Here is a 57,671-nt window from a genome sequence, read left to right as displayed (position 1 = left end):
ACATTCCTTGAGGTGGGAGTATTCTCGCCTATTTTAGATAAAGTCATAATACCTTATCTATCCTTTCTGTACTACAAATGCTTAACTACTTCATAATAGAAATTTCTATTTTTATTTTCAAACATCGTATATTTCTTACATCATAAAAATTTTAATTAGGGTGTGGTGTATTTCAAAGATGGTAAGTCATCATGTTTTAATCATTTCAAATTTCACGCCACAGCATGCTTCCCTCGTTGTTAACGATGATACAATTTTTCTACCTATACTTCACAACTCCACCCTAGTCCCTACCTTATTCTTGATAGCCTTCTCATAGAAATACTTCGCCACTACAATATCTACAACGGCTAGTCCGACAGATTTAAATACGGTAATCTCTTGGTCGCTTTCTCTGCCAGTTCGTTCGCCGCTTATAATTTGTCCGAGTTCTGCGTGAATGTCGCTTTCTTTGAAAAGTCCTTCTTGGATTGGGATTTGGAGGTCACCAGTTTCTTCTAGTGCCGCTTCTTTGGATTCGACTACTACTTTATTAGCTGAGGAAATGACATGAGATGGTAGTTCTTGCATCGTTGGTCTGAATGAACCGACAGCATTTACGTGAACACCAGGTTTTAATGTGTCTGAAAAAACGGGTGTTAAGGAGTTCGTTGTTGTAACAACAATATCTGCCTCGCGTACTGCTTCATTCGCATCTGCGTATATGTAGACAGGTTTATTAAATTTCTCTTTTATATACTCGGCAAATTCGGCCGCTTTTTGTTCTGTCCGATTATAAAGCATAATGTTTTCAATGTCTCGCACAACAAGCATGGCCTCGGCAAGTCCTTTTGCTTGTTCTCCTGTACCGATGATGCATAAGTTTTTCGCATCTTGGCGAGCTAGGTATTTTGTCGCTACACCTGATAAGGCACCTGTTCGAATCATCGTTAAATACGATCCTTCTAAAAGGGCGAGCGGTTCTCCTGTTTGAAAATCAGATAGCATGACAACTCCATTTATCGTTTTCTTTCCTATTTTAGGATTATTCGGGGCTACCGTTACTACTTTTAACCCAAGTGTACCAAGGTCTTCCGCTACTGAAGGCATCATTAATGCGGTATTTTGCGAATTAGAAAATGGTAAAGAGTAGCGAATCGGAGTGATCGTTCTTTCTGCAGAAAACTCTTTTAAGGCGATTGCCGCGTATTCAATCACTTCATTCATATCTACTAAACTTCTTTGTTCAGCTGCATTTATGACTAACATATTACCTCGTCCCTTCCTGAATCTTTCTCCAATGCTTGTCGCCAATATAGCAATTACTTCACCATTTCATCTTCAATCCCCTTGTTTTCTAAACAGAAAACAACTACTCCACCATTACGCTAATAAGAAGCCCTGTTTCAATGGATCTCTTGGGTCCATTACAAACTGGTGGAATCCTGTAATAAATGCCTGACCAGTAACTTTTGGAATGATTGCCTCATATTCGCCTACTTTTGTTGATGACAACACTTCTCCAACAAATTGTCCATCAGTAATGCATTCATGAACGAAACTTCCGCCTTCTTGTAGAACTCCATTGTCAACAAGCGTTGCAAGTCTAGCTGAAGTACCCGTGCCGCAAGGAGAGCGATCTACTTGCCCATCCGCAAAAATAGTTACATTTCGTAACGTGGCATCTTTTCCATTTGGTTCATCTGAAAAGATAACGCCGTATATTCCTTTTAAATCTTCTTCGAGAGGATGTTTTACTTCCATTTGACTTTCAATGTAGTGTTTAATTTTTCCGCCCCACGTTTGAATAGCAGATAAATCTTTAAAGTTTACTTTTAGGCCAAATTCTTTACTGTCTACAACAGCATAGAAAGCTCCTCCAAAAGCAATGTCTACTTGAAATTCATAGCCGTCAATTTTTACAGGAACGTCCTTTTTGTAAACAAAAGAAGGAACATTTTCAAATGTCACGGATTCCACTTGGTTTCCACTGTATTTTGCATACGCGATAACCTCTCCTGCCGGGCTATCAATAATGAATTTTTGTTCTTCTCCTGTCACTTCGAACATGCCAGTTTCAATTCCTACCGTGATTACAGCAACAATTCCATGGCCGCACATTGTACTCCAGCCTTCATTATGCATAAACAATACTCCAAAATCAGCATGCGGACTTGCAGGAGGCGTAATAATACAACCGTACATACCATGATGTCCTCTCGGCTCATACATCAAAACTTCGCGAAGATGGTCCAAGTGCTCCATACAATACGCTCGTCTTTCTAGTTGTGTTTTTCCTTTTATCACTGGTAATCCGCCTGTAATAATACGTAATGGTTCTCCCGCTACATGTGCATCGATTGTTGTGTACATTTTGCTAATATTCATTTCTTGTCCCTCCGATATTTGTATTCTCATGTGAGATGCTTGTTATTTTAAAAGTTTCCTATATTTTTATTAGCAAATATTGTACCGGAATTTAGGAACTGAATATTATCAATGACCAGTCAATTGGATTTGTACTTTTTCTAAAAATTTATACCCTTTGCATAACAATTTTTTAGACATATGTATATTTTCTTTTACACTATTTCATCCTCTCGTTTTGAATTTATACAGAAGGAATAACGTTTTTTTCATTTTTGGAATATGATTTTGTCTTACCTTGATGGGCATGTGGCGATACCCCAGTTAGAACAAATGGTGACGCTGGAAAGCGAAAAATAGTATAATTTTAACAGTTTTAGGAATCGTATATTACTTTGTTATTAAAGAGGAGATGATAAATTTGAAAAAGAAACGAATAGTATTTCTATGTTTATTTTTTTCTATTCTTTTAATATTTTATTTTTCTCAAAAAGGATACAGCGGCAAATATGTACAATGGAGTGACACTGTAGAAACTGTTCATACAGATCCACTTGAAAGAAATAACATCCCATATAAAATTAAAGATAATAAAGTATATATTCCTGAAGATGCCTTTAACAAGGCGATAATGTGTTGTTCATAAATTCATAAATAATATTTAATTTCATCTACATTCAATTTTCAAGATATGAAAGGTGGAGGTGTAATTTGGCTCAAGAATACAAGCTAATGGAAATACAAGCGGATGTATTATTTAAATATGATAGTTCGGGCAGAATGACAGAAATAAATGAGCCTGGAGGTCTTGTTGCTCCTTTATTTTTCCTTGGTCGTACCAGAGAAGGAAATGTCATTCGTTTCAATGAAATTTTCCCAAATCCAAAGGTCGGTAAAGTGTTGCAAGTTATTAACAACAATGAGCATATCGTTGACCTTAGAAACTTAATTGTTATTTTAAATGAGATAAGACCGATAAATAGCATATGGATGGGCCCAGCTTACATTTTTCCTGAAAATTTCCATATGACTTCAGACGCAGTTAGAATAACAAATGAAAATAAGGAGTTACTAAAAGTGGATTTCCCAAATCTATTTGAGGAGTTTGAATGGAGACAGCCTTGTTTCGCTATTATACAAGACGGTATTGCTGTTTCTGTATGTTGTAGTGCGAGAAAGAGTGCAAAAGCAGCAGAGGCTAGTGTGGAAACTTTGGAGGCCTATAAAGGAAACGGATATGGAACAAAAAGTGTTATTGCTTGGGCAAACGAAATCAAGAAAGAAGGATTACACCCTCTTTATAGTACAGCGTGGGATAATTTCTCTTCACAAGCAATAGCTAAAAAATTGGGTCTTCATAAATATGGAGTAGACTTTCATATCAGTTAAGCTTTTTGTAATTAGCATCTAATGATCTTATTGGGCTCTTGACGCATGCCCCTCAAGTTAAAGACTTGAAATTACCCTAAAACAAGGATTTTGTGCATGTAAGTATTCAAGACCACCATATTGAATAAACCATGCCCCCAACAAAAAACACTAAACCTAAAGCTAAAACAACAAAAGCGAGTATTGCATTTTTATTATTTTCCATAAAATTGTCTCCTTGTAATTTTTTATTTTGTTTCATTTTTTATACTAAAACCTTTAGTTGTAATTATGGCTAAACGTTGCGATCATCATACTTCTCAGTTTAAAAAAATTTCATATTTATAACTCTTTCATGCGAAGTCTCTTTTCCTGCAAGCTTGAATAAGTGCAGTGATTTGTTCTTTAAGTTTTTGGATAATTTCATAACTGTAAGAATCATGGTGAGAAATTATAGAGAGCACAAGTATATCAATACTTCCTTTCATCATCTCTTTGTCCATTTTTCACTTCCCGAACCACATCGTACTACGACATATGTCGTAAAATAACATAAAGATTAGAAAATAACATCTTTCAGTATGAAAGGTGTTATTAATAACTTAATTTCATGAAAGTTTCTTTTTAATTATTTTGGATATATATACCTATCTTAGCTTGATGGGTACGGGATCCTGCCGACAAAACACGGATATTATACGTTAATTAGAGTACTATGAAGAGAGGATAGTTCGTTTAATATAGAGACGAATATCCCCTCTTTTTATACATATTAAAATATAAACAGGATGTTATTAATTCAGTATACTTCGTCTAGTATAGAGTTCATGTTTATAGGGGGTTCAACCGAGATGCGTGTAAAAATGGGGCATAGTAATTTGTTCTCTCAATTTCATATCTGAAATATATCTAAGAAGAAATATCGTCCGAATCACTCTTCCAAACTCTCAAAATGCCTGGAATAGCCGATTTTTTTGTTATTACTAATCAATTTTCTAAGGAGTGTAGAAGGTAGTCTTACCTAAAGTGAGTTAAATATCATAATTAGCATTTTGGGCAAGTCTCACGTACTGACCATTTCTTTCATCTCTAATGACAACCCCTAACTGAGCTAAATCTTCTCGTAGATATTTAGCATTTGCCTTTTTCTTTTCTTTCAACGCATGGTCTCTAGCATAAAGTAATGCATTAATTTTTTCGGGAAAATCAGGATGTCCTAAAGCCCATCGCTGATATTGGCTACCAAATGGGTCAATTTCATTCCATGGATATTGATACTTATTAAAAGCTTCTCGTACAGTATCCACCTTCATTTCAATAACTTCTCTATATAATTCATTACTCGTTTGTCCAAGGATAACTAAATGCTTATTTTCTATATATATTGCTAAAATGTCCTTTTTCTCAATGATATTTATTCTTTCTCCAAATTTTAATTGCAAATTATTATATGAAATTGTGACTTCGAGACTCTCATTTAAAATAACAAGAGCCAATAATAAACCCGCTATTGTTCCAATAATGGCGGCAATACTTGAAACCCATAGGCTGTTAAAGGATGCAATGAATAAAACTAACTTCTCCATTGGAACTACTGGAAGTTTTAGTATCCAGTTGGCAATGATGGGAACAAACCAACCAATCGAACCGCCTAATATCATGGGCACTAAAACAATAATTGCTTTTTGGAACTTACTATGTCCAAGAAATGTTTCGCTCTCTATCATAATCCCTATCCTTCCTATTAAATTAGTCATAAACAATATTTTGAAATTAAATGATTTTCTGTTTTGTTTTCATTATTTAACTATTTTCAATATGCTTTTTATCAATTCTTCACTATAATCTTCTAAACTTATTTTATTTTGAGGAGCTATCAAAGATTCCGATATCGAACCTTGAATAATAGTTGCTATCACCTGGATATTAAAATCTCCAAATTCTTTTGATTCCTGCCCTTGTAGAAGAATTTCTTGTAATAACCCCTTTACTAAACCTTCTTCATCGTCTTCTAGTAAATAATAAGGAATATGATCTGGTGTACGTGCATTAAAAACTATTTCAATTAAAGCGATATTATTTGTTCGGTTTATAACCTGATAAGCTAAACTTGCTTCGATAAATGATTTTAATTTTTCTGTAGATGTTTGTTTTTGCCCAACTCTTGCATGAATAAATAACCATTCTTGTTCAACTAAATATGTTAAAGTATTGTTCATCAAATCTTCTTTACCAGAAAAGTGATAAGAAATTAATCCTGTACTTATGTTTGCTTTTTTTGCTATTTTCGACAAACTTGTACTTACATACCCAACTTCTCTTAAAACTTCAATAGCAGCCTTTATTATTTGTTCTCTTCTTGCTTCTGCTATAAAAGATTGTCGGTCTTCCATAAGAATTACCACCTTATAAACTGTTCGTTATTTTTGATTGGTCATTCATTTTTTTGATTGAACGTTCAATTAATTAAATTGTATAAATTTTTCCTGTTTTTGTCAAATCTAACTTTATATAGAGAAAAATATTGCTCAAATTCAGTTTCAAAGCTCATTATCGAAACAAAAGGGTTCTAACATCTTTCTTTCAACCAATCCTCCATTTGAGCAGAAGATAAATCGGGATGTTCCTGAAATCAGCTTTTTATTCTCATCCTCCTAAAAACGCGAGGTTATATATGCGAATGAAGTATACAAGCAACCAGCACGGATGAAGTTTATTCAACTATGAACCGATATACATATCACATAAGAAAGAAGATGGCTCTCTGTTGTATACATACACCTTATACGATGCAAGGGATTCTTTTGACATCAGCAAATCTTATCATATTAAATGCGAAATTCCTCCTCACCGATTTAGAGCGATTATGATGGAGTTTCGCCGTAATAAAGAAATAGGAGAACACATTGGAGAATTTATCGACTTCATGGAACGGGAATTTGGCGAAACATTCGAACTGTTTGAGTATGACGGTATTGTACAGTACGATGCAGAGACCAGGAGAATAGCATGATACTAGCAAACTTGCTGGATTAGGCAGATGAACATGTATAAAAAAGAAGAAGCAGGCTGAACCTGCTTTCTTCTTTGAACTTGGATTGATTGTATTACACCCACCACATTTGCGAAGGTGTTTCTTCTATTAATACGCTTTTCAAATTCGTAACGGCACGTTTAAACCCTTCTTCAGTCGACATGATTGGATCTTCATGTTCGATGCTTATTACGTAGTCATATCCGTACGTACGAAGTGCACTCATCATATTTGACCACTCTTTCATATCATGACCGCATCCGACTGATCGAAATGTCCAAGCGCGCGTTTGTACTTCTCCGTACGGCTGCATATCTGTTAGGCCATACATGTTAATATTATCTTGATCCAGGTACGTGTCCTTTGCATGAAAATGATGAATCGCATTTTCTTTTGCTAAAATTTTAATGGCTCCGACAGGGGCGATACCTTGCCACCATAGATGACTTGGATCTAAGTTGGCGCCAATTGCTTTGCTTGTTTTTTCACGAAGTTTTAATAACGTATACGGTGTATGCACTAAAAATCCGCCGTGCAATTCTAAACCAATTTTCACGTTATGTTTTTCTGCGTATTCCCCGATCTCTTTCCAATAAGGAATCAGCTTATGTTCCCACTGCCAAGTTAATACATCAGCATATTCATTTGGCCACGGGGTAACAGGCCAGTTTGGATATTTCGCTCCCTCGTGATCCCCTGCTGTTCCAGAAAAACAGTTTACGACCGGCACGTTTAGCAGCGATGCTAATTGAATCGTTTTACGAAGCGTATCGTCAGACTCTTGTGCAAAGCCTTCTTCCGGTGAGATTGGATTGCCGTGACAGCTAAATGCACTAATAATCAGTCCTCGGTCTGTTACTTTTTTTAAATATGCTTCTCTTTTGTCCTTATCTTCAAGCAGTTCATCTAGTGGGCAATGATGATTTCCAGGATAGCAGCCTGTTCCAATTTCAACCGCATGAAGACCTGCCGCTTTTACTTTATCTAACATCTCCTCAAATGAATGATCTGCAAATAACACAGTAAATACGCCTAGTTTCATTTTATTTTCCCCCTATTTTACTAGTGTCATATATTTCATCGATAATCGCTGATACTTGCAGCGCTTCTTCCGGTTTCACTACTAACTCAGCCTTTCCTTTGCAGGCATCAATGAAGTTTTTAGCCTGCATGAAACTATAATCCTCTTCTCCCTCTATCCAAGCTGCCGTACTGTTCATCAACATGCCGTTTTTCGTTGTGTAAAGTTCAAGTGGAAAAACGTTAATCCCTCCGTCTATCCCGGAAATGCTAACATGTTCTTCGTCATCTTCAATATTGGCAGACCAAGACGTTTCGAGCAGCAATGAAGCACCGTTTTCAAACTTCATATAAGCGGTTACATGATCATCCACATGAAATGTCTCATGATCAAATGTTCCCCATTGATTTAACTGACCAGGTGTTTTACTTAATTCGTTGTACGCACTTCCAAGAACTGCTGTATGTTTTGGATTTCCCATTAGCCAAAGAGATAAATCAAGTAAATGGCAGCCGTAATCTATTAAACTCCCTCCGCCTTGCAGTTCTTTATTCGTAAATACTCCCCACCCAGGAACTTTGCGGCGCCGCATCGCTTTTACGCGCGCTACGAGAGGACGCCCTACTTCTGTCATCATTTTTTTTGCTGCTTGTGCTTCTTTCATAAAACGATAATGATAGGCAATTGCTAGTTTTCTATCAGCTTTTTTTGAAGCTTTCAGCATCTCTTCGCACTGCTGCTTACATAGTGCCATTGGTTTTTCACATAATACATGAACGCCGGCTTTCAAAGCCTCAATTGCAAATTCAGCATGAAATTTATTCGGCGTACAAATACATACGGCATCTACTTCTTTCAGCATATCTTTATAGTTAGCAAATACTTGCGGGATATCAAACTCATTCGCTACCTCTGTAGCTCTTTCATGATTACTATCACTCACGCCCCAAATGACGCATTCATTACCTAGTTGTTTAAACGCTGGAATATGCCGTCCGGTGGCAATTCCTCCTGCTCCAATTATGCCAATTCTCACGGTATTCACCTCTTATACGCGCGTAATTTGTTTTGTTTGGCTTGATTGTAAGGCTGCTAAAATGACAGAAAGAGATTTTAACCCTTCTTCACCTGGAACAGCTGGTTCTTCATTATGCAAAATTGCTTGTATAAATCGTTCAATCACGTGAGAATTATTTTGTCCGCCTTCATCATTCGACTGAATTTTCCCTAGTTCATAATTAACAACTTCTCCTGTCGCATATTGAACGATTAATGAATAGACTGGATGTTCTTCTAGACGAAGAATTGCTTTCTCACCATAAATAATTGTTGAGTTATCTTCTTTACTCGTATAAGCCCAGCTTGCTGCAAGCGTTCCGATAATACCACTTTCTGTTTTCAATACACATACTGCATTATCATCAACATCAGCAAAATCTTTTGCATTATTTTCAACAAATGCGCCAACTTCTACAAATTCTTCTCCGAGTAGATAACGAAGTAAATCTGTTTTGTGAACGCCTAAGTCTCCCATTGCACCAATAAACGCTTCTTCTTTTTTAAAGAACCAGCTTTCTTTGCCGTCCGCACTCCATCCTTCTGGTCCGCCATGACCAAAAGCTGTGCGGAAGCTATAGACTTTGCCAATTTCACCTTTTTGAATTAGCTCGCGAGCCTTTTGATGAGATGCAACAAAGCGCTGATTGTGTCCAATCATTAGTTTTTTACCGTTTGTTTTTGCTGCTTCAATCATTGCTTTTGCTTCTTCTTCTGACGTAGCCATCGGCTTTTCACATAATACATGAACGCCGCTGTTTAAAGCTGCAATCGAAATAGACGCATGCAGATAGTTTGGTGTACATACACTAACCACGTCCACAGAGCCGCTAGCTAGGAGCTCTTCGTACTTTGTATACGCTGTCGCGCCATATTGCTTTGCCACACTATTTGCACGTTCTTCATTTACATCACAAACTGCGACTAGTTCTACATTTTCATTGAATTGATATTCTGGTAAATGACGATACTTTGCGATGCTTCCACACCCAATAACCGCTACTTTTATTTTCTCCATGACCTTTATCCCCTTTGTTTCAGTTTACTTATTCGTCTTTACAGCAATTTGTTCAAGCGGCTTGGCATTGCCGTAGACAGGACGTTTTCTTTCTACTGGTTTGGCCCATTGAATTGCATTTATGATCACGCGTTGAATCTCTTTATTATGGTACGTTGGGTATGTTTCATGTCCTGGTCTAAAATAAAACACTTTCCCATTCCCTCTTTTATATGTGCAGCCGCTTCTAAAAATTTCCCCGCCTTCAAACCAGCTTGTAAATATCAATTCATCCGGCGCCGGAATATCAAAATGTTCACCGTACATTTCTTCACGTTCAAGTTCAATGAATTCTGAAATTCCTTCTACAATTGGATGACTTGGCTCTACAACCCATAAACGTTCTTTTTCATCCGCTTCACGCCATTTTAGATCGCAACTTGTACCCATTAACGTTTTGAAAATCTTCGAGAAATGGCCTGAATGCAAAACAATTAATCCCATTCCGCCTAATACACGTTGTTTTACCTTTTCAACGATTTCATCTGCTACTTCTTCATGTGCCATATGTCCCCACCATACTAATACATCTGTTTGATGCAATACTTCATCTGTTAATCCATGTTCTGGTTCATCTAAAGTAGCCGTTTTTACTTCAAACCCTGCTTTCGTTAAAAATTCTGCAATTGTGCCATGAATCCCATTCGGATATATTTCACTTACAGCAGGATTTATTTGTTCATGCCGATTTTCATTCCATACAGTTACTTTTAACATTGTGACAACACCCCTTTTTCATTTATTTGTGATTAGTATAGAAAAGATAAGTAAGGAAGGATATGCTTAATTTAGCTGTCTTTTTATTCAAAAGTGTCATCATTTTTTTGGTTATTAAAAATCGAAAGAGAAAATAAGAAGAATTATGATATGTTTTATTTACAAAAGTGGCATGTTCTAAAGGGGAGAAATTGCGTATGACTTTAATAAAAAACGATTTAGAAGTTATTAATGAAAAAGTCATTTATCAAAATCCGTTGCTGTTTCTAAAAATATGGGAAATTCATATGAAAAAACATCATTTCAGTACGATAGAGAAACACCCTTGGCATTATCATAAAGAAGTAGAATTTATTGTCGTCGTTGAAGGAAATTTGGGGATACAAAGTAAAAACGAGTATATTCTAATGGGCCCAGGCGATGTCATCGTTTTAGGGGCATCCCAACCACATCGTTCTCATAAACCTCTAATGGATGATTTACGATATGTGGTGTTTCAAATCGATTTAGGGAAACACTTCGACGAAAGTATCATGCCGTACATATACTGTTTCTCTGAACAAACCAAACCTTTGAATGAAATAAACTATATTTTTGAAGAAAAACAAACTGTAAGAGATGAAATATATACTTTAATTATGGAAATCTTTCAAGAATCACAAACACAAATGAGGGGATATGAAATTGCCATTAGTTCGGCGATTAAGCGAATGATGCTATTACTCTTAAGAAATGATACACGCAACATATTAAACTATACAGAGGGAATTGGTCTGAACCGATTGCGGCCAGTTCTTGAATACGTAGACAAACATTTGGAAGATAAGATTACCGTAGAAGAGGCTTGCTCATTACTAGGACTTAGCTACCATTATTTCATAAAATATTTCAAAAAAATTATCGGTACTTCATTTATTGATTACGTTAATTATAAGCGAATAAAAAAAGCAGAATGTTTATTAATGACAAGTGATCTTAGTATTACGAATGTAGGTTATGAGGTTGGTATCTCTAACATGGCTCAGTTCTATAAACTTTTCAAAAGGTATAATCAATGCTCTCCAAAGGAGTTTAAGCAACGCATGCAGAATGAATTGGAAGCTAAAAAAGAATAAAGTGAAACTTTCATCAGTGGAGGATTCTTCATCTCCCACTGATGGATGTGAATGTAAAATGAAGTTATGGAAAGGAAAATTAATTATGGTTAATAACGATACAGAAATGAAATTGGGACGATGTGTCGAATGTGGGGCCAAAGAGATAGATGGGTATTCATGTTATGAGCAATTTGGTTTTCCGCTTGTTTGGGAGCATAACGATCCAGCATTATATGCCTTACATTTCTGGCTTGTTTCCTGTTATATGATACAACATCCATCAAATTATACAGAAGAAGGGTATAGATATTTAATTACATTATTTACTGAAGCATATGATAAGGAATGGGAAGTAGCTTATATTCTAAAGAGAAACCGTGAATTAGTTAGTAATGTAGATAAAATAACAAATCCTGTACCTAATAAGGATAGACAGCGTACATTTAAATCTTGGTCCATGACAATCAATGATATATATCTAGGGAAAGAAAAAAATGCCATCGCAAACATAAATAAGTGGAAAGATCGAATAAGAATCGAATTAAAGTAATAGGGCATTATTTCAATGAAAATTATCCCTCTACAAATGTACAAGTATAAAATAATCAAAGGATTACAGTTTCCATCAACTGTGAACAAGTGTCATTGAAATTATGATGGATTTCCACTTCCCAAAAACTCTCTAATTTCTTCTTCTGTGATTCCATTATGAAGCGCCTCTGAAATTAATTGAGCCCACTCTATGTCTAACTCAAAAATCTCTTTCCCTTCCATTTTCCTCCTCCTTCTCCCACGTATCCGTAATGTATCACAAAGGATTGGACAGTGATTGTCCATTTATTTTTTTGTTTCATAACTGATTTACTAAGAACAAAAGTAAACAAGGATATTCCAATGAAAGAGACACCCTTGTTTAGTTCCATATATGAAAAGAGTTCTTAAGAAAATTAGTAGTTTAAACGTGTCGAAAAGCTAAATAGAATCTCTCTTTCTCCTAACTAAGCTTTTACTTGAAACGCCCCCGACGAACTCAACACATCCGTAACTGTATCCGGAATTTTCTCCGCAATTGCCTCCCCGATTTTCAGGCTTGCTGTTGCAGCCGGAGACGGGGCATTGCAAATATGCATGGAGTTAGTGCCTGAGATGATGCAAAAATCATCTACCATGTTTCCATTGGATAGAATCGCCTGCGCTCTTACACCAGCATGAGTTGGAACAATGTCTTTATCTGTAAGCTCTGGTATTAAACGCTGCAAGCTTTTGAGAAAGGATTGTTTACTAAAAGAGCGAATCATTTCTTTCATGCCTTCTTTCATATTCGGCATGGCCATTTTCCAAAAGCCGGCGTAGGTCATTGTTTCCATAAAGTCTTTTAGATCGAAATCTTTTTTTGTGTATCCTTCGCGTTTAAAGCTTAATACCGCATTCGGCCCTGCATGTACGTCTCCGTTTATCATTCTTGTAAAATGAACACCTAGGAACGGAAAATCTGGGTTTGGAACTGGATAAATTAAGTGCTTCACGAGATGACGCTTTTCTGGAACGAGCTCATAATACTCGCCTCGAAACGGTACAATTTTCATATCCGTTAATAATCCGGTTTTTTTGGCAATTCGATCACTATGTAATCCAGCACAATTGATAAGAAACCGCGTTACAAAGATTCCTTGGTTTGTCTCAATGGTAACAAAATCTTTTTTCTCAAAAATATGTTCTGCTTTTGTCCCTAAGTGCACTTCTCCCCCGTTTTCTTGGATGAAATGTGCAAATGCATAACTTACCCCTTTATAATCGGCAATGCCGCAAGAAGGAACTCGAATCGCTCCTAATCCTTTTACATGCGGCTCGATTTCCGATAATTCTTCTATACTAATTTTCGAAATGTCTAGGCCGTTTTGCAACCCTCTTTCATATAGGTTTTGTAAAAGGGGAATCTCTTCTTTTTCTGTTGCGACAATGACCTTTCCGCACATATCATAGGCAATTCCGTTTTCTTTGCAGAACTGAACCATCGCTGCATTTCCTTCTTTTGCAAATTTCGCTTTGTAGCTTCCTGGCTTATAGTAAATACCGGAATGAATCACACCGCTATTATGTCCTGTTTGGTGATGTGCAAGTTCGTTCTCTTTTTCAATGACTGCGATTTTGGCATGAGGAAATTTTTTCTTTAAGGCCATCCCCGTTGAAAGCCCAACAATCCCGCCGCCAATAATTATAAAATCATACATCAAACTTCCTCCTTACATGTTATATGTACGAATACCTGTATATCATGAAAGGCAGGCCTTGTTTCAAGACCCGCCATACATATTATTTAGAGAAGCAGCCGCGTTGGCGCATTAACTCTCGATATAAATCTTTATTTTTTTCAAAAGGAGCTCGCCCGTGCATCCAAAATAGGTTATTTAAAAGAACTAAATCGCCAACTGGTAATTTTAATGCATGCGTTGCTGGAGAGTTTTCAACAGATTGTGAGAGTTCCTTCAAATATGTTGCTTGTTCAATATTATCAGGATAAGCGAATTGATCAATAAAACAAATACACGGCGCATTATTCATATCAAAAAATGTTTCACGATATACGATTTCTTGCGCATTTTTACTTGGCGGTGCTTTATACGTCATTTTGACAGATGCTAGTGTATGATTTCGAAACTTATCAAGCTCTTCCCAATCATCTAAATGAAGTAAACGCGATTCGCCGCCTACTGCATTCTTTTCTTCAATCTTCATCATCAGAAGCCAATCTGTCGGTTCATCAACAAATGTTCCGTCTGTATGAAGTGTGAATAAGCGATATGCTTGGCGAAGATAAGAATCACTGCTGTCTGTATCTTTCACATTAAATCTAGCATAATACGTTCCTGTCATTGCATCAAAGTTAGATGTACCAATTAAGTGCGTTAATGCCGTTGCAAATTTCACATAGTCTTCTGGATTTGTCGTTTCACCCTGTACACCAATTGTAAATCCGCCCGTTTCACGGTCATGAATAATACCTCGAACATTCTCCATGAAGGATGCACCAAAGATCTTTTTCATTTGATCAGCAAGGATAAAGCGAGAATAAGGAATATATTGCAATGATTGTTCAGAATGTTCTTTTACCTCTTCGAAGAATTGCCCAAGCAATTGCTGATTTAACACAATATGATACAAGCGTTTATGTTCTGGATGAGGAACAATTTCATATCCCTCATACTTCTTTGCAAATTTCATTTTCACTTCTTGTTCCGTGATCATCAACATCTTCCTCCTTAGTTCAAATAAACTAAAAAGCCAGTCATACGCATCCACAATTATAAATTGTAGAAACGTACAACTGGCTTAAAATTACGAGTGTTCTTTAATCTCTTAAAGTACAATAATAATAGACAGTTTTTTTATTCAACTATGTGCAAACCAGATAGTGAAGATCGGGTGTAGAGAAGGCTTATTTCTCGTATGGATCCTATCACTTTATAGTTAAATATTAATTCAAAATTTTCTGAATGTCAATGTATTTATATTATTTATTTTCAATTTTCATGTACTGAGCTTCATTTCGACTACATGCTTTACACATTTTACACGATTTCGCTGCATGAGTTTCCTTACATCCTCTTTTTTGCTTTACCTGCTCCTTGACACCTTGAACTTCACTTGATTTTGACATGTTCCTGCCTCCTTATTGTATATAAAAAAGCCAGTTATATTCCGCCATCAAATAAGCTGGAATACAACTGGCTCTCGTTTACGAACGCTCTTTAAATAGTAAAGTGCAATAAACTCGACAGTTTCATCATTTCGTTTTACTTTAGCGGACCTATTTCCTCATAGTCCTCCTCAGGTCTTTCACCGTTTACGTAACTTGTATATTGGCGGTACAAATCTTTTAAAGCGCTAATAATCGCATTTTGCGCTTTTCCTTGATAATGGTAAGAGATTTCTTGAATGATGTCTTCAATGCCATCTCGTAAACTATATCCTCTTAAAATTTGAGAAATAAAATCTCTCCCGTGTCCTGTCGCAAGGGTACATGAAGATTCGATAATTACATGATATTTGTGATCTGCTTCTATTGTAATTGTTAGTGTTTCATAGACGCTGCGTACAGCCATCCCTTTCGGAAGTCTCGCATGTCCTGCCATGAAAAAAGTTCCTTTACTCATGTTCATCCCCCATTATTGTGATCCATTTATTTTGTCCCGTTAATGCCCGATTGGTTCAACTCATACTTGATCTACATACACTGTCTTTACCCTTGTATAAAATTCTGCAGCTGTTTTCCCTTGTTCGCGGGGCCCAGCACTGGAACTTTTCATTCCTCCAAACGGAACTTGCGGCTCTGCTCCTGCTGTTTCGGAGTTTATATGAACCATTCCAACTTCCATATCATCAATAAATTGCTGCGCAAGACTCAAGTTATTTGTACAAATAGATGCGCTAAGTCCATATTCCGTATCGTTAGCCAGGTAAATTGCTTCTTGATAATTGTTCACCTTAAACAAACAAATAACCGGACCGAAAATTTCTTCTTTCGCAATTCGTGCATCGTGGGGTACATCTTCAAAAATAGTAGGTAAAATATAAAACCCGTGTTTTAACTCATCTTCTGTTGGTACGCTTCCCCCGCAAAGTAAAGAAGCTTCTTTCTTACCTGCTTCAATCATCGATAAAACAGTTTGCTGCTGGCTCTCGGATACACATGGGCCCATAAACGTATTATTTTCTAATGGATTTCCAACTTTAAGAGCCTTTGTCCGCAGCACGAGTTCATTACGAAATTCTTCATAAATTCCCTCTTCAATAATAATTCTGCTTGTCGCTGTACATTTTTGTCCTGTTGACATAAATGCACCTCTTATCGCGATATCTACTGCCTTATTCACATCGGCATCCTTTAATACAACGAGTGGATTTTTTCCGCCCATTTCTAATTGCACTTTTTTACCGTTTGCAACAGCAGTTTGCTGAATTGTTTTTCCGACGCCATTAGAACCGGTAAAGGATATCGCTTTTATATCATGGTTTTCTGTTAATTCCGTTCCAACTACTGAACCTTTCCCAAATACGCAATTGATAACGCCGGCAGGAATTCCTGCCTCATGAAAAGCATTCACGAGGTGAAATACTGATTTTGGTGTAATTTCTGCTGGCTTAATGACAACAGTATTTCCGTAAATCAGTGCCGGAGCCATTTTCCATACTGGGATTGCAATTGGGAAATTCCACGGCGTAATTAATCCTACTGGTCCAACTGCTACTCTTTTGCTGTAGAGCATCGTTTTCGGATTGGCCGAAGGAATAATTTCTCCCACAGGCTGATTCGCTTCCCCTGCATAATATTCAAGAATACTAATCGCCCGCTTCGTTTCTCCTATCCCTTCAGCAAGTATCTTTCCTTCTTCACTCGTCAGATCCTGACCGATTTCAGTCACACGTTCTTTTAAAATAGCTGCCGCTTTCCATAAGTAACTTGCTCGCTCTTGAAACGATAAACCTTGCCAACTTTGAAAGGCTTCTTTCGCAGATGCAATTGCTGCTTGCGTATCTTCTGCTGAACTTAATGGAAATTCTCCTAATACTTCTCCATTATGCGGATTATAGTTTTTAGAATATTGATGAGTAGATGGCTCTTTCCACTGACCATTTATATAATTGAAAAATTTCATTCTCCTACCTCCAGCTGGAAACATAACCGTTTTTTCTTATTTAGATACCTTAGCAATTGCTGCTTCAAGAATAGCAAATCCTTCTTCAAGCTCTTCATCTGTTATGACAAGTGGCGGTAAGAAACGAAGTACACTGCTATAAATACCAGCACTTATTGTGATTAAACCTTTATTATGTGTTTCTTGCATAATTGCTTTCACTTCTTCTGTTGCCGGCTCTTTCGTATTTCGATCCTTTACAAGTTCCATAGCCGTCATAGCACCAAGGCCTCTCACATCGCCAATTAATTCATATTTATCCTTCCAGCTATTGAATACTTCCATCATACGATCGCCGATTTCCCGAGCGCGTTGTACTAAATTTTCTTCTTCAATTACATCTAAAACAGCTAGGCCTGCTGCGCAAGCAACCGGGCTTCCTGAGAAAGTGCCTCCAAGTTGGCCTGGACCAGGTGCATCCATTAGTTCAGCTTTTCCGGTCACTGCGCTAAGCGGCATACCTGCAGCGATGGATTTTGAAAATGTCATTAAATCAGGTGCTACACCAAAATGATCCATTGCGAACAAGTTTCCTGTACGAGCAAATCCTGTTTGAATTTCATCTGCAATCATGATAATTCCATATTTATCACAAAGGTTTCTTACCCCTTGTATAAACGCAGCAGATGGTACAATAAATCCACCTTCACCTTGAAGCGGTTCCAAAATAATTGCCGCAATATTATCACTTGCTACTTCCTCTAGCATAAAGCGTTCAAAATACGCTAGGATTTGCCCGTCTACTTCTTCTTTCGTCATCCCATCTTCTGCACGGTAATAATACGGATAAGGAAGCTTGTACACATCCGGTGCAAACGGACCAAATCCATGTTTATAAGGTTTTACTTTACTTGTAAGAGACATTGTCATTAATGTACGTCCGTGATACGCGCGTTCAAACGAAACGATGGCACTGCGCCCAGTTGCTTTTCTAGCAATTTTCACAGCATTTTCTACCGCTTCAGCTCCGCTGTTCGCAAACATTGTTTTTTTCTTAAAATCTCCTGGCGTTAATTCATTCAGTCTTTCAGCTAACGCAATATAGCTTTCATACGGCGCTACATGAAAACAGCTATGAATGGAAGACTCCACTTGCTCTTGAATCGCTTTTACTACCTTCGGATGACAATGCCCAACATTTTGCATCCCAATTCCACCTGCAAAATCTATTAATTCATTACCATCTATATCAGTAATAATGGCCCCTTTCGCAGATTGAACATATAAATTAGTAATATTATATGGACCTGCAGGCACTGCGTTCTTTCTTCTTTCGTTTAAAATATCAGATCTTGTAGTTACAATATTGTTCTTTTCTTTTAACATTGAACTTACCCCTTTTTCACTTTATTTTGCATTACACACGACTTAGTCCTTCTCTAAACCAATCTCCGAACCTTTTAAAATTGGAAATCCTGCCTTATCATCCTTAGCAGTTGCTGGCTTATTCCTAACTCTGAGAAAATAGGATGCTATCACTATAGCAGCAGCTAAAATCGTCAAATAAAATTGCATACGCATATCCGCTATAAATGCTTGTGAAACAAATATCGTAACAATCATAAGAAGCGTTGCGTATGTGAGATAAGGGAATAACCACATTTTCACTTTTAGTTTCCCTGGGTCTTCTCTTTCCGCTTCTCGTCTTAATCGAATATGAGAAACTGCAACAAACATATACATAAGCATCGTAACGCCGCCTGAGCTATTTGCTAAAAAAGCAAATAGTTTATCAGGAGATATAAACTTCAGCATAGCGCAAACAAATGCGAATAATACACTTGCAACGATCGCCCAAATTGGTGCGCCTTTACTGTTTAATTTTGAAAAAGCAAGAGGAGCATCTCCTTTTTTCGAAAGCGAAAATAACATGCGAGAACTCGTGTATAATCCTGAATTTAAAACAGATAGCAAGGACAGGAACACAACTCCGTTCATAATTTCCGCAGCAGCAGGGACTCCTGCCATCCGAAATAAACTTGCATAAGGAAGCTTCAATAATTCTGCATTATTCCACGGCATAAAAATGACCAAAATCGTTACAGATCCTACGAAGAACAGCATAAGACGCCATACAACACTGTTAATTGCTTTTATAACATTCTTTTCTGGATTTTCAGATTCTCCCGCCGCGATTGCAGCAACTTCACTCCCTGATAAAGAGAAAGAAATAAATACGACACTCAGCAATACAGGAACAATCCCTTTTGGAAAAAAGCCACCGTTTTCAGAGATGGAAGAAAAATTAGGCCTGTCCACACCAGGGACAATTCCAAAAATCATAGCAATTCCTAAACCTAAAAATACAAGAATTGCTGCAACTTTAATAAGGGCTAACCAATATTCAAACTCTCCATATAGCTTTACAGAGTAGATATTTGTAATCGTCATCAAAATAATCATGAAAAGACTAGCTATCCATGCTGGTATGGAAGGGAACCAATTGTTAACCATCGCCCCTAACAATACCGATTCAATTGCGATAATAATAACCCAGTTAAACCAGTATAACCAACCGATTGTGTAACCAGCCCAAGGTCCAATTGCCTTATGAGCATATGTTGCAAAAGAACCACTATCAGGATTTACCGCAGCCATCTCTCCTAACATCCGCATCACGAGTACAACCATTAAAGCACCAATAATATAGGACAAAATTGCTGCTGGACCTGTTGATTGAATAATTGTCCCGCTCCCTACAAATAATCCTGCTCCGATAACCCCACCAATTGAGATCATTGTTATATGCCTGGTTTTCAAGTCTTTTTGCAGTTCATTTTTTTCTTTAACCAAAAAGATCACCAACCTATAAGTATTTATTTTCACAAATCCTTCTAGCATACATAAAATTGAAACATTGCCCGGCATTGATAACGCTTTCTAAAACCCGTCCTATAAATCGTTCTTCTGATAAGTCCTTTTCTTATTTATAGAAAAAATAAAAAGAGCCAGAAAAACAATGTAAAGAATTACACTGGATTTTACTGTCCCTATCCTTATGGCTCGTCTTCCTGCTAAGGAAGTTCAAGTGGAAAGAAGCCAATTCATTTCTATTCAATTCATCGTAACAATATCCGGGCTTGCAGGGAGGCTAATCACTGTCATCCGTTAATAAACTAATATTAATACAAAAAGACTGAATATTCAACATTTATTTTAATTTCAGCAAAATTAACATAAACCGCCTCGTTTGAATATATTATCGTACAATCATAAAGGTGGGATTATATGGAACGTGAACAGTATCGTCAAATGGAGGAAAAAGACTTGCCTCTTGTAGAACCGAAGGCGTATGAAAATGTAAAGCAAATTGTTATTGTTGGTATTCCGACTTTCATTGGGTTATCAATTTACGGCATCGTAATGACGCTTTTGCAATGAAGTGAAACTTTCGTCAGTGAGGGATTGCTTCATCCCCCACCTATCCTCTTCGCTTCTCTCTCAATATTGAGGTGGGGGTCTTACTTCCCGTTACTGCGAGATAAATCTTTTACACAACGAAACCCTATATTTCCCGTTGAACTGTCAGGTGTATTGGAGGTCCTGGCTGCTACGCGATATCGATTACAATAGGATTCATGGCATAGGTAAGATCCTCCTCGCATTGACTTTGCCTTACCTTTATGCGGTCCTTGAGGGTTATCCTTTGGTCCGTTTATATGAAAATTTGGACTAAACCAATCCGAACACCACTCCCACACATTTCCAACCATATTGTATAAGCCATATCCATTGGGTCGAAAAACGTCAACTGGAGCTGTTCCTAAATATCCATCTAAAATTGTATTTTCAACTGGAAAATTCCCTTGCCAGATATTGCAATAGTGTTCTCCACCTGGTTGTAGTTCATCCCCCCATGGATACCTTTTTTGAACAAGGCCTCCTCTTGCTGCGTATTCCCATTCCGCTTCAGTAGGAAGCCTTTTACCTGCCCACTTACAATAAGCTATCGCATCATTCCATGAAATGTGAACAACAGGATGGTTCATGCGGTCGTTCATATTAGAATCAGGACCTTCTGGACGGAACCAATAAGCCCCCTCTACAACTCCCCACCATGATGTTCCCGTTGGTACGTGTTTTACGTGTTTAGCAGTTTCACTTGATATTAATTTATAGAAAACAAAGGACCAACCGTATTTTTCAGCATCTGTTTTATAATTAGTGGCTGTAACGAATTCCAAAAACTTAGTATTTGTTACAGCAAAGCGATCCATTAAAAATGATTTCACTTTCACCTTCCTAATTGGTCCTTCTCCATCAGCAGGAAATCCCTCTTTCTCATTCGTACCCATGAGAAATTCTCCACCTTCAATCCGAACCATATCTTCTTCATGATATTGCTCTCCAGCAAACAGATTTGCTGATTCCTCCATAATGACAGTGTCTTGCTTTACTGCAGAACGGCTTACAGCACAACAAGATTTCTTGTTTATAGAAGACATAATCAATTCACCTCTTCGCTAAGATAATGAAGAATATTATGAAAACTCCTGCCGCTTATCTCCATTTTGATTAATCTTTTTTCAAAAATGGATTCTTTTTGGTTCTCACTAAATAAGGATTTGCAAAACATTTCTGAACTAACTTTATTCCAAACCAACATCTGGTGTAAACATTTTTTGAAGACATAAACAAGCAACCATCTCATAAGCACGGATGAATTTTGCTCAATTATAGAACAATATACATATCACGTAAGAAAGGAGATGGTCTCTGTTGTATACATACACTTTATACGATTCAAAGGATTCCTTTGGCATCAACAAATCTTATCATATTAAATGCGAAATTCCTCCTCATCGATTTAGAGCGATTATGATGGAGTTTCGCTGTAATAAAGAAGTAGGAGAAAACATTGGAGAGTTTATCAACTTCATGGAACGGGAATTTGGTGAGAGTTTTGAACTGTTTGATTACGACGATATTGTGCAGTACGATGCAGATCAAGAGAATAGCATGATCCTGGCAAATTTACTGGATCAGACACATACACATGTATGAAAAAGAAGCAGGTTTAATGAACCTGCTTTCTTCTTTGAACTCGGATTGATTGTCTTACACCCACCACATTTGTGAAGGTGTTTCTTCTATTTATCCTAGTGAATATATGATTATTAACATTAAATAATTGATTTTTTAAAATTAATTTTTCCCTGCTACCTGTAACATCATGTTAATTTCTTCAGGTGTAAAATGCGATAACACCTCTGCTTTTGCTGTCTCTTTTTGTTCTTTAGTAAGATTTTTTCTGTTCTCATAAAGCTGCGTAAGGTGTAAAATCTCAGATGTGGATAATCTACTTTCTACCAATTTAGTTACATCTTCACGCGTCTTTATCGGCTGATCTTTGTTTGATTGAATATTCTTTTTTTCATTTGTTGTAGAATTATCACCATGCTGCGTATTCTTAGATGTGTTTATAGTAGAGTTGTCACTCGGTTGCACATTCTTAGATACATCTATAGTATGATTGTTATCCTGTTGCGTATTCTGTGTAGAATTTTTGTTAGCTTCATTCATACCATTTATAGTCTTATTAGTTATTTGTGAATTATCAGCTACTGTTCCATTCGATTTACTTACTGATTGATCTTTAGTTTTCAAATCATCTATTGTTTTTAATACATCTTTATTAATTTTTTTATCTTTTAACTGATTCGCTATTGCTTTGGAATCTACATCTTTCAAAAGAGATTCGCTTAACTTTTTATCAAAGAGAGACTTTCCATACCAAAGACCTCCACCTACAGCTACAATTAGTATGCTAACGATAATAATTAATTTCTTAGTCAAGGTGCTCATCTCCAATTACAAAGGGAATATTTACAGAATCCTTATACTGTTCCTATATTTTTATATTGCTTTACGGAAAGAGTTAATAAATTCAGTCTTTTTTCTATCCTTTTCAGCCTGATATTGTTTTTGGATCTTCTCTGCATAGTTAGTGTCTATATGTAATGCACTCAATTCTCTCTGCATACTATTTAGCTTATCATTGAATTTTTTATCTTGGTCAGCCTGTATTTTTTCAAGTACTGGTTGATATTTAAGCATCACATATAACGATGGTTCTCCAGATTTCACCTCACTAATTGCTTTTGCTAAAACACCATCTACTTCTTTATTTGCATTTACTTGCATGTTTTGAAACTCAGAATAATATTTATTATAAATTGCTTCAGCTAATTGTTGTTTAGTAGGCTGTTTTACTTCTGGTTTCTTCGCTTCTGGCTTTTTCACTTCTGGTTGTTTTACTTCCGGTTTCTTTGCTCCTGGCTTTGGTTGTTTTACTTCCGGTTTCTTCGCTTCCGGTTGTTTTACTTCCGGTTTCTTCGTTTCTGACTTTTTCACTTCCGGTTTCTTCACTTCTGGTTTTTTCACTTCTGGTTTCTTTGCTTCCGGTTGTTTTACCTCTGGTTTCTTCGCTTCTGGCTTCTTCACTTCTGGTTTTCTCACTTCTGGTTTCTTTGCTTCCGGTTGTTTTACCTCTGGTTTTTTCACTTCTGGTTTCTTCGCTTCTGGTTGTTTTACTTCCGGTTTCTTCACTTCTGGTTTTTTCACTTCTGGTTTCTTCGCTTCTGGCTTCTTCACTTCTGGTTTCTTCGCTTCTGGCTTCTTCACTTCTGGCTTCTTCACTTCTGGTTTCTTCGCTTCTGGTTGTTTTACTTCCGGTTTCTTCACTTCCAGCTTTTTCACTTCTGGTTTCTTCGCTTCTGGTTTCTTCACTTCTATTTTTTGCGGAAGTTTCTCTATTATGCTACCTTTTTGAGATGTTGCTTTTGAGATATTGTTATCTGTCTCTTGAGCACTTACTGCTCCTGTTCCTAATCCTGTCCCTAAAGAAACGATTAGAGTTCCAACTATCAAATTTTTAGATAAACTAGGTCTCATTTTCAAGCTCCTTTTTAAATAAATTTCTAAAATTATTATTAATCCTTAAAGCATCTGCCAAAATGAATCTTAATTACTAATTATACAAATTTTATAATTTTATAACTATAAATATGAATTCAATTCCACAAAACTATAAACTCACCTCCCTTATCATTTTTAAAATATCCTTTACATTACGCTGATTAAACTGCACAACAAAAAGAGACCGTTCAATAAATTGAATAGTCTCCCTTTAATCAACTATTCGGCGGTCCAGCCATCATAGTTCATGTGAACGTTAGATCTGTGACTTTGCGTCTCTATCTTTCGATAAGTTTGCCTTTATCGTTGTATATTTATTATTATTTATAGCATTCTTTAATACATCTAAAATATTATCATATACAGATGTATCATGACAATGTTTTTAAAATTTATTTAATATTTATTAAAATAACTGTATTTAATTAAATGAACGCCTGTAATACAAACACCATTAACAGTACTATGCTGGAAGTAAACCACACTAAAAAACCAACTTTCTTCTACTAAGTTGGCTTTTCATACATATTCCTGTTCGTCTACTCTTCTCACTTCAGACCATACTGTTCACAAATACGCTATCCTGATTCTAGTATCGCTACTTCTACTGGCTGTATATCTAACAAAAAACATAATTTACTTAATTGTTTTTAACAAAAGATCAGGTTTATAAAGCAAAAAACGTTTCATTTTCTGAAACTATAAAATGAAACTTCCATCAGTGGTTCCCCAGTGATGGAAAGTTATTTTTCTTTCATACGCTTAAAAACAACATCATACATGTCATTTCCATAGTTTAAAGATCTCTTCACACGAGAAATTGTTGCTGTACTAGCTCCTGTTTCTTCTTCAATTTCATGATACGTGTTGTGTTTATATAACATTTTAGCTACTTTAAATCTTTGAAAGATTGTCTTCATTTCATTCACTGTGCATAAATCATCAAAAAAACTATAGTACTCATCTACCGTTTCCAATGTTAACATTGCTTCAAAAAATTCATCTAAATCTTTTCCACGTAATTTATCTATTAGCATATGCCTGCCTCCACTTTCATCAGAGTAGCCGCTGCGCCACAAGATCCTCATTCTTATGCCAAAGTATAAGAAAGTCCTCCTACATGATAAAATTTGCTTTATCTTCTACTATGTTTTTTCTTCTATATCTAATGTGAAATTTATCACAAATATAAATAGTCTGATTACACTCTCATGTCAAATCCACCCCTAAAGATATATCAAAAAAATATAAATAAGGTAATTCTCTATTTAATCTTATTAATAATTAATAGAGTATAAGGTATTATATCACTATTTTTTAATATTGAATCCTGCCTCTATATTAAATATTCGTGGCAAAATTTTGTCTAAATTATGTATCACATACTTCAAATAAAAAAGCTGGCATTTACCAGCTTTTTTAAAACTATTACATTTCCTTTTACGATGGAAAATGATGCGTTAACTAGCTTGTTTATGTTCTTTTAATGGTTGTTTTCCACTTCCAATAAATCCTAAAGCAACATGAATGACTGGAACGACCAAACAAAACACAGCGAATGGCAAATACTGCAGCGTAGATACGCCTAGCGTACCAGTGATAAACACACCGCTCACTCCCCATGGAATCAATGGGTTAACAGCTGCTCCGGCATTCGCTAAGATCCCCGAAAGGTTTTTCGGATCTAAATGAATTGCCTCATATTGTGATTTAAATGCTTCACCTGGTAAAATAACTGATAAATACTGCTCCCCTAACAGAACATTGATGCCAATAGAGCTTAATGCAGTCATGAGCATTAAGTTTCCTTTCGTACTTACCATGCCCGAAATTTTAGAAATTAGCTTTTCAATAATTTTCACTTCTACTAACAATCCGCCTAGTGCTAAAGCAAGAAGGATAAGAGAAACAGACCACATCATGCTTTGCATTCCGCCGCGAGTCAATAGCGCATCTACATTCTTTACACCTGTTTTAGAAACAAATCCATCTTGCATATAAGCAGCAATTTGACTCAGGCTAGTATGCGGATGATACATATAACAGATAACTATTGTAATCGTTATACTAAGTAATAATGTCGGAATAGCTGGTACTTTTTTTCTTGCACATAAAAATAGTACGAATACCGGAATTAATGTGAAAGCTGAAATAGTAAAAGATGAATGAAGTGTCTGAACCAGCTCGTCGATGCTATTTCCTGCTGATACTGATGCTCCATGTCCTACAAATAAGAAAAAGATAAGAGTTATAACAAAAGCTGGAATAATTGTCCGCATCATACTGCGAATATGTTCAAATAAATCTACTTCTGCAATCGCAGCTGCTAAGTTCGCCGTATCAGATAACGGAGAAATGTTATTGCCTAGAAAAGCACCTGATATAATGGCACCTGCAATCATTGCTGGGTCCAAGCCCATCATTTGTCCCATTCCTAAAAATGCAATCCCTATAGTTGAAATGGTTGTAAAGGAGCTTCCCACCATTATCCCGACAAGTGCACAGATGACAAAAACAGAAGGCAAAAAGAATTTTGCAGATAAAATTTTAAATCCATAAATCATGATAGTCGGAATTGTTCCTGCCGCAATCCAAACACTAATTAAAATCCCAATTAGCATAAATATAATGATAGGAATTAAACCTGGTATAATTCCATTTTGAATCCCTTTATGAATTGTATCCCAAGAAAAACCTTTTACTTTTGCAAATAAAATAACAATTCCTATAGCGATTAAAATAGGCACTTGAGGAGGTAAACTTAAGCCTATAATACAAGTTCCTATAATTGCTAATAAAACAACTAAAAGAAAGATGCTTTCTTTAAGTGTTACATCTCTTTTCATCTTAATAAACTCCTTATCATGTAAATTGTTGTAGGATTCTATCAACTCATCCATTTACTATTAACATTTGTGAACAATTGCACATTCAATATCTAAACACTATATTAAAAAAGAATCAATGGAAATAAAGTGAAACTTCTATCAGTGGATCCGCGAATAGCGGGATAAACCACAAAAGGACATAAACAATGCTTTGGATGAGTATATATATCACTTACTAATCATGCCAATGGATGTTTTATGCCCTCATTTTATTTACCTAAAATATATAACAGTTAACGCAACTCAGCTTTATTGTATGCACCGTGCCAAACTGGGCCAACAAATGTATTAAAATCAAATCCCCTTTTAATTCCCTCTGTCGTGAAGTCCTTCGCCTTTGCAACGGCTTCTTTTACTGAAAGTCCTTTAGCTAGTCCAGCTGTAATCGCTGCTGCAAACGTACACCCTGCACCATGGTTACAGTTCGTATGAATTTTCTCCGCTTCATAAAGTACGAACTCTGTTCCATCATAAAATAAATCAATTGCCTTATGATCTTCGAGCGATTTTCCGCCTTTTATTACAACATTTTTCGCACCAAAATCGATCATTCTCTTTGCGGCTTCTGTCATATCGTTTACCGTTTTTACATTTTGCATTCCAGATAACTGACCTGCTTCAAATAAGTTTGGTGTTACAATTGTTGCCTTTGGTAAAAGAAGATCACGCATGGCAAGTCCATTTTCAGGATGCAGTGGTTCGTTTTCTCCTTTACAAACCATAACCGGGTCAATGACAACATTTTGCATGTCATATGTTTCAATTACATCACTTACGAGCTCAATCATCTCTATAGATCCAAGCATTCCTGTTTTCATCGCATCTAATTTGCCGCCGGAAAAAATTGTTTTTAATTGCGCTTGTACAAGTTCCTTATCAATCGGATGAACATGATGATGCCAGTTATTATCAGGATCCATTGTGACGATTGTTGTAATGGCAGTTAGGCCAAACGTACCATACTCTTCAAATGTTTTCAGATCCGCCTGTAATCCTGCTCCTCCACTTGAATCAGAACCTGCTATCGTTAATACTTTTTTTACCATCACGTTTTCACTCCTCAATTAATCTTACTCAAATAAATAAGGTCAATTATATATAAAGATGAATGCATAACGGATTTTTAACGTTATGCATTCATTCTATTAAAATGGTTTTCTACTAAACTTATTTCATTTCATTGTAGATTGCTTCAAGTTTAGCTTGAATTGCTTTTTCTAACTTAACAGCATATTCTTCAAATACTTCTTTATCGTGAGCATATGGAGATAACGCACAAGCACGAAGCACTGTTACTTTACCTTTGCGATCCCATTCACCTTCACTAAATCCAAGACTCTTCACGAATGGAAGTGGGCTGTTACCGTAGTCAGGAATAGCAAAGTCAGTATGAGATGTAATGAACTCATTATTATATAATCCGCCTTTAACATAAGAAGCTTGATCGAAGAAATCATGATTTAATTTGTTCATTTTTTCTAAGTCTGTATTACCTTCTTCATTAAATACGTAGTCAACCATGTTAAAGTCAGGTTTTGTTAATGGGTACACACGAATTGTTTTATCGCCAACTTTAAATTCTTTATCACTTAAGAAGTCGTAGAAACGATAAGCTCCTTCAATACTTGCGCCAATTAATTTCCCATAACCAGTTACATTTAGAGGCAACACTTGATGAGCTGTCCAAACTGCTGCTGCAGTTGCACCTGCTTTAGAACCTTCAAGAATATATGCACCTAATAATGCTGGAATATCTGCACCTTTTTCGAATACATACGTTGCAAAGTAAGAAATTACATCGCGCATTCTAATATCTTTAATAACAATACCGCCCGCAGAGTAAGGAATATATCCCATTTTGTGTGGATCAATTGTAATTGTTTCTGCTTGATTCATTGCTTTAAATGAATGATAAACTTCTTTTGTTAACCAGTCACATTTTTCAGTGAAGACATTGTGTTTTGCGTATACTTCTTCGATTTGATCCCATTCGATAAATTCGTTATTTTCATCTAAGAAAATAGAACGAGCATAACCGCCATAAGCAGCGTCTACGTGAATGTAGAAATAGATGCCTTCTTCTGCTAATTTTTCACGAAGTTCTACCATTTTATCAATACGATCTACTTGACCTTCTTCTGTTGTACCGATAACCCCAACAACACCTAGAACAGGAATTTGCTCTGCTGCTAGTTCACGAATTTTTTCTTCTAATTTATTAATGTCCATACGATAGTTGTCATCAACATCTACTTGTTCTACACAATCAAGACCAACACCGATAATATCAGCAGCTTTTAACCAAGAATAATGTTTTGTTTGTGGAATTAACCATTTACCTAATTTTTGTAAATTTTGACCACTGCGTGCAGAATGAGCTTTAATTTCATCAATTTGTTCAGGAATTTGATCTAAAATAGCTAGAATTTCTTCTGTAGACATATTCAGTAATTCCCATTCAGATTTACCTGCAACGAATTCAGGAGCCACTTCTTTAATTGCTAATGGTAAGGACTTCATATTACGTGCATACCATAAGCCCTCTAGGTTAGCAATAGAACCATCTGCGCAAATATGTCCCCAGCTTTCACCTTTTTTATAGCTCATCAGTGCAGCAAATTCATGTCCCACTTCTTCTTCCATTTGAGAAGTACCTGGTGAAGATTCATATGCTACGTTATTACCGTTCCATAACATTGCTGCTGTATAAGCAATGATAGAAGGCATTAATGTTTCAGAGTTCATATGTCCCCAGAAACGGCCAGCAGCATGCCAAGGTAAAGAGTTCGTACGTAATTTAGAAGATAATACATTGAACACACTGCGCATATGATCTGCAGTTTCTTGGAAGTTTTTAGAACTTCTATCTTGAGGTGTAATAACAGGTAAGTCTTGCGGCATATAGTTTTGTCTCCAACCAACATGCTCATCTACCATTTTTAATAATAGTTCTTTAAATAAATCTACATTTTCCCCTTTATCTCCTAAGAATAATGCTTTTAAATTAATCTCTGGCATTTCGTATTTCATTTTCATTTCCTCCAATTTTAAATCGAATTATATAAATTTATGAATTTGTTGTTTTTAATTAGCTTGTTTTAAATATTCTGCTTCGTTATTTTCTTTTTTCCATTCTGGTTTCTTACATTTGTTAATAATAAGAGCAATCCCAATCATAACCACTGTAGCGGCCACTTGATAAATGACGTAACCAGTATACTGACTTGGTTTTAAAATGGATGGTGGGATCAAACTTACAATAATCGTAAGTACAATACCGATCATTGAAACAATAGATACAAACCACATTAATCCATTTCCTTTACTACCTAATCTAAATGGTCTCTTAGCATTATGCATGTTATAACGTAAGCGAATTGCTGAAATAGCAATTAAAGCATATACGATACAATATAGGATCGTTGTTGTAATGGTAATAATTAAGAATGCACTATTAACATCCGGAACTACTACATATAAGAAAGATACTAACGAAATAACAATTGCTTGAATCATTACAAAAGTGATAGGAATATCTTTCTCTGTTCTCTTTTGGAAGAACTTAGGAAGGTTCCCTTCGTCTGCCACCTTAATCATAGATTTACTTGGTCCAAGTACCCATGCACTTAGCTGCACTAGAACACCAATCAAAATCATTAAAGAAATGATGTTAACAAAGATAGGTGGAATACCTAAATCTTTACAGAAAATCAAGTATGGTTGTGTAATGTTAGCTAACTCTAAATGACCGCGTGGCACTGCGTTAGAAACTGTTAAACCAGCGATAATATTAAAGATTACTAGTAAAACAACAGAAGCGATAACAGCAACTGGATAGTTACGTTTCGGATTTTCAATATTATTTGCATGTACAGATGAAATCTCTACCCCCGCAAAAATAAAGATAATCCCTGATAGGTACGCCAAGCTGCCTAAGTCTTTTAAATTAGGTATTAAATCACTTGGTTTAAAATTCCCTAAGTAACTATTTGGCTGAATTCCATTTTTAATCATATAGATAACACCTAGAACTACGAGAATAACAAATGGAATATATACGCCAATCACAGCGCCCCAGTTACCTGCGATTTTTACCATATCAAACTTAAGGTTTAATAAAGTTACACCCCAGTATGAAATTAAGATTACTGCAAAAATAAAGTAGTTGTTTGAAGATAATTCTGGTTTATTAATAACGTAACCGAGTAGAACACCAACAGTTGATGAAACCATTACCATCCCGAAAAACATTTGAACCCATAATAACCATGAGGTAACAAATCCCCATTTTTCACCTAATGCATTTCTAACCCAAACTTGTGGGCCACCTTCTTCAGGAAATCCTGTCGAAAGTTCGGCTGACATGAGCGCAATAGGGAGAGCAAATACAACTGCAGCAATTAACATATAGAAAATTTGCGTCCACCCTGTAATAGCAAGCGTCGGTACACTACGTACAGTGCCAAAGAATGCCATCGTAATACCAATTAACCCGAAAAGCGTTAATTTTTTTGTCTTGGCCATAACTATATCCTTCTTTCCTTTATTTAATTTTTAGAGAATACATACACTGAACTAATACGCTAATTTTCAAAGGAACTGCACTTTCAAAAATACAAACGTTAAAAACTAGGGTATTAAAACAAAATATCTGATACAAAATTTGTAGACTCTATAGGATCATTCCTTTCTTCAAATCATGCTGTTATTTCGTAGAATACATCCATCTGCTTCTTCATAAAACGAAATGAATAATATTCATAAAATAATCATCTGTTCTTTCTACAAACCCATTTGTGAAACTTGAGTTTTTGTTTGTGAATTATTGAACAGCTGAACTTATGACGCCAGTTTACTCCCGTAATTTTGTTTTGTCAACAACCTAATAAACACTGATTTGACAGTGTTTATTAACAAAAACAAAAAACTTATTATTTAGGGCATTAAAGGTTTAATGCTTTCATCCATTAAAGCTTTAAATCTTTTATTTATAAAAACAGATAAAATAAATATAAATAAAAATGAATATTAATACAAAAATACCACGGTAAAAATCACAAAAAAAGAAGAGTGAATTCGCTTCACTCTTCTGCTACATAAAAAGACTAGGTTGATTATTATTTAAAAAAAGGATTCTGTTCATCTTCTCTTAAACCTGGATGCCAGTCTAACATATTTACAAACGCATGATTTGCAATTGGATCGTTTATACATAATTCATCCATGTCTAAATGAGACTTATTTTCACTTTTCAATTGCTCCATTACATTTTTTAACAATTCACTGTACCCGATCAAACGTCTAGATGTAATTATTTTACTTTTCCGAAGAGGAATTTCACTTTCCTGTTCACGAAATGTTAACAATTTTTCTTTGAAAATCTCTCGTTTTCCTTCTTTTCCGTTAACTACTTTCATTTTTACATACAAACCATTTTCTATCCCTAATGCTCTGCTCCACAAAGAGATCCAGTTATCATGTTTGATATAGTATCTCCCCTGAAAATAGCTTTTGATCACCGGAAGTAAAATGTGAATTCTCGGATGATACATATCATCTTTCTTTAAAATATCCAACATCCTAAAATAACCTAAACTTGCTTGTTGTACAGATTTATACTTAAATAGCCGATTAAACCCAATTAATATCTTATCTAACGTCTGATTAATCTGTTCTTCCATTATATTTTCTAAACCCAAATCTACCAATAACCAATTCACTTGCTGCTTTTTATTAACTTCTGTTATCACACGGTGATTAACGTATGCTAATTCCAAAGTTCGTTCCCATGACGCCAGCATAATTAATCCCCTCGCTTTCACAAATTCATTTTCATTTTTCAGCATATAAGTCTCTGCTATGCAAAATAATGTGAAACCTCTATCAGTAGGGGCTTTTTTCACCCCCTACTGATAGAAGCCCGCTTAATCGAGCGCATGCCAGTAGTTATCCCCACCTATTTTCTTCTCTTCTGTCTCAATCTTGAGATTGGGGGCTTACTACCCACGAATAGCAGAGTAAAAAATAACCTGCACTCGCATTTCAACCTTTGCATGTAGCAGGAAAAAGCCCTGACCACTTCTATACATGACCAGGCGCTCTCTCCCACCTAAAAAGGTTTTTATGTCGTTTTTCAATTTGCATTTATATATTTACAGAGTATTATTCTCCTAATTTCACCAAGCTGTAATTCTTTTTACCTTTACGGATAATAATAAATCTGCCATCGAATGAATTTTCTACCGTAACATCTGTATTTACATCTGTTACTTTATCTCCGTTCATCAAAATAGCTCCATTATTAATATCTTCTCTCGCCTGACGTCTAGAAGGTTCAATTCCTAAATCTACTAACCATTCAACAATATTTTTTGTTTCCTTTTCAGCATGGAAAGTCGGCATATCTTTAAAGCCTTGTTCAATTTCATCCGCAGTTAACGCTTTAATATCCCCGCTAAATAACGCTTCTGTAATTTTTACTGCTTGTAAAAATGCATCTTCACCATGAACAAATTTTGTCATTTCTTCTGCTAATACTTTTTGTGCTTCACGTTTATGAGGCTCTGTTTGAACTTTCACTACTAATTCATCAATTCTATCTTTTGTTAAGAATGTGAAGAATTTTAAGTATTTAATTACATCGCGATCATCAGTATTCACCCAGAACTGGTAGAATTCAAATGGTGTTGTCTTTTCAGGATCTAACCAAATCGCTCCTCCTGCTGTTTTACCAAATTTCGTACCGTCTGATTTTAATAGTAATGGAATTGTTAATCCAAAGACTTTTGCATCTGGTCCTTCTTTTTTACGAATTAAGTCTAAACCGCTTGTAATATTGCCCCATTGGTCACTGCCGCCAATTTGCAGTTGTACATCTTCGTGTTTGTATAAGTGATGGAAGTCCATCGCTTGTAGAATTTGGTATGTGAATTCTGTAAATGAAATCCCTGTCTCTAAACGGCTTGCTACAATATCTTTTGCCAGCATATTATTTATACTGAAATTTTTACCGTAATCGCGTAAAAACTCAAGAATGCTTACTTCATGCGTCCAATCGTAGTTATTTACCATTTTCACTTCGCTATTTCCGCCAAAGTCAAATAGCTTTTGCATTTGTGCTGTTAACGCATCAACATTCTGCTGCACTTGTTCTAATGTTTGAAGTTGTCTTTCTGTTTGACGTCCACTTGGATCACCGATTGTTCCCGTTGCTCCTCCAATTAAGATAACTGGATGATGCCCAGCTAATTGGAAACGTTTCATCATCATAAATGGAATTAAATGTCCGATATGCATACTGTCACCAGTTGGATCTACACCACAGTACAAGGAAATCTTTTTCTCTTCTACTAGTTTACGTAACCCTTCTGCATCTGTTTGTTGATTGATGGCATCGCGCCATTCCAATTCGTCAATGATGTTCATGTCTTCCCAGCTCCTTTAATTTGTAAGTTATTCTTCCCTTAGTTTGGTAAGAATAAAAAAAAAGTCCCCATGTCTACACTAGACATAGGGACGATTTTTAACCGTGTTACCACCCAGATTGCACAAATAGTATTACTATTTGTACCACTCTTAGCAATAGTATCGATTGCTACTCCGCTTAGCATTACCTAAGATACTCCAGAGTGTAATTCACAAGTTTGTTTGTGCTAGGTTCCATCAACCCCTAGCTTTCTCGATAACAGTGACAAACTGCTACTGGGCTCTTTCAACGTATTTGATATGTTAAATTACAGCCAATTATAGAGAAGTAAAATTTCATTGTCAATTCTATACAGAAATGTTTTTAAATTGTTCACATTCGCTTTATTCAATTAACGCGATAAAGTGAAAACCCGATTAGTGGGGGTTTTCTTTATCCTCCACTGATGGAAAGCTCTCACCAATCGGGCTTTTACGGGCAGTTATCCCCCACCTATTTTCCTCGCTTCCCCCTTTGTTGCTTTACAATCTGTTTCGTAAATCAAACAAACAAAAAGGCGATGCCTTTATTCAAGCATCGCACTCGTAAATTGAATATAAATTTACTTTTTTTCCATTACTGCAAAGTAATTATTTTCACTATCTGCAAAATTAAATACTCTACCTGAAGGCATATTTACAATTTCTCCGACTGTAACGTTTTTGTTTGATAGGTCACTATATAAATTATCGAAATTTTTCGAGAAGAACATTAAAGAAGGTGTTCCAAGATTTAATTCAGGCGACATTTTCGCAATAAATTCCTTATTATGGAGAATAATGCTTGTTTCAGCTTCTTTAGTTGGAGCAATTTCAATCCATCTCATACCTTGACCATTGTCTTCCTCTGAAATTACACTAAACCCTACTTTTTCTGTCCAAAACGCCTTTGCCTCATCTTGGTTATTAACATACAACATGATTTGACCTACATTACTAATCATTGATATTTGCACCCCTTTATATAATTAATTACAAAACTTAATGATTCTAAACTTTTCTAACACTAAAATCACTGGTACGGTAACTCTACTTCAGCGACTCCACAAGCTCGTTCAAACGATCCCAAGTTTCGGTGATGCCCTGCAGCATGCCCATATCCATGACGGTCTTAAGGGCCTCTGCGGAAACATATTCAGCACGGTTTATCAGCTTTGTCTTTCCACCCAAATCGATGAATTCCAATGTGATCTCGGTTGACGGCATGGAGTCATTCAAATTGCCTTCGGCATCCGAAAAATAATCGGTGTAGACAACCTTTTCCGGCTCGATAATCTCCTTATAAACCCCTTTGCCCCAGGATTCCATACCAAAAAATTGACCCTGATTCTGATCAACACACTTCATACAGTAGTGCCAAACGCCTCCCGGACGGAAATCGACGGTGCAGACCGGAATCTCCCAGCCCCTCGGCCCCCACCAGCGTTTCAGATGCTCCGGCTCTTTAAACATCCTGAATACGAGTTCGCGTGGCGCATCGAAAACGCGCTCCAGTACCAATACCCGATCGTTCTCTACTCTCGATACCAATGTGTTGTTTGCCATCGTAATTCCTCCTTGAACATGAAATGATTTTACGATTTTTCCTTGTTTTGCAATTCCTTCAAATAATCATCTAGATTGTCGAATCTTTCTTGCATCACGCGCTGGAAGGACTGTATCCAAGAATCCAGCGCTTGGAAGGGCTCGGGCCGGAGCTTGTAGATGCGGCGGTTAGCTTCGGCCTGCACTTCCACAATCCCGTTGTCGCTTAGCACTTTTAGATGCTTCGAAGTTTGGGGCTGCTTCAATCCCAGCTGGTCGGCGATTTCCCCAACAGTCAGGGGACCGTCACGCAAAAGTTCGACGATATTCATACGATTTGGTTCAGACAAAGCACTAAGCGTCGTCATGTTCACGCCCGGAATCTTCCCTGACATATTGCTCACCTCGTCAAGTGATGATCTCCGGTTAAAGCCCATATACATCATCACTAGTATTATCGTCCTGTTGAATTGATTATACCCAATCAGGAATATTCCCGTCAAGGAATATTTAAAAACTAAAGTGATAACGGGTCAGTGCCGAATTCACAGAATCCAATCCTTCATAGGTTGAGTGAAAGTATGTTCTATTCATATCGTCCCGATTGGCACCTTCACTCTTCTCAATGTATCCATTTTTGACCAATTTCTCCAATCTCCCCATTTTAACTCAGTAAGAACAAAAACGGTTGCGAGTACAATGAAAATCATATTTTACATACCTTATAACCATTAATCTCAGTAATTCATGGCCTTTTTCTGTTTAATAAACATTAAAAGCGCTCTAATTTCAGAGCGCTTTATGTAAAACTATATGAGTTACACTGTTTACTGCGCTAAAACCGCACCATAATGTCCGTCAACAGTAAGGGTAACGTTTCCGTTCTGTACGGTATACGTTTTACCAGTCAATTTATCTGTGACAACACTTCCATTTTGCATGCTTAGCTGCCACACAGGAACAGTTACGTTATGACTGACAGAATCATTGTTGAGTACAACTGCAATTCTATTTGTTGTATCAAAACGACCATAGGAATATATTTTATTTGTATCATCTGTTTGCAGCGTCATAAACGAGCCCGTTCTTAGTGCTGGATATCGGTTACGAATGCTGATGAGCTTTTGTGTTAAAGATACAGCGCTATTGGAAGTAGTCGCTTGGGACCAATCAAACGTCCGTCGGTTATCAGGATCCGCACCGCCCATTATGCCATATTCATCTCCATAATAGATTGTTGGCGTCCCAACATACGTCATCTGGAAAATGAGTGCTAAATATGTCTTCCAAATATCACCGCCGGCACGTTCACCAAAACGAGTGATATCGTGATTAGATAGATGATTGCTCATCGCTTGCCGAACGTTAGTCGGATAATTCGCACGTGTTCCTCTTAGCCAGCTGTCGAATTGAGAAGTTGGTATGGAAGCCGCATTGTTACTATAATCTTTCCCTGTTATCCATTCAGAAACCGGTTGCGTAAATCCATCGAAATTCGTAGCACTGTCCCATTGGTTCCCTTGACCTGTCCAAGGATTTGCATTTCCCCAATATTCACCAAGTATCGCTGCATTCGCGTTTACAGATTTCACTGCACTTCTGAATTCAGCCCAAATTTGGTGATTCACAGCGTCACTGCCATTACCTCCACCAGCATCTGTATATTGCGCTGCATCTAATCGCCAACCATCGATGTTATATGGAGCTTTCAAATACGTTTTCGCTACGGAGTCGCTATTATTATAGATTTGGTTTCTTACCGGTGAACCACTAGCTCCATAATCTAGCTTAGGCAAACTGTTAAATCCTAAAAAGCTAGCATATGCATTCGGCCAAGACTGGAATGTATAGTAATTATACCACTGGCTAGATTGAGACTCATAAGCTCCTAAAGAGGAGAAATTATTATACTTATCGAACCATACATGACTATCTCCTGTATGATTAAATACACCATCTAATACTAAATATCCCTTTGGTCCGTTTGCTGTGCTATGAACGTCTGATGATAGCGTTTGCAAAGTTCCGTTTGTTCCAAATGCAGGATCCACAGTCATATAATCCTGTGTATCATACTTATGGTTAGAAGGGGATTTAAAAATCGGATTTAAATAAATAATGTTAGCTCCTAGCGTTTGTTTAATATAACCGAGCTTTTGGTCTACTCCTGCTAAATCACCGCCGAAGAACACTAGGTTGTTCGTATAGCCAGAATCAGCATAAACACTGCTTCCCCAAGCTTTTTTCTCAGTTGGTGTGCCATCGTAAGTGTATGCATTCGTTTGCACATCATTCGAGGAATCACCATTATAAAAGCGGTCAGGGAAAACCTGATACATGACACCATCCTTCATCCAATCCGGTGTTTTAAAATTTGGGATAATATAAAAATCACCTGATGATGGTTCAGATGCAGAAGGACCGGCGGCATTATACCAAACTGAAGAAGATCCATCGGTAATTTGGAAACGATAATACTTTTGCGAAGAACTAGCCGGAATTGTCCCTTGCCAATAATCAAATGTTCCCGTAGCATCGTTGGACATCCATGACATAGGAATCACGTGGAACAATCCATCAGCAGTATCGTAGTACTTGATATTCACACCGGTAGTATCGCCTTTAAATGTACGGAATTTCAGCGTCACGCTTTGAACAGCTGTCGGTTCTGGCACACTATCATAGACAGGACCTTGGTCGTGAAATAAACCATTCCACTCTACATTATTATCGTTCGTTGCAGCATAGGCCGATGATGCAGATGGCGTGTACAGCAACGATGTCCCTAAAACAAGTGTAGATAATGCAATCGTTTGCATTAACGCGCGCATTTTACCCTTCTTTACTCTTTTCATCGCAAACCTCCTATAAAAAATGTAAGTGCTTTCAAATCTATTATATAAGTAATCTATCAAAAGTAAATGAATTAATTTTCTGAAAGTAAAACTTCTATCAGTTATCCCCCACCTATTTTCTTCACTTTCCTCAATCTTGAGGTAGAATTCTCACTGCCTAAAAATAGCGAGATAAAGAAACATGACCAATGTACAAACAAATATTATATATATTCATATACTTATAATATATGCACTCTGTTTGCAAAAAAAGGGGGGCACTATTTTGAACCTATTTCCTTGTGCGCTTCCTCTCCCGGAACCGGGACCTACCGGGGCTACCGGAACAACTGGACCCACTGGGGTAACTGGACTGACCGGAGCTACTGGGCCACTTGGACCTACTGGAACAACTGGGACCACTGGACCGACTGGGGCTACTGGACTAGATGGAACAACCGGCGCTACCGGATTTACTGGGCCTACCGGCGCTACCGGACCTACTGGGCCTTCCTTCCAAGGCTTGGTTCCTGCCACTAATCTCATGTATTTCACAATTTCAGATGGCACGAGTCTTGTATACACAAACGCGGATGGTTTGCCTCAATACGGAACGACTCAAATCTTGGCACCAAATCAAGTATCCTATCTGAATTTATTTATTAACGGCATTATTCAACCACAAAGTTCTTATAACGTACAAGCGGGTATATTAACGATACTTGCTGATGAAGCGCCACCAGCGGGTAGTCCAATTACACTTCAGTTTATACTAATCAACCAATAAAAAACGGATTCTTTAAAAAGAATCCGTTTTTTTACTAGTTTACAACAAATTCAATCATAACCGGAACACCAGCATCTAAAGCATCTCCACCAGGAATTGTAATAGCTGTTGTGGTTACAGTTGAAGTGTCTCCAGGCTGTAATTGTCCGTTCAGGTACAGATTATAATATGCAAATGATGCAGGAAATGCCGTAGCAGCCGTTCCCGCGTCAGTGGTAAAAGCAGTCGCTAAAATGTTAAAAGTTGCTCCTGTTCCTGTTCCGGCACCAATTGTTGAATTAAATCTTTTACTCGCTAAATAAGGTTTAATAATCGCCATTTTATTTCACTCCTTTCGTTTTTAAATTAAATAGGGCTTATCCTACGCTACATATTATGTAAATGTTCTATTTTAGTAACGGCCAACTGCCTGTTTTTCATGAAATATTAGAAGTTCATATTATTACATAAAACGAAACTTCCATCCCCCACCTAGCTTCTTCGCTTCCTCTCAATCTTGAGGTGGGGGTAGTTCAATTTCCATTCCACCAAATATAGTGAACCCAATCGAATCAAAGAACAGCTAAACCTTGCGATCCGAAATAAGGCAAGTTAGTCCAAGCAGCAACCTGCAATCTGACAAGACTACCATCATCCTGGATATGAAATACTGAGACGGTGCCCTGATTTCCGTTAAGGGTGTAAAAATGCCGTCCATCCTTACTTACTCTAGCATCTATCGGCAGACCTGGTGCCGTACCTGACGGTGTACTGGTAATATGCCTTACCACTGACAGTGCTCCATTGGGATCGATTCGGTAGGTGGAAATGGTGCCACTTAAGGTGTTGGTAGTGTATGCAAAACGTTCATCCTTCGTTGTTACAACCCAACAAGCGGTCTTATATCCGTTTGGTACAGAGCCGCTGATCACATGAAGGATACCATCGTTAGTCAATGAATAAGAGGACAGCCCATTTGAAACTGCTTCTGTAACTAAGAGGATTCCAGACGATAGAAAATAGGCGCCCAATGGTCCTTGACCATAAGAATCATTAACGATTGGTCCTGTAATCGTACCATTTTTATTTACACGGAATATACTAAGATGGTTTGATGTAAGCTCGGAGACAAGAATTTTACTGCCATCTGGAGTGAAGAGCACCTGCGCCGGCTGGGCATTGAAAGTACTGAGAGAATGAGTTGATCCGGGGATAGGAGTAAGGCGCCCATTAGTATCTATGAGAAAACCAGTGATATTAGATGCAAAATTGTTAGCGGCATTACCTACATTGGAAACATAGAGAAGATTACCAAACACATCTACGCTATTGGGCTGAGCACCTCCTGATGGCTTCACATCCACGAGAACGGGCGCTCCGCTATCGTTTATCATGAAACTACTGATACTACCGCTGCCTGCGTTAACTGCAAGTAGGAAACGGCCATCACGGGACAAAGTTAGGGAACCTTGTGACGCAAGGGGATCGACGCCATCGTTTGCAGTTGCAGTGGAGACTTCCTTTGTACCAGTACCTCTGCCATAAGTTGGGTAGGAACCTATAAAGGTGAGCATTCCATTCATGTCCCTGTAAAAGGCAATGATTTGATTCATTACTTCATTATTGGTCATCATATAAACCATACTCGCACGAAAATATTTGTTCATTATCCGCTCTCCCCCTTTCATAATTTTATATGGTTCTTTTTCCATTTCAATTCCAAAATTGATGTACATTGGTTTAAAAGATAGGTGGATTTTCATCTCCCACTAACCTGCTCCGTTCGTTCAATAACACAGGCTCTTGTTCTTTTGGTTTAAGACTCCGAAGCCAAAACATTTTATTTTCTTATATTTACAGCAAAAAAAGTGAAAGATTTACTCTTTCACTTTTTCCTTACTTTACTATTATTCTCCTACCATCTCCGACAACACATACGCATAAATAAGTGCTTCCGTATGTACAATCGACGTCTCATGCGTACGCTCATAAGCATGAGACGCATCAATACCAGGACCAATTAATCCGTGTTTCACATCTGCTCCGGCACGAATTGCGGCAGATGCGTCAGAAGCGTAGAATGGATAGATGTCTACTTTATATTCAATGTTATTTGCTTTTGCTAGCTCGATTAAATGTTTACGCATTGCGTAATGATACGGACCGCTTCCGTCTTTCGCACAGATCGATACTGTGTATTCATCCGATGCTTGACCATCGCCAAGTGCCCCCATGTCAACCGCGAGGTATTCTACTGTTTCTTCTGAGATGTTGGAGTTACCGCCGTAACCAATTTCTTCATTGTTAGAGATTAAGAAATGCGTTGTATATGGTAGTGTGATTTTTTCGTCTCGTAATCTTTTAATCAATTGAAGTAAGATGGCAACACTTGCTTTATCATCTAGATGACGAGATTTTATGTAGCCGCTATCTGTCATTTGAACGCGCGGATCGAATGATACGAAATCGCCTACTTCAATGCCTAGTTCACGTACTTCTTCCGGTGAAGATACGCGCTCATCGATACGTACTTCAATGTTTTGTTCGTCACGTTTTGCTTCTCCAGCATTTTTGTATACGTGTACAGACGTTTGATGGATTAAAATCGTACCTGTATATTTTTTACCGCTTGCTGTTTCGATTTCGCAATATTCCCCTTCAACCGCATTCCAGCGAAAACCGCCAATCATTGATAGTCGCAGACGTCCGTCTGCTTTAATTTCTTTTACCATTGCGCCTAACGTATCAACGTGAGCAGTAAGTAAACGTTGTTTTGTGTCATCTTCCCCTTTTAACGTTATAATAAGACCGCCCTTATTGTTGCGCTTCGTCTCGACATTCCACTCTTTTACATAGTCCTCAATAAAACGAATAATTGTGTTTGTATTTCCAGATGGACTTGGGATTGAAACGAGTTGTTTAATAAGCTCCATCGTATCTTTTGCGTTATGTATCATATGTTTTTCCCCTCTCTTTTATCTTCCCAATATTCAGTATAATAGAAAAATCACGAAATAGAAATAAAGTGAGACTTTCATCCCCCACCTATCTTCTTCGCTTTTCTCTGGATTTTGAGGCGAGGGTCTTACTGTCCGCGAATAGCGGGATATAGTAAACCAAAATAATGAAATGATATATAAAACACCGTTTGAATACAAACGGTGTTTTTATTCTTACTTGTTATTTCTTAAAAGGGCATTTCATTTCAAATAATGTTGTAACAACAATACTGTATGATACATAGCATAAATTATACACTGTATGACATATAGTATATAAAAAATGAGGTGGGTGAATGAGTACTTTATTGAATTCATTAATGACAGAGCTTAGGAGAGGAACGTTGACATTAGCCGTTTTAAGTCAATTACGAACACCCCAGTATGGATATTCACTTGTTCAATTATTGGAGGAATCAGGCATTACCATTGAACAAAGTACCTTATATCCATTGCTCCGCCGATTAGAAAAACAGGAATTAGTGACGAGTAGTTGGGATACTTCTGAGAGTAGACCCCGTAAGTTTTATGTTTTAAGTGACTATGGATTAGAAATCTTTTTGCAGTTAAAAAAGGAATGGCTTAAGAATTCGAAAGAACTCTTAAGCTTATTAAAAAAGGAGGAAGACGATGAATCTGATTGAGATTTATATAAAAGAAGTTACTCGGAGGCTGCCTGAAAAAAACCGTGAGGATATTGCTCTAGAGTTACGGTCAACCATAGAGGATATGCTGCCTGATGATTACGGCGAAGAAGATGTAAAGGCGGTTCTTGAAAAATTGGGGAATCCGGTCACAATGGCTAGTGGTTATCGAGACTGGCCATTGCACTTAATTGGTCCACGCTATTTTGATGTATATGTGACGCTACTAAAAATGATTTTACCGATTGCTGCTGTCATTTCGTTAATCTCGGTGATTGCCGAACATTTTATTGGATATAGTGAAGAACAAGCGGTTATAAGTATTGTTTTTAGTCTTATGGGCAAAGGAATAGGGAGCATCATTGAAGTAGGGATCCACGTATTCTTTTGGCTAACACTTGTGTTTGCTATTTTGGAAAGAGCAGATAAAGGAAGAGATGATGAGCCATTAACAGCAAGCTTTAAAAAATGGACACCTGATGATTTGAAAAATATCCATAATATTCCTAAGAAAAAAGCGATTTCAAAGGGCGAAGTATTTGTAAGTTTAATGTGGACTGCGATTTGGTCAACTTTTTATTTTTATGCAAATCATCTTGTAGGTGTATATGAACGCAGTAGAGACGTACTTGAATTTGTGACCCCAACTTTTAATCAGGAAGTTTTACTTGGATATTGGCCAATCGTTCTTGTTGTAATTGGTCTCGAAATAGCAGTAGCTCTTTATAAATTATTAAAGGGGCAATGGACAAAAGGAATAGCAATTTGGAATACTGCACTCCAGCTTATCGCAACCATTGTATTCATTGTTATAGTAACAAATCCGAATGTGATAACCCTAGATTTTATTACGTATATGACTAATTTATTTAACATAACAGCTAATCAATTTAAAACATGGATAGTTGGCGGTGGAATTTTCATCTTTATTTTATTTGCAGTAATCGCTGTATTTGATGGCTTCCGTAAGGCTAGAATTCGTTAATATATTTGCTTACTAAACTACCATTACGCACTTTAAGATCGGAATAATCATGCTGCAGTTGTATCCTTTAAATAAAGTCGAACCGTTTTTATAGTTAATTAAGAAACTGTTGAGTGATAATAGGGTTGTTCCGTTAAGGCGCCAGATTGTTGAATAAAACTTTTAAAGAGAATTTGATATCATGTTAAAGTTTAGAAGGTTTGTAACGTATGCATGATAACAGAAAAGTTTTTTTTAAAACACAATAAATCAGGAGGTGCTTATATGGAAGGAACTATACATTATACACTAGAACCCCCTGAAGATTTTACGCAATTACTAACCTTATATGAATCTTTAGGATGGAATTCACTTAAATTAACAGTTAATGATTTAGAACAAATGTGCAATCAAAGTTGGTATGTCATTTATACTTTTGATGAACAAAAATTGGTGGGAACGGGCCGTATTATTTCAGATGGTGTGATTACCGGAATTATATGTGGAGTGGGTGTACTACCGAGTTACCAGTCAAAAGGAATCGGCAAAGAAATGCTGAATCGAATGATTGAACATTGTGAGCAAAATCGAGTAATTCCTCAACTTTTGTGTGCGGAAAGTTTGGAATCCTATTATGAATTTCTTGAATTCAAGAAATTTTCCATCGGTATGACAAGGAATATAAATCGATAAATTTTTTTATCCCCCACCTACCTTCCTCACAATCTTGAGATTATGGTCTTACTGCCCGCGAATAGCGAGATAAAAGGCATCGCATATACTGCGATGCCTTCTACTCTTCACTCACTTCTACTAAATATACACCTTTTTCAAATCCACCGCGCTCCGCTTCTTTTTCTTTACGAATGCGCTCAACATCCTCTAACGTTACACCTTCTGTCTGTGCCATTGCTTTAATAACCTCTAATGCATCCGCTAAAGAATCTAATGCATGCTCACGGTCTTGAATAGATGCAAATTCACGCATTTCTTCTATTCCGATTTTCGATAATTCTTGTATGTATTCTTGTTTACTTAACTTTTTCGATGTATATGTTTTACCAGACATTAAAATCATTTCTGGTACACGGTCGCGTACGACTTTATTATAAATTGACATGGTAACACCTCCATTTTCTTCTACTTAAAAACAACCTAGCTCTGCATCGTATAGAAACCAATGTTTTCGTACACATGCGGTCGACATATCGATGCCAGCTGAAGAGTGGCGTATTTCTGGAAAACGATAACTTTCATATTCTTTCTCTGGTACACCGTAAAAAGAACGAAGATGATTTGGGACGATCCCATTATATCGATCTTCCACTCTTTCAATCTCACTATGTATCGCTTCTTTCGGATTTCCAGACAGGAACATCGCTGTTCGAACCGCTGCAGTTGGTGTACTATGTAACAACACATATACAAGTAACCATGCACCGATAATTGCCATGATCATTCGGTTCTGTTTTATTAAACTCATTCCATTCTCCTTCTATCATTCATTAAAAAAGTGCTAACACCATTATACTAAAAAAATGTGTTAACACTCTCTCATATTCTGTAAAATTTTTATTCTACTATTCGCAGGCCAGTAACCCCCACCACTGATGGAGGGTTCACTTTATTCTCCTTTGAACACTGGCGGACGCTTCTCTAAAAATGCTGTAATTCCCTCTTTATGATCCGCTGTTCTTCTCATTGCATATTGGCCGCGTTTTTCAAGCTGAAGTGTTTGTTCTAATGAGGAGCGGTTCACTTCGGCTAAAATTTGCTTCGTTTGAATCATTGCGCCAATCGGTTTTTGCAGCCATTCATTGATTTTTTGTTTTACAGCATCTTTGAAATTCTCACCAATCACTTCATCAATTATGCCGATTTCAAGCGCTTCGGTTGCTGATAATTTCTTTCCTTCCCAAATGATTTCTTTTGCCATATGCTCTCCAAGGCGCTTTTGTAAGAAGAAATGTCCACCACCATCTGGAATTAAAGCGATTCCAATAAAATTCATCGCAATAATGGATGAAATATCAGCCATTACGTAATCTGCTGTTAACGCAATACTAAGCCCAAGGCCTGCCGTTGGACCATGAATCGCGCTAATCACAAGCTTTGGCATTGTATACAGCGTCACAACAATTTCCGAAATGGTATTCATAATTCCTTCAAAAGCACTTTCATCTCCGCTCGATAACATCGACTTAATATCGCCGCCCGCAGAAAAACCGCGGCCGTTTCCGCATAGTACAACGACATGCACAGAGCTTTCAGCCACTTCTTTTAACTTTTGTAATAGTTCTTTCAACGTCTGTTCATCTAATGCATTTAGCACTTCTGGACGATTTAACATAATCGTTGCAACTCGTCCTTCATATTGTACAATTACTGATTCTGCCTTACTTGAAACTGTCATACATTCTCTCTCCTTCTCTAATCTGTTATACTTATATAATTACAGAAAGAGATTTCAAAAACCTTCTTTTTTCTTAATTTTCCGTCAAATTACCATGAATTTCGTTTTTTTCCAAATCACAATACTCTATATAGGGTAGAAAAAACATATCTCGTATCAATAGCTATTCTGACAAGAAATAAGCTTTTTAGAAGAGGAAATGTAACACACAACCTGCCAAAGCTGATTAATCCTACTTACTGATAAATTAAGACATTTCTCGCTCCCTGTCATTCAACTCAAAAATAGTGTATTCTTATTTTTGGTATAGAAAAACAACATAAATTTATTTCTTCTATGTAATGAAGGAGGATCAAATGATTAACAAGTTCATTCAAAAGGAATATTACTTCGCATATTTCCTTTTACTATTCATTGCACTGCAGCCTGTCTTAGATTTGGTAACGTCCTTGTCAATTCATATGTTACATATGAGTGCAACGTTAGGTGTTGTAGTACGTTTTATCGTTATGCTTCTTACGATGATTTATCTTTTCATCAATTGGAAAGAGCCTAGCACCAAAAAGCACCTCATATATATATGCCTATTAGGCATTATACTGGCAGCTGGACTTATCAATAATATGCTTGTTAAACATCCATTTGCACTTGGAGAAGAAGTTAAGTTTATTGCCAAATGCATGTATCCAATCGTTATGTTATTCGGATACGTTCTTATATTTAAAATTTTACAAGACAAACAATTTGTTTACCATAAAATGTTAAGGTATTTCTTATATGCCGTTTTATTCATAAGTATCGTCATGGTCATCTCCATCGCAACTGGAACAGACTTTAAGAGTTATTCATATGAGAAAGTTGGTTCTAAAGGATGGTTTTATGCAGCAAACGAATTAAGTGCGATTTTAGCCGTTACATTTCCAATCGTCACACTTTATTCAATTCATAAAACAACCTCCTTTGCTAAAGCGTACTACTGGATTCCAACAATACTTGCACTTTACGCTAGTATTATGGTTGGAACGAAGGTTGGGTACGGTGCAATTATTCTGACATTAGGAATCGCCCTATTCTTCTCGTTTATCGAATATATGATGAAGCGTAAAGAAGAAGGAAAAGGCGCTACACAGCTTGTTAATACAATCGTGTCACTTGTCGTATTAGCGGGAGTCATTGCAGCAACACCATTTACTCCAATCGCAAAAAATATGGGGATTCATCTAAAAATATATGAACAGAAACAGTATGTAGGTGAAGAAAAAGCAAGAAAAAAAGAGAAAAAAGCAAAAGAAGGAGAATTAACAGCGGGAGAAGTTAATAGCTTAATTTATAGCGATCGCGATAAGTTTCTAAAATTGCATAAAAAGTACTTTAAAGAAGCACCACTCTCTCAAAAACTGCTTGGAATGGGCTACGCAGGCAACTATAAAAAAACACCGAAAATGGTAGAAATGGACTTCTATGATTTATTTTTCTCATTTGGAATCATCGGGTTCATTATGTATTTACTACCATTTGTTTACTTCGGTATCCGACTTGCCCTTCGTGTGTTCACGAACTTCAAGTCCATCATAACCGTAAAATATATGTTACTCGCTAGTACATTAGTGCTTGCACTCGGCATTGCGTACACAGCTGGACACGTATTTACCGCACCGGCTGTAAGTATCTTCTTTGTTGTGATACTGGCGTACTTAATTGTAGATTTGAAAGCAGAATGATAAGAACCTGTTCCCTACATACTAAAAGGGAACAGGTTTTTTTATTACTCTTATGTCCGTAGTAACAAATTTAGTAACTTTCTCTATTTATATTCTTTCATGGTATAATGAACCATTACATTCATTACAATCATGGAGGAACCTATGCTAACTTTTGAAGAAAAATTAACGATTATTGAATCTTTTCCAGAGCTAGAAAGAAAAGACGTATCTCTAGGACGAATTAACTTTCATTATGAAGAAAGCCGCCTAGACAAAAAGAACGTTGTGTACCATTTACATCCAAATGGAAATGGCTTCGTATATGCTGGACATCTGAAAGGCTACAAAACGAACGATAAAGGAATGGTTAACATCCGTGATTTTTCAGCAGAAGAACTTCGCTCATTACTTGAAAAATCACTTCATGCCCTTTCACAAGAACCGGTAGAAGAAGTTACACTTACTGAAGATTCTCAAGAAGAAGAGTGGATCAATCAAGACAAACACACACTGACTCTTATAAAAGAAGATGAAGATATGTGGAACGTTTATGCTGGACTGCAGTTAGATGGTACATTTAACTCTTACAAAGAAGCGGCACAGTACCTTGATGAAGAAGGATTTACGCGTAAATAAGAAAAACGCTCTTTCCTAGTAGGAAGAGCGTTTTTCTTATTATCTTTTTAACCTAGCAATGCAAGGAGCTTACTCAGCTCTTCCTCAGTAAGGTCGCGCCATTCTCCCGTCTCAATACCGTCTACTACAATATTCATAATCCGAATGCGTTCTAATCGAGTCACTGTATATCCGAATGCTCGGCACATACGGCGAATTTGACGATTCATCCCTTGCGTCAAAATAATCCGAAATACACAATCACTTACACGATATATTTTACATGGATCCGTTTTTCCACCCTTAATCGTTACACCACCGGCCATTCCTTCTAAGAAAGCATCGTCAAATGGTTTATCCACCATTACAATATACTCTTTCTCATGACCATACTCAGAGCGCATCATTTTATTTACGATCTCACCGTCATTGGTCATTAAAATTAATCCTTGCGATGCTTTATCTAAGCGGCCAATCGGAAAAATACGCTCTGGATAATTAACAAAATCGATAATATTTCCTTCTATATGTTTCGCTGCTGTACAAGTAATCCCTACAGGTTTGTTTAAAGCAATATAAATAGGATGTGTCTTCGTTGGAATCGGCTTCCCATCAACAAGTACAATGTCACCAGGCTCTACCTCTTGTCCTGGCTCACAAATCTCTCCATTAACGGTAATTCGCTTTGCCTCAATAAGGCGATTCGTTTCTCTTCTTGAATAGTAGCCTGTTTCACTGATGAATTTATTAATTCTCATGCAATGTTCCTTTCCTTATTCGCGCTTTAACCATTCTACCATGAATGGATCATGCAAAAAAACACACAACGCCATGCTTATGGGTGTGTGTTTTTATCCCGCATTAACAGGAAGTAAAACTTTACTTTACCGTCTCTTCGTAATTTTCCCAGAACCTCCAACTCTTGTTTTCGGAGGGGATGTGTTTTTTGGAGGAGTAGTGATAGATGACTTTGGTTTAACGTCTGATCCACTTGGTTTATCGGGTGATTTAATGATTTTTCCTTTATTCTGCTCAGACGGCGGAACAGTTTGATTCCCCTTTTTCGTAACACCATCTTCACTTCCAACAGATGTACCTGAATTATTTACCTTGTCACTTCTCTTAATGATAGATCCAGTACCTTGTTTTGTTAGTGGTGGCAGCGTTTTTTTCTCTTGAACAGTAGGCGGACGGTAATCAATTATCGGTTTGTACGTTTTCCGGCTTGTATACCCGCGGTAATCACCGTAATACGGTTTGTGAGAATCAAATAAATTGCTGACTATACTTCCTACAATAAAACCTTCTAAAAAAGACGGCTGATAATTTTGACGTACAAATTCTTTATTGCTTACTTCAATTAATGTATCTGATGGTTTTTCTTTATCCTTTTGAATGTTATACCACTCATCGGGATATACGAGAAACATTTGGTTCTCATCTTCTTTAGACATTTGCTCTGGTTTTTTTTGATCGGCCAGTTTTTTTGCTATGTCCGGAACAGATTCATTCGCAGCCCGATATACATATGATTCTTGCTTTCCTTCTTTTAAAACTGATTCTAATGGATAAAGATCTTTCACCTCTTTGTCATTATCGCAACCTGACAAAGTGGAAAGAGCAATTATGAATACAATAGAAGCAGCAATGGTAAAGCCTATGGATGCTTTCATCATGGTAAACAATCGTTTTAGCATGATTACACCCCCTTACGTCGCTCGTATAATTTGCACATCTGCAGGAAGAATCGTTTCTCCTTCGTACATCATTGTACGTCCTTCTTGCCATTCAATTCTAAGTAATTTCCGGTTGTCAGACTGAAACTCCCAAATATGCTGTTCACCGGATATTGCAAACGGTGTTCGCCCTGTAACAGATGCCCTGCAAGAGTATTGTTCCTCAAGATAATATTCTAAATCATCCATTTCAATTGTCGTAGGAATTTCGTTGAAGGAATCTAATCGTCCATCAATTGGTGCATATAGTTCATAATAGACTTTTTCGCGATTTTCAACCTTTAAATAACGAATCGTATTTCCGTCCTGCAATGTTAAGAAAATCTCGCTTCGTTCATGCATACGCGTTTTCCCTATAATTTCATAAGTGACCAAAGATACCTCAAGAATATCTCCAGGCTCTAAAGACAACACGCTTTTCTCAGGTTTAACAGGTTCTGGACTTTTCAATATATTTTTAATACGTTTAAATAAACTCAAAAGCTATCCCTCCGCTTCTTATTTTATAAACACGCTGCTAAAATAAGGGCGCCAACAATATGCAATGAACCTGCTAAAAGTGCATGAGCAACTTTTCCTTGCACAGTCCCCTCTTCTAAGTCTAAGCCAGCTATCTTCTTCAAAATGAGTTCTACTAACATTTCTAAAACAAATAAGATAACGAAAGAAACAACAGAGGCTAACAAAGCTTGCCATAAATCATTTGATTTCACGATCGACTGTGACAAAATATATCCTTGTGCAAAAAGCTTCATGACAAAACGAGTCGTTACAGCAACATTACCTTTTTTTATCTCGGCTAAATCTTTATATTTAGTAAAAATAGAATCTATCCACATAAGCACAAACAAAAGAACAGCACCGGAAAGCGTCCATACGAACATTGCCGCAATATTCATCCATGTCATCACAAATCCTCCTTCTCTATTTTAAGTAAAAATAGAGAACCGACATTATCCAGTCCTTACGGCATGTCGGTTCTTCAAATAAATTTTCTATAAAGTGAAACTTCCATCAGTGGGGAGGTTCATCCCCCACTGATGGTTAGTTGAACCAATCGGGCTTTTACGGACAGTTATCCCCCACCTATCTTCCTCGCTTCTCTCTCAATCTTGAGGTGGGGGTCTTACTGCCCACGAATAGCGGGATATTGTCTTTGAAACGAATTATTTCTCGTACTGCTTCATAATACGAGCTAACTCATCTTCCACCTGTTTATCTTTATTCATATTCGCAAACTCTTCATCTAACGACTTTTCTTTTTTGTATATTTCACCGCTTGCTTCTGCTTCCGCTTCTAGTTGAAGAGCTTTTTCCTCCATACGGTTTAAACCTGCTTTTGCTGTATTTGCATCAAATCCAGACATGGCCTTATTAATATTCTTTTGCGCCTTGGCTGCATTCACTCTTGCAACAAGTGTTTCACGTTTGTTCTTTAACTCCGTCAATTGCTTACGCATCTCTTCTAACTTTTCACGAAGATTATCAGCCGCTAGTTTATTTTGCTCATAACTTGTTTTATACTCATTCATTTTTTGTTCTGCAGTTTTCTTTTCTTCTAAAGCACGGCGCGCAAGATCAATGTTGTTTGCCTGTACAGCCATATGTGCTTGCTCCTCGCGTTTCGTTACGAGTGCAGATTGTTCTTCGTATAATAATTTGAACTTTTTCTCAAGTGCAATTTGAGCAGCTACGCTCTTCTCAGCTTCCTGTACATCCTCTTGCATATCACGTAAATATTGATCAGTCATCTTAACTGGATCTTCAGCTTTTTCAATTAAAGCATATACATTTGACATCGTTAAATCACGCAATCTTTTAAACATAGACATAAAAAGTCCCTCCTATAAATGAAATAACAATTCAAACTCAATTACAGACAACACAATCCCTAAATATCACTACGAAGTAAAAATATTCATATTTTCGAAATTATGTGTTTATTATAACAAACCCACGCCAAAAAGCACAGTTTCAAAAATTAAACTGTGCTTTCTCTAGCTATTTTTGAGCAAGCTTTCCATCAGTGAGGGATAAAGCCCCCACTAATGGAAGTTTCACTTTATACTATGACTTCTTCGCTTCCTTCAAAGATTCACGCAACACAAATTTTTGCAATTTCCCGCTTGCATTACGTGGAAGTTCTTCCGCAAATACGTAATGACGAGGACGTTTATAATCGGCTAATTCATCACTTTCCTTACAATAACGATCTAACTCCTCTGCTGTTAATGACTCATCTTTCTTCACAACTACCGCTACTACACGTTCTCCCCATAATTCATCTGGTTCGCCAAGTACAGCAACATCTAAAATACCATCATGGCTATGCAAGAAGTCTTCAATTTCGCGTGGATAAACGTTCACGCCACCGCTAATGACCATATCGTCAACACGATCTGCCACGTATAAATAACCATCTTTATCAAAATAGCCAAGATCACCGGAATGATACCAGCCTTTATACATTACTTTTTTATTTGCTTCTTCGCGGTTATAGTATCCAGCCATCATAGTTGGTCCGCGTAAAATAATTTCTCCAACTTCGTAAGGCGGAAGTACATCTTCTGGTTCTGATGGTTCATCTTCCTTTGACTTGACGATGCGCACTTCATGACTAAAGCAAGGTGTTCCCGCTGATCCTGCTTTTGTAAGTTGATCTTCTTCTACAAGAAACGCGACAACAGGCCCAAACTCTGTCATCCCGTAAATTTGCACAAGATCGATATAAAGACGTTCTTTACATTCTTTCACAAGTGCCGGTGCCATTGCTGCTCCGCCGTAAACCCCTATCTTCATTGAGGTTAAATCATATTTTGTTAAATCTTCTTGCAGCAACATGTTCCACATTGTCGGCGCTGCAAAGAACGTTGTAATTTTTTCTTCTTGAATAGTTTCTAACACTGTTTTCGTATCAAAATGGTGTAAAATAACATTTTTCCCGCCAACTTGAATACGCGGCAGAAAACCAGCGTTTAATTCACCACAGTGATATAGCGGTGCTACGATTAATCCGACGCTATCACGCGTATATTTTATATAGTACGTACAAATCATACTATGCTCTGCCATATCCCGGTGGCGATGCAGCACTCCTTTTGGATTTCCAGTCGTACCGCTCGTATATAACATAGAGCAATAATCCATTTCATCAACTTCAATGTCGATTGGTTCTGACTTTGCTTCGTTTACTTTTTTATGATAAGAAGCGGCATAAGACGGCACATCATCTTCAATATACCAAAATGAAGTTTGCGGAAAATCACGTTCAATCATAGAAATGGTTGATTCAACTTCTTTTTCAAACACAACAACTTTAGAGGAAGCATCTTGCAATATGTAGGAAACTTCTTTTGCTTTTAAACGGAAGTTAATCGGATTAAAGATGGCGCCAATCTTCGTACAAGCTAGGTAAACGGTTACAAATTCATGTGAATTATATAAATAAACAGAAACTCGGTCCCCTTTTCTTACTCCTTCTGCAAGCAGTGCATGTGCAGTTTTATTTACCATCTCATCCCACTGTTTATATGTCCAGCGAATGTTTTTTGCAGATTCTACTAACGCTTCTTTCTGCGGATATTTTTGCACAGCTAGATCAAAAATTCTGCCAATAGTCATGTACATAATATATTTATACCTCCCTTTAAAGTTTTCATAATTTTATGATTTCGTTCACAATTAGACATCTCCTGCTAATTTTTACTTCTTTTTTCTGATCATTCTCGACATTGTTTTACATAAAGTGAAACTTCCATCAGTGGAGGGTTCTTCATCCCCCACTGATGGAAAGCTCTCACCAATCGGGCTTTTACGGGCAGTTATCCCCCACCTTTCTTCTTCGCTTCTCTCTCAATCTTGAGGTGGGGGTCTTACTGCCCACGAATAGCGGGATAAAAAAAAGAAACTGCCAAACTGGCAGCTTCTTATCCAAATAACTCTTGTAAAATTTTAAGTTTATCTTCTGTATACTTTATATAGCCATCATTATATGATTTTGGATCTTTCGGGTTGGCAAAGTGCGTAATAGCACCTGTCTTTGGATGAACAAATTTACTTGATGCACCGCAGCCAAGGCCAATAATAGACTGCACTTCTTCCATAATAACAATGTTATAAATGCTTTCTTGACTTGGCATTGCATAACCAACGTTCTCTAAGTTACCTAAAATATTTTTCTGACGATATAAATAGTACGGTACGTAATTATGCTCTTTCGTCCACTCTTCTGCTTCATGCATCATCGCTGTAATCTCTTCACGGCCTGCCACTTTATATTTGCGCTTATTTTGCGTCATTTCAGAAGCACGCTTAAAGGATAATGTATGCACCGTTAATGATTCTGGCATAAGCTTTTCTGTTTCTGCTAGTGTATGCTTAAAGATGTCTAAGCCTTCACCTGGAAGACCGATAATTAAATCCATATTAATATTGTTCATACCCATTTCGCGAGCAAGGTGGTATTTTTCAATTGTTTCTTCTACTGTATGATGACGTCCAATTGCTTTTAATGTTTCTTGATGGTATGACTGCGGATTAATACTAATTCGGTCGATATTCCATTTATTTAACACTTCTAACTTCTCTGGTGTAATTGTATCCGGACGCCCTGCTTCTACCGTTACTTCACGAACTTGTTTCACATCAGGGAACGACTCATACATTTCTTCATACAGCATGTCCATTTCTTCTGCTGTAATACTTGTTGGCGTACCGCCGCCATAGTAAATCGTCGTTACTTTCACGCCTTTTTCTTTTAAAAACTTACCGATTTCACGAACTTCATAATGTAAGCCGCCTAAGAATGAATCGACAGATCCTTGGCGTCCATTAATCGCATAAGCTGGGAATGTACAGTATGCACATTTTGTTGGACAGAATGGAATCCCAATATAAATACTTACTTCTTCTTTTAAACGATATAAATCTGGCACAACAGCGAGCTGGCAATCAACAATACGTTGCATAAGCTCAATTTTCTCATCATGAATTAAATAACTTTCACGAAGTTCATTATGCGCTTCCTCTTTTGTCATACCGCTTTGTAACATTTTATGAAGAAGCTTCGTTGGACGCACACCTGTTAAAATTCCCCACTTTTGCTCCACACCTGTTAACTGCTGAAGAACAGATAGATATACATAAGACACGACATGCTTCACTTGTTTCATGCGTTCCTTTTCTTCCGTAAAGGAAGATAAATCTTTGGAAAACGTTTCTTCATACACGTTTCCTGTTGCGATTTCTGTTAAATGAGCAGAAGCTGTCACGTTTCCTTCTATATTTATATCAACAATGATATTTGCATCTTCTTTTTCAAATGCTACCGTACTTTCTTCAAAAAATAAGCCGCTAATATTTTGCAGCGGACGTAAAAAACGATCATCTTGTAACGTTTTAATTGAAATTAACAACAATCATCACCTTTTCTATTTTCAAACTTCCTTTAGTTTACTTGAAGGCTGATAGTAGGTCAACAAAGAACTATTGGGGATGGGACTTCTAATTTTTAGGAACATTTTAAGTGAAACTTCCATTAGGTGGGGCTCTTCATCCTCCACTGATGAAAACCTCTGCAACAGGGCACATGACAGTGACTTATCGTTTTTTTGTTCTGATATACATCCCTGGCGAGTGTCGCAAACCTCTCGATATATAATAGAAACCTCAGGCATTTACCTGAGGTTTTTACTTACCATTTCTTCATTTGTATATGATTGTTTAAAAACTTAATTGGAAACTGCTTTCGAAAATGTTCTTTAATCATATATTGCACGCCATTGTCGTTATTTGAGCGCGTAATCCAATCGGCTGCTTTCTTTAAAGCAATCGGAGCATTTCCCATCGCTACCCCTAATCCAACGCTTTCGATAACATCTAAATCTTCCAGACTATCTCCAATTGCTACCATCTCTTTTAATTCAATGTCAAGATGCTCTCCTAATAATTGCAATCCACGTAATTTCGATACATGAGGCGGTAATATTTCGATTTGTTCTTTACTGCATTCTACAAAATGGACATTTTCAAATGCTTTCTGTAAGGTTGTGAGCGCACGGTGCTTTTCACTTTGATTCGCAAATGTAACATCAATTTTCGGTGCAGCTACCGGTTGATCGCGAAGTGTATCACCGAGTGAATCTACAAATTGAACCGGGTAAAATAACGGATCAGAAGTTGATAAGACTGTTCGTGCAATTAAATTAGGCGTATGCTGATGCCGATTTCCAATCGAAAATCTTTCATGAGAGATGCGAATGTTACATTCAAAATGTTCAAGCACCTGCACAATATTAAATGTTACTTCTTCTGATAATCGTTTTTGAATTAATGGTTTATCTAATGAAGATGAAATAAATGCACCGCCATGCGTCACTAATATGGAATCTAATTTTAATGATTTTGCTATTTTATGAGCAGATTGAAAATTTCGGTTCGTAAATAGCGTAACATATACACCTTTTCTCTTTACAAATTCAATCGCTTCACGCGTTCCTTTTTGTAATTTCCCATTTGGAAGTAAGAGTGTCCCATCTATATTAAGAGCTAGTAAACGATAAATCATGATGAAGTACCTCCTCTTCTTAGCTGCACTTTTCTATTATTAACTTATGAGACGACACTGTTAATTAGAACGAGTTAGAATTTAGATAATACGTTTTCGATGAAATCGTTCAATATTTTTGATTTCTTTCTAGTTACGGATGTATTCTGTTTGTAGAGGTGATTATATGGGTAACTACAAAAGGATAATAGCCATTTCCGGAAGTATTCGAGAAGGTTCCTCCAACACCAATGTATTAAAAACTTT

General features: G+C 37.0%; 58 protein-coding genes, 2 pseudogenes, 1 riboswitch and 1 other annotated feature (1 of these 62 running past the window's edge). Of the genes and pseudogenes, 14 read left to right on the top strand and 46 right to left on the bottom strand.

Annotated elements, in window-relative coordinates; genetic code table 11:
- Window positions 1-270 precede the first annotated feature (270 nt).
- Both ACFQZ1_RS26415 and ACFQZ1_RS26410 read right to left on the bottom strand, forming a co-directional pair.
- Window positions 271-1,248 (bottom strand): ornithine cyclodeaminase family protein, encoded by a 978-nt coding sequence (locus ACFQZ1_RS26415; RefSeq protein WP_377885161.1) that lies wholly within the window; start codon window positions 1,246-1,248, stop codon window positions 271-273.
- Window positions 1,249-1,362: 114 nt separating this feature from the next.
- The gene (locus tag ACFQZ1_RS26410) at window positions 1,363-2,367 is read right to left on the bottom strand and encodes a proline racemase family protein (RefSeq protein WP_377885160.1); all 1,005 of its coding nucleotides are present in this window, start codon (window positions 2,365-2,367) and stop codon (window positions 1,363-1,365) included.
- A gap of 400 nt (window positions 2,368-2,767) precedes the next feature.
- Here ACFQZ1_RS26410 and ACFQZ1_RS26405 point away from each other — a divergent pair, with 400 nt between their 5' ends.
- Together ACFQZ1_RS26405 and ACFQZ1_RS26400 are read left to right on the top strand one after the other, a co-directional pair.
- On the top strand, window positions 2,768-2,992 hold the full coding sequence (locus ACFQZ1_RS26405; RefSeq protein ID WP_377885159.1) for a hypothetical protein: 225 nt from the start codon (window positions 2,768-2,770) through the stop codon (window positions 2,990-2,992).
- 65 nt (window positions 2,993-3,057) lie between these two features.
- Window positions 3,058-3,735 carry a GNAT family N-acetyltransferase gene (locus ACFQZ1_RS26400; protein WP_377885158.1) on the top strand — a complete coding sequence of 226 codons (678 nt, stop codon included), beginning with the start codon at window positions 3,058-3,060 and terminating at the stop codon, window positions 3,733-3,735.
- Between the two features lie 380 nt (window positions 3,736-4,115).
- Here the strand turns inward: ACFQZ1_RS26400 and ACFQZ1_RS26395 are convergent.
- The 4 genes and pseudogenes from ACFQZ1_RS26395 to ACFQZ1_RS26380 all read right to left on the bottom strand — a co-directional run.
- Window positions 4,116-4,217, bottom strand: a pseudogene (locus ACFQZ1_RS26395) (PadR family transcriptional regulator); the annotation flags it as partial.
- 369 nt (window positions 4,218-4,586) lie between these two features.
- Window positions 4,587-4,729, bottom strand: a pseudogene (locus tag ACFQZ1_RS26390) (Tn3 family transposase); the annotation flags it as partial.
- A 16-nt stretch (window positions 4,730-4,745) separates the two neighbouring features.
- Window positions 4,746-5,441, bottom strand: a complete 696-nt coding sequence (locus tag ACFQZ1_RS26385) for a YqeB family protein (RefSeq protein WP_377885157.1) — start codon at window positions 5,439-5,441, stop codon at window positions 4,746-4,748.
- A 72-nt stretch (window positions 5,442-5,513) separates the two neighbouring features.
- Window positions 5,514-6,107 (bottom strand): TetR/AcrR family transcriptional regulator, encoded by a 594-nt coding sequence (locus ACFQZ1_RS26380; RefSeq protein ID WP_377885156.1) that lies wholly within the window; start codon window positions 6,105-6,107, stop codon window positions 5,514-5,516.
- Window positions 6,108-6,481: 374 nt separating this feature from the next.
- Here ACFQZ1_RS26380 and ACFQZ1_RS26375 point away from each other — a divergent pair, with 374 nt between their 5' ends.
- Window positions 6,482-6,727, top strand: a complete 246-nt coding sequence (locus ACFQZ1_RS26375; RefSeq protein ID WP_377885155.1) for a hypothetical protein — start codon at window positions 6,482-6,484, stop codon at window positions 6,725-6,727.
- Between the two features lie 94 nt (window positions 6,728-6,821).
- Here the strand turns inward: ACFQZ1_RS26375 and ACFQZ1_RS26370 are convergent, their stop codons facing one another.
- The 4 genes from ACFQZ1_RS26370 to ACFQZ1_RS26355 are packed head-to-tail and all read right to left on the bottom strand — an operon-like array spanning window position 6,822 to window position 10,599.
- On the bottom strand, window positions 6,822-7,790 hold the full coding sequence (locus ACFQZ1_RS26370) for a sugar phosphate isomerase/epimerase family protein (protein WP_377885154.1): 969 nt from the start codon (window positions 7,788-7,790) through the stop codon (window positions 6,822-6,824).
- 1 nt (window position 7,791) lies between these two features.
- A complete protein-coding gene (locus ACFQZ1_RS26365) occupies window positions 7,792-8,805 on the bottom strand; it encodes a Gfo/Idh/MocA family protein (protein WP_377885153.1) in 1,014 nt (337 codons plus the stop codon).
- A 12-nt stretch (window positions 8,806-8,817) separates the two neighbouring features.
- Window positions 8,818-9,843 carry a Gfo/Idh/MocA family protein gene (locus ACFQZ1_RS26360; protein WP_377885152.1) on the bottom strand — a complete coding sequence of 342 codons (1,026 nt, stop codon included), beginning with the start codon at window positions 9,841-9,843 and terminating at the stop codon, window positions 8,818-8,820.
- Between the two features lie 24 nt (window positions 9,844-9,867).
- A complete protein-coding gene (locus ACFQZ1_RS26355; RefSeq protein ID WP_377885151.1) occupies window positions 9,868-10,599 on the bottom strand; it encodes a ThuA domain-containing protein in 732 nt (243 codons plus the stop codon).
- 197 nt (window positions 10,600-10,796) lie between these two features.
- On the opposite strand from ACFQZ1_RS26355, the gene ACFQZ1_RS26350 reads away from it, so the two are divergent.
- Both ACFQZ1_RS26350 and ACFQZ1_RS26345 read left to right on the top strand, forming a co-directional pair.
- Window positions 10,797-11,714 carry a helix-turn-helix domain-containing protein gene (locus tag ACFQZ1_RS26350; protein WP_377885150.1) on the top strand — a complete coding sequence of 306 codons (918 nt, stop codon included), beginning with the start codon at window positions 10,797-10,799 and terminating at the stop codon, window positions 11,712-11,714.
- A gap of 58 nt (window positions 11,715-11,772) precedes the next feature.
- Window positions 11,773-12,246 (top strand): DUF5946 family protein, encoded by a 474-nt coding sequence (locus ACFQZ1_RS26345; protein WP_377885149.1) that lies wholly within the window; start codon window positions 11,773-11,775, stop codon window positions 12,244-12,246.
- 101 nt (window positions 12,247-12,347) lie between these two features.
- Here ACFQZ1_RS26345 and ACFQZ1_RS26340 read toward each other — a convergent pair whose 3' ends face one another.
- From ACFQZ1_RS26340 to ACFQZ1_RS26305, 8 genes are all read right to left on the bottom strand, one after another.
- Window positions 12,348-12,470 carry an anti-repressor SinI family protein gene (locus ACFQZ1_RS26340; RefSeq protein WP_377885148.1) on the bottom strand — a complete coding sequence of 41 codons (123 nt, stop codon included), beginning with the start codon at window positions 12,468-12,470 and terminating at the stop codon, window positions 12,348-12,350.
- 224 nt (window positions 12,471-12,694) lie between these two features.
- Window positions 12,695-13,927, bottom strand: coding sequence for an L-2-hydroxyglutarate oxidase (gene lhgO / locus ACFQZ1_RS26335; protein WP_377885147.1), 1,233 nt, complete (start codon window positions 13,925-13,927; stop codon window positions 12,695-12,697).
- 82 nt (window positions 13,928-14,009) lie between these two features.
- Window positions 14,010-14,948, bottom strand: a complete 939-nt coding sequence (gene glaH, locus ACFQZ1_RS26330; protein WP_377885146.1) for a glutarate dioxygenase GlaH — start codon at window positions 14,946-14,948, stop codon at window positions 14,010-14,012.
- Window positions 14,949-15,207: 259 nt separating this feature from the next.
- Window positions 15,208-15,354 (bottom strand): hypothetical protein, encoded by a 147-nt coding sequence (locus tag ACFQZ1_RS26325; protein WP_377885145.1) that lies wholly within the window; start codon window positions 15,352-15,354, stop codon window positions 15,208-15,210.
- Between the two features lie 136 nt (window positions 15,355-15,490).
- A complete protein-coding gene (locus ACFQZ1_RS26320) occupies window positions 15,491-15,850 on the bottom strand; it encodes a DUF3870 domain-containing protein (RefSeq protein WP_377885143.1) in 360 nt (119 codons plus the stop codon).
- Window positions 15,851-15,910: 60 nt separating this feature from the next.
- Window positions 15,911-17,353 carry an aldehyde dehydrogenase family protein gene (locus ACFQZ1_RS26315; RefSeq protein ID WP_377885142.1) on the bottom strand — a complete coding sequence of 481 codons (1,443 nt, stop codon included), beginning with the start codon at window positions 17,351-17,353 and terminating at the stop codon, window positions 15,911-15,913.
- Window positions 17,354-17,389: 36 nt separating this feature from the next.
- A complete protein-coding gene (gabT, locus tag ACFQZ1_RS26310) occupies window positions 17,390-18,718 on the bottom strand; it encodes a 4-aminobutyrate--2-oxoglutarate transaminase (RefSeq protein WP_377885141.1) in 1,329 nt (442 codons plus the stop codon).
- A gap of 42 nt (window positions 18,719-18,760) precedes the next feature.
- The gene (locus ACFQZ1_RS26305) at window positions 18,761-20,233 is read right to left on the bottom strand and encodes an amino acid permease (protein ID WP_377885169.1); all 1,473 of its coding nucleotides are present in this window, start codon (window positions 20,231-20,233) and stop codon (window positions 18,761-18,763) included.
- A gap of 387 nt (window positions 20,234-20,620) precedes the next feature.
- On the opposite strand from ACFQZ1_RS26305, the gene ACFQZ1_RS26300 reads away from it, so the two are divergent.
- A complete protein-coding gene (locus ACFQZ1_RS26300; protein WP_377885140.1) occupies window positions 20,621-20,773 on the top strand; it encodes a hypothetical protein in 153 nt (50 codons plus the stop codon).
- Window positions 20,774-20,853: 80 nt separating this feature from the next.
- Here the strand turns inward: ACFQZ1_RS26300 and ACFQZ1_RS26295 are convergent, their stop codons facing one another.
- Complete coding sequence (locus tag ACFQZ1_RS26295; RefSeq protein ID WP_377885139.1) at window positions 20,854-21,837, bottom strand: formylglycine-generating enzyme family protein; 984 nt, start codon at window positions 21,835-21,837, stop codon at window positions 20,854-20,856.
- Between the two features lie 274 nt (window positions 21,838-22,111).
- On the opposite strand from ACFQZ1_RS26295, the gene ACFQZ1_RS26290 reads away from it, so the two are divergent.
- Window positions 22,112-22,396 carry a hypothetical protein gene (locus ACFQZ1_RS26290; RefSeq protein WP_377885138.1) on the top strand — a complete coding sequence of 95 codons (285 nt, stop codon included), beginning with the start codon at window positions 22,112-22,114 and terminating at the stop codon, window positions 22,394-22,396.
- Window positions 22,397-22,537: 141 nt separating this feature from the next.
- Here ACFQZ1_RS26290 and ACFQZ1_RS26285 read toward each other — a convergent pair whose 3' ends face one another.
- From ACFQZ1_RS26285 to ACFQZ1_RS26225, 13 genes are all read right to left on the bottom strand, one after another.
- Window positions 22,538-23,188: a hypothetical protein gene (locus ACFQZ1_RS26285; RefSeq protein WP_377885137.1), complete on the bottom strand. Its 651-nt coding sequence runs from the start codon at window positions 23,186-23,188 to the stop codon at window positions 22,538-22,540.
- Window positions 23,189-23,248: 60 nt separating this feature from the next.
- Window positions 23,249-24,286 (bottom strand): hypothetical protein, encoded by a 1,038-nt coding sequence (locus ACFQZ1_RS26280; protein ID WP_377885136.1) that lies wholly within the window; start codon window positions 24,284-24,286, stop codon window positions 23,249-23,251.
- Window positions 24,287-24,532: 246 nt separating this feature from the next.
- Window positions 24,533-24,619: riboswitch (cyclic di-GMP riboswitch) on the bottom strand.
- Window positions 24,620-25,053: 434 nt separating this feature from the next.
- A complete protein-coding gene (locus tag ACFQZ1_RS26275) occupies window positions 25,054-25,347 on the bottom strand; it encodes a YerC/YecD family TrpR-related protein (protein WP_377885135.1) in 294 nt (97 codons plus the stop codon).
- 423 nt (window positions 25,348-25,770) lie between these two features.
- Window positions 25,771-27,156, bottom strand: a complete 1,386-nt coding sequence (gene nhaC / locus ACFQZ1_RS26270) for a Na+/H+ antiporter NhaC (RefSeq protein ID WP_377885134.1) — start codon at window positions 27,154-27,156, stop codon at window positions 25,771-25,773.
- A 275-nt stretch (window positions 27,157-27,431) separates the two neighbouring features.
- On the bottom strand, window positions 27,432-28,247 hold the full coding sequence (pdxK, locus tag ACFQZ1_RS26265) for a pyridoxine/pyridoxal/pyridoxamine kinase (RefSeq protein WP_377885133.1): 816 nt from the start codon (window positions 28,245-28,247) through the stop codon (window positions 27,432-27,434).
- Window positions 28,248-28,365: 118 nt separating this feature from the next.
- Entirely contained in the window at window positions 28,366-30,228 is a 1,863-nt protein-coding gene (tdc, locus tag ACFQZ1_RS26260) for a tyrosine decarboxylase (RefSeq protein ID WP_377885132.1), read from the bottom strand.
- A 54-nt stretch (window positions 30,229-30,282) separates the two neighbouring features.
- Window positions 30,283-31,722: a tyrosine-tyramine antiporter gene (gene tyrP, locus ACFQZ1_RS26255; protein ID WP_377885130.1), complete on the bottom strand. Its 1,440-nt coding sequence runs from the start codon at window positions 31,720-31,722 to the stop codon at window positions 30,283-30,285.
- A gap of 593 nt (window positions 31,723-32,315) precedes the next feature.
- A complete protein-coding gene (locus ACFQZ1_RS26250) occupies window positions 32,316-33,044 on the bottom strand; it encodes a protein rep (protein ID WP_377885129.1) in 729 nt (242 codons plus the stop codon).
- 316 nt (window positions 33,045-33,360) lie between these two features.
- Entirely contained in the window at window positions 33,361-34,623 is a 1,263-nt protein-coding gene (tyrS, locus tag ACFQZ1_RS26245; RefSeq protein WP_377885128.1) for a tyrosine--tRNA ligase, read from the bottom strand.
- Window positions 34,624-34,706: 83 nt separating this feature from the next.
- Window positions 34,707-34,922, bottom strand: a binding site (T-box leader).
- 303 nt (window positions 34,923-35,225) lie between these two features.
- Window positions 35,226-35,606: a VOC family protein gene (locus tag ACFQZ1_RS26240; RefSeq protein ID WP_377885127.1), complete on the bottom strand. Its 381-nt coding sequence runs from the start codon at window positions 35,604-35,606 to the stop codon at window positions 35,226-35,228.
- A gap of 85 nt (window positions 35,607-35,691) precedes the next feature.
- Entirely contained in the window at window positions 35,692-36,207 is a 516-nt protein-coding gene (locus ACFQZ1_RS26235) for an SRPBCC domain-containing protein (RefSeq protein ID WP_377885126.1), read from the bottom strand.
- A 29-nt stretch (window positions 36,208-36,236) separates the two neighbouring features.
- A complete protein-coding gene (locus tag ACFQZ1_RS26230) occupies window positions 36,237-36,581 on the bottom strand; it encodes an ArsR/SmtB family transcription factor (RefSeq protein WP_377885124.1) in 345 nt (114 codons plus the stop codon).
- A gap of 432 nt (window positions 36,582-37,013) precedes the next feature.
- A complete protein-coding gene (locus ACFQZ1_RS26225; protein WP_377885123.1) occupies window positions 37,014-39,041 on the bottom strand; it encodes a glycoside hydrolase family 13 protein in 2,028 nt (675 codons plus the stop codon).
- 265 nt (window positions 39,042-39,306) lie between these two features.
- On the opposite strand from ACFQZ1_RS26225, the gene ACFQZ1_RS26220 reads away from it, so the two are divergent.
- The gene (locus ACFQZ1_RS26220) at window positions 39,307-39,807 is read left to right on the top strand and encodes a DUF4183 domain-containing protein (RefSeq protein WP_377885122.1); all 501 of its coding nucleotides are present in this window, start codon (window positions 39,307-39,309) and stop codon (window positions 39,805-39,807) included.
- Window positions 39,808-39,841: 34 nt separating this feature from the next.
- Here the strand turns inward: ACFQZ1_RS26220 and ACFQZ1_RS26215 are convergent, their stop codons facing one another.
- From ACFQZ1_RS26215 to ACFQZ1_RS26205, 3 genes are all read right to left on the bottom strand, one after another.
- The gene (locus ACFQZ1_RS26215; RefSeq protein WP_377885121.1) at window positions 39,842-40,126 is read right to left on the bottom strand and encodes a DUF4183 domain-containing protein; all 285 of its coding nucleotides are present in this window, start codon (window positions 40,124-40,126) and stop codon (window positions 39,842-39,844) included.
- A gap of 232 nt (window positions 40,127-40,358) precedes the next feature.
- Window positions 40,359-41,453, bottom strand: coding sequence for a lactonase family protein (locus ACFQZ1_RS26210; protein ID WP_377885168.1), 1,095 nt, complete (start codon window positions 41,451-41,453; stop codon window positions 40,359-40,361).
- Window positions 41,454-41,693: 240 nt separating this feature from the next.
- Window positions 41,694-42,743, bottom strand: coding sequence for a M42 family metallopeptidase (locus ACFQZ1_RS26205; protein WP_377885120.1), 1,050 nt, complete (start codon window positions 42,741-42,743; stop codon window positions 41,694-41,696).
- Window positions 42,744-43,081: 338 nt separating this feature from the next.
- Here ACFQZ1_RS26205 and ACFQZ1_RS26200 point away from each other — a divergent pair, with 338 nt between their 5' ends.
- The 3 genes from ACFQZ1_RS26200 to ACFQZ1_RS26190 all read left to right on the top strand — a co-directional run bounded on the left by ACFQZ1_RS26200 (window position 43,082) and on the right by ACFQZ1_RS26190 (window position 45,086).
- Window positions 43,082-43,429, top strand: coding sequence for a PadR family transcriptional regulator (locus ACFQZ1_RS26200; protein WP_377885119.1), 348 nt, complete (start codon window positions 43,082-43,084; stop codon window positions 43,427-43,429).
- Window positions 43,416-44,414: an HAAS signaling domain-containing protein gene (locus tag ACFQZ1_RS26195; RefSeq protein WP_377885118.1), complete on the top strand. Its 999-nt coding sequence runs from the start codon at window positions 43,416-43,418 to the stop codon at window positions 44,412-44,414. The genes ACFQZ1_RS26200 and ACFQZ1_RS26195 overlap by 14 nt, the downstream gene beginning before the upstream one ends.
- Window positions 44,415-44,678: 264 nt before the next feature.
- Window positions 44,679-45,086, top strand: coding sequence for a GNAT family N-acetyltransferase (locus ACFQZ1_RS26190; protein ID WP_377885117.1), 408 nt, complete (start codon window positions 44,679-44,681; stop codon window positions 45,084-45,086).
- 100 nt (window positions 45,087-45,186) lie between these two features.
- On the opposite strand, the gene ACFQZ1_RS26185 is transcribed toward ACFQZ1_RS26190, so the two are convergent.
- The 3 genes from ACFQZ1_RS26185 to ACFQZ1_RS26175 form a co-directional block, all read right to left on the bottom strand.
- Window positions 45,187-45,513, bottom strand: coding sequence for a phosphoribosyl-ATP pyrophosphohydrolase (locus ACFQZ1_RS26185; protein WP_377885116.1), 327 nt, complete (start codon window positions 45,511-45,513; stop codon window positions 45,187-45,189).
- Between the two features lie 24 nt (window positions 45,514-45,537).
- A complete protein-coding gene (locus ACFQZ1_RS26180; protein WP_377885115.1) occupies window positions 45,538-45,876 on the bottom strand; it encodes a hypothetical protein in 339 nt (112 codons plus the stop codon).
- A 141-nt stretch (window positions 45,877-46,017) separates the two neighbouring features.
- The gene (locus ACFQZ1_RS26175) at window positions 46,018-46,806 is read right to left on the bottom strand and encodes an enoyl-CoA hydratase (protein ID WP_377885114.1); all 789 of its coding nucleotides are present in this window, start codon (window positions 46,804-46,806) and stop codon (window positions 46,018-46,020) included.
- 356 nt (window positions 46,807-47,162) lie between these two features.
- On the opposite strand from ACFQZ1_RS26175, the gene ACFQZ1_RS26170 reads away from it, so the two are divergent.
- Window positions 47,163-48,527 (top strand): O-antigen ligase family protein, encoded by a 1,365-nt coding sequence (locus ACFQZ1_RS26170; protein ID WP_377885113.1) that lies wholly within the window; start codon window positions 47,163-47,165, stop codon window positions 48,525-48,527.
- A 144-nt stretch (window positions 48,528-48,671) separates the two neighbouring features.
- Window positions 48,672-49,145, top strand: coding sequence for a hypothetical protein (locus tag ACFQZ1_RS26165; protein WP_377885112.1), 474 nt, complete (start codon window positions 48,672-48,674; stop codon window positions 49,143-49,145).
- A 47-nt stretch (window positions 49,146-49,192) separates the two neighbouring features.
- Here ACFQZ1_RS26165 and ACFQZ1_RS26160 read toward each other — a convergent pair whose 3' ends face one another.
- The 8 genes from ACFQZ1_RS26160 to ACFQZ1_RS26125 form a co-directional block, all read right to left on the bottom strand.
- On the bottom strand, window positions 49,193-49,882 hold the full coding sequence (locus ACFQZ1_RS26160) for a pseudouridine synthase (protein WP_377885111.1): 690 nt from the start codon (window positions 49,880-49,882) through the stop codon (window positions 49,193-49,195).
- A 126-nt stretch (window positions 49,883-50,008) separates the two neighbouring features.
- The gene (locus ACFQZ1_RS26155; protein ID WP_377885110.1) at window positions 50,009-50,821 is read right to left on the bottom strand and encodes a DUF4247 domain-containing protein; all 813 of its coding nucleotides are present in this window, start codon (window positions 50,819-50,821) and stop codon (window positions 50,009-50,011) included.
- Window positions 50,822-50,833: 12 nt separating this feature from the next.
- Window positions 50,834-51,340: a DUF4178 domain-containing protein gene (locus ACFQZ1_RS26150; RefSeq protein ID WP_377885109.1), complete on the bottom strand. Its 507-nt coding sequence runs from the start codon at window positions 51,338-51,340 to the stop codon at window positions 50,834-50,836.
- Between the two features lie 23 nt (window positions 51,341-51,363).
- A complete protein-coding gene (locus ACFQZ1_RS26145; RefSeq protein ID WP_377885108.1) occupies window positions 51,364-51,768 on the bottom strand; it encodes a DUF350 domain-containing protein in 405 nt (134 codons plus the stop codon).
- A 258-nt stretch (window positions 51,769-52,026) separates the two neighbouring features.
- Entirely contained in the window at window positions 52,027-52,692 is a 666-nt protein-coding gene (locus ACFQZ1_RS26140) for a PspA/IM30 family protein (RefSeq protein ID WP_377885107.1), read from the bottom strand.
- Between the two features lie 235 nt (window positions 52,693-52,927).
- Entirely contained in the window at window positions 52,928-54,487 is a 1,560-nt protein-coding gene (locus tag ACFQZ1_RS26135; RefSeq protein ID WP_377885106.1) for a fatty acid--CoA ligase, read from the bottom strand.
- Between the two features lie 299 nt (window positions 54,488-54,786).
- On the bottom strand, window positions 54,787-56,277 hold the full coding sequence (locus tag ACFQZ1_RS26130; RefSeq protein WP_377885105.1) for a coproporphyrinogen III oxidase: 1,491 nt from the start codon (window positions 56,275-56,277) through the stop codon (window positions 54,787-54,789).
- A gap of 275 nt (window positions 56,278-56,552) precedes the next feature.
- Window positions 56,553-57,425 carry a Cof-type HAD-IIB family hydrolase gene (locus ACFQZ1_RS26125; RefSeq protein ID WP_377885104.1) on the bottom strand — a complete coding sequence of 291 codons (873 nt, stop codon included), beginning with the start codon at window positions 57,423-57,425 and terminating at the stop codon, window positions 56,553-56,555.
- Between the two features lie 166 nt (window positions 57,426-57,591).
- Here ACFQZ1_RS26125 and ACFQZ1_RS26120 point away from each other — a divergent pair, with 166 nt between their 5' ends.
- Window positions 57,592-57,671, top strand: partial view of an NADPH-dependent FMN reductase gene (locus tag ACFQZ1_RS26120; protein WP_377885103.1) — the 5' portion only. Its footprint extends 466 nt past the window's final position; the window shows 80 of its 546 coding nt (coding positions 1-80); its start codon is at window positions 57,592-57,594; the stop codon falls past the right edge of the window.

This window comes from Bacillus sp. CGMCC 1.60114 (assembly GCF_042676365.1).
Taxonomy (GTDB): domain Bacteria; phylum Bacillota; class Bacilli; order Bacillales; family Bacillaceae_G; genus Bacillus_A; species Bacillus_A rhizoplanae_A.
Note: the sequence above shows the minus strand (reverse complement) of the source record. Positions and strands in the feature narration are given on the sequence as shown.

What these genes read in the sequence shown, in the direction of transcription:
- ACFQZ1_RS26325 (WP_377885145.1), bottom strand. Translation starts at nt 15,354, where the DNA reads ATGTCAAAATCAAGTGAAGTTCAAGGTGTCAAGGAGCAGGTAAAGCAA.
- ACFQZ1_RS26250 (WP_377885129.1), bottom strand. Translation starts at nt 33,044, where the DNA reads ATGCTGAAAAATGAAAATGAATTTGTGAAAGCGAGGGGATTAATTATG.
- ACFQZ1_RS26135 (WP_377885106.1), bottom strand. Translation starts at nt 54,487, where the DNA reads ATGTACATGACTATTGGCAGAATTTTTGATCTAGCTGTGCAAAAATAT.
- ACFQZ1_RS26295 (WP_377885139.1), bottom strand. Translation starts at nt 21,837, where the DNA reads ATGTCTTCTATAAACAAGAAATCTTGTTGTGCTGTAAGCCGTTCTGCA.
- ACFQZ1_RS26380 (WP_377885156.1), bottom strand. Translation starts at nt 6,107, where the DNA reads ATGGAAGACCGACAATCTTTTATAGCAGAAGCAAGAAGAGAACAAATA.
- lhgO (WP_377885147.1), bottom strand. Translation starts at nt 13,927, where the DNA reads ATGTATGATTTTATAATTATTGGCGGCGGGATTGTTGGGCTTTCAACG.
- ACFQZ1_RS26275 (WP_377885135.1), bottom strand. Translation starts at nt 25,347, where the DNA reads ATGCTAATAGATAAATTACGTGGAAAAGATTTAGATGAATTTTTTGAA.
- ACFQZ1_RS26190 (WP_377885117.1), top strand. Translation starts at nt 44,679, where the DNA reads ATGGAAGGAACTATACATTATACACTAGAACCCCCTGAAGATTTTACG.
- ACFQZ1_RS26360 (WP_377885152.1), bottom strand. Translation starts at nt 9,843, where the DNA reads ATGGAGAAAATAAAAGTAGCGGTTATTGGGTGTGGAAGCATCGCAAAG.
- glaH (WP_377885146.1), bottom strand. Translation starts at nt 14,948, where the DNA reads ATGTTGATGATCACGGAACAAGAAGTGAAAATGAAATTTGCAAAGAAG.
- ACFQZ1_RS26140 (WP_377885107.1), bottom strand. Translation starts at nt 52,692, where the DNA reads ATGTCTATGTTTAAAAGATTGCGTGATTTAACGATGTCAAATGTATAT.
- ACFQZ1_RS26195 (WP_377885118.1), top strand. Translation starts at nt 43,416, where the DNA reads ATGAATCTGATTGAGATTTATATAAAAGAAGTTACTCGGAGGCTGCCT.
- ACFQZ1_RS26410 (WP_377885160.1), bottom strand. Translation starts at nt 2,367, where the DNA reads ATGAATATTAGCAAAATGTACACAACAATCGATGCACATGTAGCGGGA.
- gabT (WP_377885141.1), bottom strand. Translation starts at nt 18,718, where the DNA reads ATGTTAAAAGAAAAGAACAATATTGTAACTACAAGATCTGATATTTTA.
- ACFQZ1_RS26200 (WP_377885119.1), top strand. Translation starts at nt 43,082, where the DNA reads ATGAGTACTTTATTGAATTCATTAATGACAGAGCTTAGGAGAGGAACG.
- ACFQZ1_RS26175 (WP_377885114.1), bottom strand. Translation starts at nt 46,806, where the DNA reads ATGACAGTTTCAAGTAAGGCAGAATCAGTAATTGTACAATATGAAGGA.
- ACFQZ1_RS26355 (WP_377885151.1), bottom strand. Translation starts at nt 10,599, where the DNA reads ATGTTAAAAGTAACTGTATGGAATGAAAATCGGCATGAACAAATAAAT.
- ACFQZ1_RS26340 (WP_377885148.1), bottom strand. Translation starts at nt 12,470, where the DNA reads ATGGAAGGGAAAGAGATTTTTGAGTTAGACATAGAGTGGGCTCAATTA.
- ACFQZ1_RS26125 (WP_377885104.1), bottom strand. Translation starts at nt 57,425, where the DNA reads ATGATTTATCGTTTACTAGCTCTTAATATAGATGGGACACTCTTACTT.
- ACFQZ1_RS26165 (WP_377885112.1), top strand. Translation starts at nt 48,672, where the DNA reads ATGCTAACTTTTGAAGAAAAATTAACGATTATTGAATCTTTTCCAGAG.
- tdc (WP_377885132.1), bottom strand. Translation starts at nt 30,228, where the DNA reads ATGAAATACGAAATGCCAGAGATTAATTTAAAAGCATTATTCTTAGGA.
- ACFQZ1_RS26145 (WP_377885108.1), bottom strand. Translation starts at nt 51,768, where the DNA reads ATGACATGGATGAATATTGCGGCAATGTTCGTATGGACGCTTTCCGGT.
- ACFQZ1_RS26160 (WP_377885111.1), bottom strand. Translation starts at nt 49,882, where the DNA reads ATGAGAATTAATAAATTCATCAGTGAAACAGGCTACTATTCAAGAAGA.
- ACFQZ1_RS26225 (WP_377885123.1), bottom strand. Translation starts at nt 39,041, where the DNA reads ATGAAAAGAGTAAAGAAGGGTAAAATGCGCGCGTTAATGCAAACGATT.
- ACFQZ1_RS26170 (WP_377885113.1), top strand. Translation starts at nt 47,163, where the DNA reads ATGATTAACAAGTTCATTCAAAAGGAATATTACTTCGCATATTTCCTT.
- ACFQZ1_RS26300 (WP_377885140.1), top strand. Translation starts at nt 20,621, where the DNA reads ATGGAACGTGAACAGTATCGTCAAATGGAGGAAAAAGACTTGCCTCTT.
- ACFQZ1_RS26235 (WP_377885126.1), bottom strand. Translation starts at nt 36,207, where the DNA reads ATGGCAAACAACACATTGGTATCGAGAGTAGAGAACGATCGGGTATTG.
- tyrS (WP_377885128.1), bottom strand. Translation starts at nt 34,623, where the DNA reads ATGAACATCATTGACGAATTGGAATGGCGCGATGCCATCAATCAACAA.
- ACFQZ1_RS26370 (WP_377885154.1), bottom strand. Translation starts at nt 7,790, where the DNA reads ATGAAACTAGGCGTATTTACTGTGTTATTTGCAGATCATTCATTTGAG.
- tyrP (WP_377885130.1), bottom strand. Translation starts at nt 31,722, where the DNA reads ATGGCCAAGACAAAAAAATTAACGCTTTTCGGGTTAATTGGTATTACG.
- ACFQZ1_RS26315 (WP_377885142.1), bottom strand. Translation starts at nt 17,353, where the DNA reads ATGAAATTTTTCAATTATATAAATGGTCAGTGGAAAGAGCCATCTACT.
- ACFQZ1_RS26205 (WP_377885120.1), bottom strand. Translation starts at nt 42,743, where the DNA reads ATGATACATAACGCAAAAGATACGATGGAGCTTATTAAACAACTCGTT.
- ACFQZ1_RS26305 (WP_377885169.1), bottom strand. Translation starts at nt 20,233, where the DNA reads ATGCTAGAAGGATTTGTGAAAATAAATACTTATAGGTTGGTGATCTTT.
- ACFQZ1_RS26280 (WP_377885136.1), bottom strand. Translation starts at nt 24,286, where the DNA reads ATGAGACCTAGTTTATCTAAAAATTTGATAGTTGGAACTCTAATCGTT.
- ACFQZ1_RS26240 (WP_377885127.1), bottom strand. Translation starts at nt 35,606, where the DNA reads ATGATTAGTAATGTAGGTCAAATCATGTTGTATGTTAATAACCAAGAT.
- ACFQZ1_RS26320 (WP_377885143.1), bottom strand. Translation starts at nt 15,850, where the DNA reads ATGAGTAAAGGAACTTTTTTCATGGCAGGACATGCGAGACTTCCGAAA.
- ACFQZ1_RS26230 (WP_377885124.1), bottom strand. Translation starts at nt 36,581, where the DNA reads ATGTCAGGGAAGATTCCGGGCGTGAACATGACGACGCTTAGTGCTTTG.
- ACFQZ1_RS26415 (WP_377885161.1), bottom strand. Translation starts at nt 1,248, where the DNA reads ATGTTAGTCATAAATGCAGCTGAACAAAGAAGTTTAGTAGATATGAAT.
- ACFQZ1_RS26155 (WP_377885110.1), bottom strand. Translation starts at nt 50,821, where the DNA reads ATGCTAAAACGATTGTTTACCATGATGAAAGCATCCATAGGCTTTACC.
- ACFQZ1_RS26210 (WP_377885168.1), bottom strand. Translation starts at nt 41,453, where the DNA reads ATGAACAAATATTTTCGTGCGAGTATGGTTTATATGATGACCAATAAT.
- nhaC (WP_377885134.1), bottom strand. Translation starts at nt 27,156, where the DNA reads ATGAAAAGAGATGTAACACTTAAAGAAAGCATCTTTCTTTTAGTTGTT.
- ACFQZ1_RS26345 (WP_377885149.1), top strand. Translation starts at nt 11,773, where the DNA reads ATGAAGTTATGGAAAGGAAAATTAATTATGGTTAATAACGATACAGAA.
- ACFQZ1_RS26385 (WP_377885157.1), bottom strand. Translation starts at nt 5,441, where the DNA reads ATGATAGAGAGCGAAACATTTCTTGGACATAGTAAGTTCCAAAAAGCA.
- ACFQZ1_RS26185 (WP_377885116.1), bottom strand. Translation starts at nt 45,513, where the DNA reads ATGTCAATTTATAATAAAGTCGTACGCGACCGTGTACCAGAAATGATT.
- ACFQZ1_RS26180 (WP_377885115.1), bottom strand. Translation starts at nt 45,876, where the DNA reads ATGAGTTTAATAAAACAGAACCGAATGATCATGGCAATTATCGGTGCA.
- ACFQZ1_RS26350 (WP_377885150.1), top strand. Translation starts at nt 10,797, where the DNA reads ATGACTTTAATAAAAAACGATTTAGAAGTTATTAATGAAAAAGTCATT.
- ACFQZ1_RS26215 (WP_377885121.1), bottom strand. Translation starts at nt 40,126, where the DNA reads ATGGCGATTATTAAACCTTATTTAGCGAGTAAAAGATTTAATTCAACA.